Source organism: Pseudomonas sp. FH1, assembly GCF_000510895.2.
In the GTDB taxonomy this organism is placed as follows: domain Bacteria; phylum Pseudomonadota; class Gammaproteobacteria; order Pseudomonadales; family Pseudomonadaceae; genus Aquipseudomonas; species Aquipseudomonas azotoformans_A.
Window position 1 is genome coordinate 1 of the sequence record NZ_AOHM01000064.1, and the last position, 57671, is coordinate 57671.

52 protein-coding genes and 1 tRNA gene are annotated in these 57671 nt (G+C 60.3%); 26 read left to right on the forward strand and 27 right to left on the reverse strand.

The window, feature by feature from the left end:
* Positions 1-57: 57 nt before the first annotated feature.
* From H096_RS20370 to ppsA, 8 genes are all read right to left on the reverse strand, one after another.
* Positions 58-1038 carry an OmpA family protein gene (locus H096_RS20370; RefSeq protein ID WP_033901205.1) on the reverse strand — a complete coding sequence of 327 codons (981 nt, stop codon included), beginning with the start codon at positions 1036-1038 and terminating at the stop codon, positions 58-60.
* A 107-nt stretch (positions 1039-1145) separates the two neighbouring features.
* Positions 1146-1736 (reverse strand): RNA polymerase sigma factor SigX, encoded by a 591-nt coding sequence (gene sigX / locus H096_RS20375; protein ID WP_010208495.1) that lies wholly within the window; start codon positions 1734-1736, stop codon positions 1146-1148.
* Between the two features lie 87 nt (positions 1737-1823).
* A complete protein-coding gene (locus H096_RS20380; RefSeq protein ID WP_003175519.1) occupies positions 1824-2648 on the reverse strand; it encodes a mechanosensitive ion channel domain-containing protein in 825 nt (274 codons plus the stop codon).
* Positions 2649-2650: 2 nt separating this feature from the next.
* Entirely contained in the window at positions 2651-2896 is a 246-nt protein-coding gene (locus tag H096_RS20385) for a hypothetical protein (protein ID WP_005790375.1), read from the reverse strand.
* Positions 2897-2982: 86 nt separating this feature from the next.
* Positions 2983-3978: a zinc transporter ZntB gene (locus tag H096_RS20390; protein WP_033901206.1), complete on the reverse strand. Its 996-nt coding sequence runs from the start codon at positions 3976-3978 to the stop codon at positions 2983-2985.
* A 13-nt stretch (positions 3979-3991) separates the two neighbouring features.
* Positions 3992-4483 (reverse strand): ribonuclease E activity regulator RraA, encoded by a 492-nt coding sequence (gene rraA / locus H096_RS20395; protein WP_028617513.1) that lies wholly within the window; start codon positions 4481-4483, stop codon positions 3992-3994.
* Between the two features lie 188 nt (positions 4484-4671).
* A complete protein-coding gene (locus H096_RS20400) occupies positions 4672-5661 on the reverse strand; it encodes an alpha/beta fold hydrolase (RefSeq protein ID WP_033901207.1) in 990 nt (329 codons plus the stop codon).
* 106 nt (positions 5662-5767) lie between these two features.
* On the reverse strand, positions 5768-8143 hold the full coding sequence (gene ppsA / locus H096_RS20405; RefSeq protein ID WP_028617515.1) for a phosphoenolpyruvate synthase: 2376 nt from the start codon (positions 8141-8143) through the stop codon (positions 5768-5770).
* A gap of 178 nt (positions 8144-8321) precedes the next feature.
* Between ppsA and H096_RS20410 the strand changes: the two genes are divergently transcribed.
* Complete coding sequence (locus H096_RS20410) at positions 8322-9140, forward strand: pyruvate, water dikinase regulatory protein (protein ID WP_003193298.1); 819 nt, start codon at positions 8322-8324, stop codon at positions 9138-9140.
* Between the two features lie 76 nt (positions 9141-9216).
* Here H096_RS20410 and H096_RS20415 read toward each other — a convergent pair whose 3' ends face one another.
* Complete coding sequence (locus tag H096_RS20415) at positions 9217-10641, reverse strand: PLP-dependent aminotransferase family protein (RefSeq protein WP_033901208.1); 1425 nt, start codon at positions 10639-10641, stop codon at positions 9217-9219.
* Positions 10642-10801: 160 nt separating this feature from the next.
* Here H096_RS20415 and H096_RS20420 point away from each other — a divergent pair, with 160 nt between their 5' ends.
* Genes H096_RS20420 through H096_RS20440 form a run of 5 tightly spaced genes read left to right on the forward strand, consistent with a single transcriptional unit; the run spans position 10802 to position 16290 of the window.
* Positions 10802-11695 (forward strand): EamA family transporter, encoded by an 894-nt coding sequence (locus tag H096_RS20420; protein WP_162240124.1) that lies wholly within the window; start codon positions 10802-10804, stop codon positions 11693-11695.
* A gap of 41 nt (positions 11696-11736) precedes the next feature.
* Positions 11737-13599, forward strand: coding sequence for a molybdopterin-synthase adenylyltransferase MoeB (moeB, locus tag H096_RS20425; protein ID WP_033901210.1), 1863 nt, complete (start codon positions 11737-11739; stop codon positions 13597-13599).
* A 15-nt stretch (positions 13600-13614) separates the two neighbouring features.
* Entirely contained in the window at positions 13615-14529 is a 915-nt protein-coding gene (locus H096_RS20430) for a cysteine synthase family protein (protein WP_025999978.1), read from the forward strand.
* A gap of 37 nt (positions 14530-14566) precedes the next feature.
* Complete coding sequence (locus tag H096_RS20435; RefSeq protein WP_033901211.1) at positions 14567-15559, forward strand: serine O-acetyltransferase; 993 nt, start codon at positions 14567-14569, stop codon at positions 15557-15559.
* A 2-nt stretch (positions 15560-15561) separates the two neighbouring features.
* The gene (locus H096_RS20440; RefSeq protein ID WP_033901212.1) at positions 15562-16290 is read left to right on the forward strand and encodes an alanyl-tRNA editing protein; all 729 of its coding nucleotides are present in this window, start codon (positions 15562-15564) and stop codon (positions 16288-16290) included.
* Between the two features lie 47 nt (positions 16291-16337).
* Here H096_RS20440 and prpD read toward each other — a convergent pair whose 3' ends face one another.
* The 6 genes from prpD to H096_RS20470 all read right to left on the reverse strand — a co-directional run bounded on the left by prpD (position 16338) and on the right by H096_RS20470 (position 24661).
* The gene (gene prpD / locus H096_RS20445; protein ID WP_033901213.1) at positions 16338-17822 is read right to left on the reverse strand and encodes a 2-methylcitrate dehydratase; all 1485 of its coding nucleotides are present in this window, start codon (positions 17820-17822) and stop codon (positions 16338-16340) included.
* Between the two features lie 75 nt (positions 17823-17897).
* Positions 17898-19088, reverse strand: a complete 1191-nt coding sequence (gene prpF, locus H096_RS20450; protein ID WP_033901214.1) for a 2-methylaconitate cis-trans isomerase PrpF — start codon at positions 19086-19088, stop codon at positions 17898-17900.
* A gap of 9 nt (positions 19089-19097) precedes the next feature.
* Positions 19098-21692: a Fe/S-dependent 2-methylisocitrate dehydratase AcnD gene (acnD, locus tag H096_RS20455; RefSeq protein ID WP_033901215.1), complete on the reverse strand. Its 2595-nt coding sequence runs from the start codon at positions 21690-21692 to the stop codon at positions 19098-19100.
* A gap of 197 nt (positions 21693-21889) precedes the next feature.
* Entirely contained in the window at positions 21890-23017 is a 1128-nt protein-coding gene (prpC, locus tag H096_RS20460) for a 2-methylcitrate synthase (RefSeq protein WP_033901216.1), read from the reverse strand.
* A gap of 40 nt (positions 23018-23057) precedes the next feature.
* Entirely contained in the window at positions 23058-23951 is an 894-nt protein-coding gene (prpB, locus tag H096_RS20465; protein ID WP_016979248.1) for a methylisocitrate lyase, read from the reverse strand.
* Positions 23951-24661, reverse strand: coding sequence for a GntR family transcriptional regulator (locus H096_RS20470; RefSeq protein WP_033901217.1), 711 nt, complete (start codon positions 24659-24661; stop codon positions 23951-23953). The genes prpB and H096_RS20470 overlap by 1 nt, the downstream gene beginning before the upstream one ends.
* 272 nt (positions 24662-24933) lie before the next feature.
* Between H096_RS20470 and H096_RS20475 the strand changes: the two genes are divergently transcribed.
* From H096_RS20475 to pabB, 4 genes are all read left to right on the forward strand, one after another.
* On the forward strand, positions 24934-25470 hold the full coding sequence (locus H096_RS20475; protein WP_033901218.1) for an ATP-dependent zinc protease: 537 nt from the start codon (positions 24934-24936) through the stop codon (positions 25468-25470).
* 5 nt (positions 25471-25475) lie between these two features.
* Positions 25476-27011 (forward strand): inactive transglutaminase family protein, encoded by a 1536-nt coding sequence (locus H096_RS20480; protein ID WP_033901219.1) that lies wholly within the window; start codon positions 25476-25478, stop codon positions 27009-27011.
* On the forward strand, positions 27011-27997 hold the full coding sequence (locus H096_RS20485; RefSeq protein ID WP_033901220.1) for an alpha-L-glutamate ligase-like protein: 987 nt from the start codon (positions 27011-27013) through the stop codon (positions 27995-27997). The genes H096_RS20480 and H096_RS20485 overlap by 1 nt, the downstream gene beginning before the upstream one ends.
* 178 nt (positions 27998-28175) lie before the next feature.
* The gene (gene pabB / locus H096_RS20490; RefSeq protein ID WP_033901221.1) at positions 28176-29519 is read left to right on the forward strand and encodes an aminodeoxychorismate synthase component I; all 1344 of its coding nucleotides are present in this window, start codon (positions 28176-28178) and stop codon (positions 29517-29519) included.
* A gap of 62 nt (positions 29520-29581) precedes the next feature.
* On the opposite strand, the gene thrH is transcribed toward pabB, so the two are convergent.
* A complete protein-coding gene (thrH, locus tag H096_RS20495; protein ID WP_016979242.1) occupies positions 29582-30199 on the reverse strand; it encodes a bifunctional phosphoserine phosphatase/homoserine phosphotransferase ThrH in 618 nt (205 codons plus the stop codon).
* Positions 30200-30352: 153 nt separating this feature from the next.
* Here thrH and H096_RS20500 point away from each other — a divergent pair, with 153 nt between their 5' ends.
* From H096_RS20500 to H096_RS20510, 3 genes are all read left to right on the forward strand, one after another.
* Positions 30353-31087 (forward strand): phosphoadenylyl-sulfate reductase, encoded by a 735-nt coding sequence (locus H096_RS20500; RefSeq protein ID WP_003214958.1) that lies wholly within the window; start codon positions 30353-30355, stop codon positions 31085-31087.
* Between the two features lie 344 nt (positions 31088-31431).
* Positions 31432-32958, forward strand: coding sequence for an NCS1 family nucleobase:cation symporter-1 (locus H096_RS20505; protein ID WP_033901308.1), 1527 nt, complete (start codon positions 31432-31434; stop codon positions 32956-32958).
* Positions 32959-32971: 13 nt separating this feature from the next.
* Positions 32972-33688, forward strand: coding sequence for an aspartate/glutamate racemase family protein (locus tag H096_RS20510; RefSeq protein ID WP_033901222.1), 717 nt, complete (start codon positions 32972-32974; stop codon positions 33686-33688).
* Here the strand turns inward: H096_RS20510 and H096_RS20515 are convergent.
* Positions 33669-34598 carry a LysR family transcriptional regulator gene (locus H096_RS20515; protein WP_033901223.1) on the reverse strand — a complete coding sequence of 310 codons (930 nt, stop codon included), beginning with the start codon at positions 34596-34598 and terminating at the stop codon, positions 33669-33671. The two genes, H096_RS20510 and H096_RS20515, sit on opposite strands and share 20 nt — an antisense overlap.
* 126 nt (positions 34599-34724) lie before the next feature.
* Between H096_RS20515 and H096_RS20520 the strand changes: the two genes are divergently transcribed.
* Entirely contained in the window at positions 34725-35471 is a 747-nt protein-coding gene (locus H096_RS20520) for a 3-oxoacyl-ACP reductase family protein (protein ID WP_033901224.1), read from the forward strand.
* A gap of 89 nt (positions 35472-35560) precedes the next feature.
* Here the strand turns inward: H096_RS20520 and H096_RS20525 are convergent, their stop codons facing one another.
* Positions 35561-36247, reverse strand: coding sequence for an HAD-IA family hydrolase (locus tag H096_RS20525; RefSeq protein ID WP_016979237.1), 687 nt, complete (start codon positions 36245-36247; stop codon positions 35561-35563).
* 154 nt (positions 36248-36401) lie between these two features.
* Here H096_RS20525 and H096_RS20530 point away from each other — a divergent pair, with 154 nt between their 5' ends.
* The 4 genes from H096_RS20530 (at position 36402) to H096_RS20545 (ending at position 41560) form a co-directional block, all read left to right on the forward strand.
* Complete coding sequence (locus H096_RS20530) at positions 36402-36929, forward strand: sigma-70 family RNA polymerase sigma factor (protein WP_033901225.1); 528 nt, start codon at positions 36402-36404, stop codon at positions 36927-36929.
* Positions 36922-37863: a FecR domain-containing protein gene (locus tag H096_RS20535; protein WP_033901226.1), complete on the forward strand. Its 942-nt coding sequence runs from the start codon at positions 36922-36924 to the stop codon at positions 37861-37863. Before H096_RS20530 ends, H096_RS20535 begins: the two co-directional genes overlap by 8 nt.
* A gap of 94 nt (positions 37864-37957) precedes the next feature.
* Positions 37958-40696 carry a TonB-dependent receptor gene (locus H096_RS20540; RefSeq protein WP_033901227.1) on the forward strand — a complete coding sequence of 913 codons (2739 nt, stop codon included), beginning with the start codon at positions 37958-37960 and terminating at the stop codon, positions 40694-40696.
* A gap of 69 nt (positions 40697-40765) precedes the next feature.
* A complete protein-coding gene (locus H096_RS20545) occupies positions 40766-41560 on the forward strand; it encodes an energy transducer TonB (protein WP_051422121.1) in 795 nt (264 codons plus the stop codon).
* Between the two features lie 134 nt (positions 41561-41694).
* On the opposite strand, the gene H096_RS20550 is transcribed toward H096_RS20545, so the two are convergent.
* Positions 41695-42543 carry an oxidoreductase gene (locus tag H096_RS20550; protein ID WP_033901228.1) on the reverse strand — a complete coding sequence of 283 codons (849 nt, stop codon included), beginning with the start codon at positions 42541-42543 and terminating at the stop codon, positions 41695-41697.
* 184 nt (positions 42544-42727) lie between these two features.
* Between H096_RS20550 and H096_RS20555 the strand changes: the two genes are divergently transcribed.
* Positions 42728-43306, forward strand: a complete 579-nt coding sequence (locus H096_RS20555; protein ID WP_033901229.1) for a DUF4337 domain-containing protein — start codon at positions 42728-42730, stop codon at positions 43304-43306.
* A gap of 63 nt (positions 43307-43369) precedes the next feature.
* Here H096_RS20555 and H096_RS20560 read toward each other — a convergent pair whose 3' ends face one another.
* The gene (locus H096_RS20560) at positions 43370-43738 is read right to left on the reverse strand and encodes a hypothetical protein (protein WP_033901230.1); all 369 of its coding nucleotides are present in this window, start codon (positions 43736-43738) and stop codon (positions 43370-43372) included.
* A 149-nt stretch (positions 43739-43887) separates the two neighbouring features.
* Here H096_RS20560 and H096_RS20565 point away from each other — a divergent pair, with 149 nt between their 5' ends.
* From H096_RS20565 to H096_RS20575, 3 genes are all read left to right on the forward strand, one after another.
* Entirely contained in the window at positions 43888-44547 is a 660-nt protein-coding gene (locus H096_RS20565; protein ID WP_033901231.1) for a M24 family metallopeptidase, read from the forward strand.
* Between the two features lie 9 nt (positions 44548-44556).
* Positions 44557-44910: a gamma-glutamylcyclotransferase family protein gene (locus H096_RS20570; protein ID WP_033901232.1), complete on the forward strand. Its 354-nt coding sequence runs from the start codon at positions 44557-44559 to the stop codon at positions 44908-44910.
* 263 nt (positions 44911-45173) lie between these two features.
* Entirely contained in the window at positions 45174-45443 is a 270-nt protein-coding gene (locus H096_RS20575; RefSeq protein ID WP_033901233.1) for a hypothetical protein, read from the forward strand.
* A gap of 85 nt (positions 45444-45528) precedes the next feature.
* On the opposite strand, the gene H096_RS20580 is transcribed toward H096_RS20575, so the two are convergent.
* A tRNA-Ser gene (locus H096_RS20580) sits at positions 45529-45618 on the reverse strand.
* 336 nt (positions 45619-45954) lie between these two features.
* Here H096_RS20580 and H096_RS20585 point away from each other — a divergent pair.
* From H096_RS20585 to H096_RS20595, 3 genes are all read left to right on the forward strand, one after another.
* Positions 45955-46647, forward strand: a complete 693-nt coding sequence (locus H096_RS20585; protein WP_015885385.1) for a crotonase/enoyl-CoA hydratase family protein — start codon at positions 45955-45957, stop codon at positions 46645-46647.
* Positions 46648-46859: 212 nt separating this feature from the next.
* Entirely contained in the window at positions 46860-47606 is a 747-nt protein-coding gene (locus tag H096_RS20590; RefSeq protein WP_033901234.1) for a 1-acylglycerol-3-phosphate O-acyltransferase, read from the forward strand.
* A 42-nt stretch (positions 47607-47648) separates the two neighbouring features.
* A complete protein-coding gene (locus tag H096_RS20595; protein WP_016979227.1) occupies positions 47649-48620 on the forward strand; it encodes a CorA family divalent cation transporter in 972 nt (323 codons plus the stop codon).
* Here H096_RS20595 and H096_RS20600 read toward each other — a convergent pair.
* The 3 genes from H096_RS20600 to H096_RS20610 form a co-directional block, all read right to left on the reverse strand.
* Entirely contained in the window at positions 48617-49342 is a 726-nt protein-coding gene (locus H096_RS20600; protein ID WP_033901235.1) for an amidotransferase, read from the reverse strand. The two genes, H096_RS20595 and H096_RS20600, sit on opposite strands and share 4 nt — an antisense overlap.
* An 83-nt stretch (positions 49343-49425) precedes the next feature.
* Complete coding sequence (locus tag H096_RS20605) at positions 49426-51573, reverse strand: 3-hydroxyacyl-CoA dehydrogenase NAD-binding domain-containing protein (protein ID WP_033901236.1); 2148 nt, start codon at positions 51571-51573, stop codon at positions 49426-49428.
* A gap of 16 nt (positions 51574-51589) precedes the next feature.
* Entirely contained in the window at positions 51590-52795 is a 1206-nt protein-coding gene (locus tag H096_RS20610; protein WP_033901237.1) for an acetyl-CoA C-acetyltransferase, read from the reverse strand.
* Between the two features lie 647 nt (positions 52796-53442).
* Here H096_RS20610 and H096_RS20615 point away from each other — a divergent pair.
* On the forward strand, positions 53443-54249 hold the full coding sequence (locus H096_RS20615) for a cytochrome c (RefSeq protein ID WP_033901310.1): 807 nt from the start codon (positions 53443-53445) through the stop codon (positions 54247-54249).
* A gap of 44 nt (positions 54250-54293) precedes the next feature.
* On the opposite strand, the gene H096_RS20620 is transcribed toward H096_RS20615, so the two are convergent.
* The 3 genes from H096_RS20620 to H096_RS20630 are packed head-to-tail and all read right to left on the reverse strand — an operon-like array spanning position 54294 to position 57458.
* Positions 54294-55097, reverse strand: a complete 804-nt coding sequence (locus H096_RS20620) for a transglutaminase family protein (RefSeq protein ID WP_033901238.1) — start codon at positions 55095-55097, stop codon at positions 54294-54296.
* Positions 55094-56044: an alpha-E domain-containing protein gene (locus H096_RS20625; protein WP_033901239.1), complete on the reverse strand. Its 951-nt coding sequence runs from the start codon at positions 56042-56044 to the stop codon at positions 55094-55096. The genes H096_RS20620 and H096_RS20625 overlap by 4 nt, the downstream gene beginning before the upstream one ends.
* 4 nt (positions 56045-56048) lie before the next feature.
* A complete protein-coding gene (locus H096_RS20630) occupies positions 56049-57458 on the reverse strand; it encodes a circularly permuted type 2 ATP-grasp protein (RefSeq protein WP_033901240.1) in 1410 nt (469 codons plus the stop codon).
* Positions 57459-57671: the final 213 nt, after the last annotated feature.

The following is a 57671-nucleotide window of genomic DNA, read 5'->3' on the forward strand; positions in this document are numbered from 1 at the left end:
GGGCGTTTTGAGACTGAAACAGGTGTAAACCTATTTCAGGACTAGACAACTCAGTAATTACTGAGCTTGAGCTTCAACCGACGCTTCTACGCGACGGTTAACAGCACGACCAGCTTCAGTTGCGTTGTCAGCAACTGGGCGGGATTCGCCGTAACCTACTGCGGTGATACGGCTAGGAGCAACGCCGTCTTTAACCAGGACTTGCTTAACAGCGTCAGCACGACGCTGGGACAGCTTCTGGTTGTAAGCGTCTGGACCTACGGAGTCAGTGTGACCAGCAACTTCTACAATGGTAGCTGGGTACTGAGCCATGAAGTCGGCCAGGTTTTTCACGTCGCCGTAGCTGTTAGGCTTAACAACCGACTTGTCGAAGTCGAACTTAACGTCCAGCTCAACACGTACAACCTGAGCAACTGGAGCTTCTGGCTCTGGAGTTGGCTCTGGAGCTGGTGCTGGGGTAGGAGCTGGAGCAGCTGCGCCAGCGTTACCGCCGAAGTTCACGCCCAGGCCGACCAGTGCGGAGTAGTCCCACTTGCCGTTGTCCAGACCGTAGTCAGCTTCAACACCGGCACGAGCGTACAGGTTGTTGGTGAAGTAGTACTTCACGCCAGTACCAACGGTAGCGAAGGTAGTCTGGTCGCGACCGCTGTGGCCGTCAGCTTGAACGTTGGTACGGCTCTGGTGGCCGAAACCGCCTTCTACGTATGGACGCAGGCTGTCTACGCCAGCTTGACCGAAGTGATACTGGGCAACCAGGCTGCCGGTATCGCCTTTGATCTTCTGGTTACCAGTACCGTCGTTCGAACGGGTGTGGTTGGTTTTGTCGTAGGACAGGTTCAAGGACAGGTCGTCGGTCAGGAAGTAACCGATGCGAGCGCCAGGATTGAAGCCGTCTTCGATGTGCTTGACGCTATCGTTGTACTGCTTCTTGTAGAACAGCTCGCCTTCAACTGCGCCTTGGCCTTGTGCCAGAACGCCGAAAGAAGTAGCGGCAATAAGAGAACCAATGGCCAAGCCCAAGGTGTTTTTCAGTTTCATCCGTTAAATCCCCATCTGGTGATTGTAAAGCAGTCCCACAAACCGGGGGACAACTCGGCGACAAGTCTAACAGAACTTGCCTACACGTAAGAGATATTTGCCACGCACTAAGTTTCAGTCTCGCCCGCAAATTTCTCACGTAATTTATCAAGAGCACGTTTGTAACGCATTTTTGTAGCACTCAAACCCATGTGCATGATGTCAGCGATTTCCTGAAATTCCAGCTCTGCGACAAATCGTAGCACCAGAATTTCCCGGTCAATCGGGTTCACATACACCAACCAGCGATCAAGTCCGCCCTTCTCCTCGGGTGCCGGCGCCTTCTCTTCAGACGCCTCCTCGAGGGGGTCCAGACTCAACGCGTCCATCAAGCGACGCTTTCGCCGTTCCTTACGATACTGCGTGATGCACTCGTTGTACGTGATGCTGTATAGCCATGTCTTGAACTTCGATTTGCCCTCGAAGTTCTTCAGGCCGTACAGCACCTTGAGCATCACTTCCTGACAGACATCATCCGCATCTCTATCGTTCCCTAAATACCTTGAACAAACGTTGAACAGAGTGCGTTGATATCTGCGCATCAATTCTTCATACGCGCGAGTTACGTGAAACAGCTCCGTGTGCGAGCGCGCGACCAACTCCTCATCAGAGAGCTCACGGGGGTCATAGCGCGTGGACAGCGTTTGGGCTTTATTCAAAACAAGTCGTGCCGACAGTCAGGTCAATGTCCGCTACAGCCCGGTCAGCCGGGTTTGCGGCGGCGTACATTAGCAGGGTTTGCCGGATTAGCGGCTACTGACCTGCTGCTCAAGAAGAATCCGATTGGACAACGACACCAGGTCGCCGTCATCGGTCAGCACCGTCGTCTTGACTGTGCCGATCTCCTCGATTTGCCCTTCGACCTCGCCCACACGCACCTGTTGCCCAACCTGATACAACTCACGCACATAGATTCCCGCAAGAATCTGACCGGCAATTTCCCGGCTTCCCAAGCCCATGGCCAGCGCAACGGCCAGACCAACGGTAATCAAAACGATCACAATCACATGGTTGAGCAGGTCAGTCTTGACCTCCAACTGGCTGATCGCGACCGAAATACTGATGATAATGACCAAGCCCTGGGCGATCCGCCCCAGGCCCGCCGCATAGTCAAGCCCCACGCCTTCGGCGGCGCCGCGCACCAGCCCATTGGCCAGTTGCGCCAGCAAAACGCCTACCAGCAGCACCAGCGCGCCGCCGAAAACCTTCGGCAAATACAGCGCCAGCATGTCGAGCGTAGCTGAAACTCGCTCAAGTCCAAGGGATTGAGCCGCAGAAACCAGAAAAATCAGCAAAACGAACCAATAGACGATCTTGCCGATCAAGGTGGAGATCGGCACTTGCAGCCCGGCGCGACCCAGCAGCTTGGTCAGGCCAGTGCCGGCCATCAGACGATCGAGGCCCAGTTTTGCGAGCAATTTGGACAGCAGGGTATCGAGCAGCTTGGCCACGACAAAGCCCAGCAGTACCAGTACCAAGGCACCAAACAGGTTGGGAATGAAATTCGCCACCTTGGTCCACAATGCGGTCATCGCGGTGACCAGGCTCTGGGTCCAGAGATCAAGTTCCATATTCAATCAGCCTTATCAGCAGTGCGAGCAAGAGGTTTACGACGGGAAACCGGCGATACGTGGGCCGAACCGTTGTTCAGGGCCATCATCAACGCCGGCAGCCAGCGGCCGAGCAGACCGAACAGGTCACCCGCACCCACCTGGCGGTTGGCAGTTTTCAACACGCGGCCCAGGCAGGCATCGTCGTCGCGGTTGGACGGCGAAGCATTGAGCATGTCACGCAAAGACTGTTCGAACGGATCGTGCATAAAGACCTCTCGCAAGTGATTTAAAAGACGAGGGTAAAATTCCTGGGGTCACATAGGACCCTTCCTACGTTCAGGTCATATTCAGCTCAAACCCAGCGCAATCGTCGAAAAAGCCACCATTGTCCAAGCGCCACCGAGACCATCAACAGGCATGCCACCATGAATCCATAGGGGCTGGCGGAGAACGGAATACCGCCCACATTGATGCCCAGCAGACCGGTGAGAAAACTCATCGGCAGGAAGATCCCGGTGATGATCCCGAAGCGGTACATGGTGCGGTTCATGCGCACGCTCAAACGCCGGTCTTCGGCCTCCAGCACAAGCCCCACGCGCTCCCGAGTCAATTCGAGTTCTTCCAGGTAGCGGGTCAGGCTGTTGTTCAATTCGTTCCAGTAGTCGGCATCGTCATCACAGAACCACGGCAATTTGATCCGCGTGAGCTGGGCAAAAATATCCCGTTGCGGAGCGAGGAATCGCTTCAGCCCGGCCGCTCGTCGGCGGATCTGCAAAATGCTGCCGTGTTCCGGGGTATACCGTTCGTCGGTATCGAGTTTTTCTTCCTCGGCATCAACGATTTCAGACAGGTCGGAGACCAGATCCTGCACCTTATTGGTCAGGTACTGCGCCATATAAAGGATGAGTTCCGACGCGGTTTTCGGCCCTTTGCCGTCCGCCAACTGCACCAACAGCTCGTCAGTGGCGCGCAAGGGGCGCAGGCGCAGGGAAATCACACGGCTGGCAGCCGCAAAGATGCGCACCGAGACCATGTCTTCCGGCTCCGCACCGGGGTTTAGGTTGACCCCGCGCAGGAACAGCAGCAATTCCGAGTCCGGCAGCGGCAACAGGCGCGGACGGGTGTTTTCTTCCAACAACAGGTCACAGGCAAACTCGCTCAAGCCGCTGGATTTGCGCAGCCAGGTCTGGGTTTGCGGGTGGCTGCGATCCCAATGCAGCCACAGGCTCTCCTGGGGCTGCAGTTGCAAGTCGTCGAGTTCAGTCCGGGCAATCGAACGCGCACCGCCTTTACCGTCCAGCACCAGGGCATGCACCAGGCCCCATTGCGCGTTTTCTTCCTCGAACATCCTTACTCCTGTCTTATTCGGGCATTTTCAGCGGGCTGGGGGAAACGATCACGCCATTGTTATCGGCGTAGATGTATTCACCCGGACGAAAGGTCACACCCGCGAAAGTAACGACCACGTTCAGGTCGCCAATACCGCGCTTGTCAGTCTTCATCGGATGGCTGGCCAAGGCCTGTACACCCAGATCGGTCTGGGCAATGACGTCGACATCACGGATGCAACCGTAGATCACCAGCCCTTCCCAGCCGTTTTTTGCCGCTTTCTCGGCGATCATGTCGCCCAGCAGCGCGCGACGCAGGGAACCGCCACCGTCGACCACCAGCACCTTGCCGGCGCCCGGCTGATCGGCTTGTTCCTTGACCAGGGAGTTATCTTCGAAGCATTTGACGGTGACGATCTCGCCGCCGAAGGAATCCCGGCCGCCGAAGTTGCTGAACATCGGTTCGAGCACCTGCACCAGGTCCGGGTAGGCGTCGCACAGATCGGGGGTCACGTAATGGTTCATTGAAAAATTCCTTTCCGTCAAAGAGGTGTCTTTCGAAAGAAGCGCCAGCCAGGGCAGGTGCGAAACATCCCATCCGTCTCGCCGCAACGCAATAGCCACTGCGCGACTGAATATGACCAGAAGCGTTTAACGCGTCATATCTTAGCCGCAACCACACATGAGCGAAACGCCCTTGGCAGAGCGTTGCCTCAAACCGTGGCCAACACCTCGGCCTGCGCGCCTGGCAAGGGTGTGAGCGGATCTTTCAGCCACTGCACCACCAACGGCCACACTTCGGCCTGGGCGGCTTTGCTCACCAGCATCTCCACATGCCCGAAATCCCCGGTAAAGCCTTGCTGACGGCCCAGGCACAGGTACTGACGGTGCTCCGAGCCGATTTGCTCGAACAGCTTGCGGCAGGCCCAGTCGGGGTCTTGATGATCCCCGGCCGCACTGACGGCCAACAGCGGCACATCGACTTCAGCCAGGCCTTTCCACCAATCGTTCTTGCCCTCGCCGAAGCGGCCAAACAGGCCATTCCAGCGCATGGCTTCGATCATCACGCCCGCCGGTTCGTCCTCGGGGCCACGCTTCAGGCGCGAGCCGGACACTTCGCCAAAACGCTTCAACAGCAGGCGCCCGGTCCATTCCACGGGTGGCAGTTTCAACGGCCAGTGGGTGCGACTGACCTGGCAGCCAAACAGCGCCACCGACGCCACGGCCGGCGCACCCAGGTGCTGCCCACCCAGGGCCGCCGCCAAGCTGGTGCCGCCCAGGGAATGGCCGATCCAATGCGGAATCTGCCCGCTTTGCTCACGCACGAACGCGCCGATGGCCGGCAAATCATAACGCGCATAGTCCGCGACGCGGTTGCGGGCGTAGTCATGATTGCGCTTGGACAGGCCATGGCCGCGCATTTCCGGGATCCAGACATCAAACCCCTCTCGCGCCAGATAAGCACCCAACCCGATGCCTTTTGGCGAATACCAGAAGCGTCGGTTGGAAAAACTGCCATGCAACAAAATAACCGGGATGCCCCGGTTTTCCGGGACATCGGCCAGGCCCAAACGGGTAACCGCCAGCTCGACAGTGCCGTCGGGGCTGTTACCGGGTTTTAGGCGATACACGTCTTCACTCAGGTCGCCACGACGTTCAGCGCTGATCAGGGCGACGGGAAACAGGTTGCTGCTGCTTTGCATAATGCTCTTGCACAAAAAAGGGCGGCGTCCGCGAGGATTCCCGCCCTGTACAGATAAGAATGCCGGTCACCCACCACGGGTGACCGGCACTTTTGACGTGACGATCTTAGGCGGACGCTTGGCCTTCCGCCAGGAAGAACCAGGTTTCCAGCACGGAATCGGGGTTCAGCGAGACGCTTTCGATGCCCTGTTCCATCAGCCACTTGGCAAGATCTGGGTGGTCGGAAGGGCCTTGGCCGCAGATACCGATGTACTTGCCGGCCTTGTTACAGGCCTGGATGGCGTTGGCCAGCAGCTTCTTGACCGCAGGATTCCGCTCGTCGAACAAGTGCGCGATGATCCCGGAGTCACGGTCCAGGCCCAGGGTCAGCTGGGTCAGGTCGTTGGAGCCGATGGAGAAACCGTCGAAGAACTCCAGGAATTCTTCGGCCAGGATGGCGTTGGACGGCAGTTCGCACATCATGATCACGCGCAGGCCGTTTTCACCACGGGACAGGCCGTTCTCAGCCAGCAAGTCCACCACCTGGCTCGCTTCGCCCAGGGTGCGCACGAACGGCACCATGATCTCGACGTTGGTCAGGCCCATCTCGTTGCGCACGCGCTTGAGGGCGCGGCATTCGAGCTCGAAGCAGTCACGGAACGCTTCGCTGATGTAGCGCGAGGCGCCACGGAAGCCCAGCATCGGGTTTTCTTCTTCCGGCTCGTAGAGCTTGCCGCCGATCAGGTTGGCGTATTCGTTGGACTTGAAGTCCGACAGGCGCACGATGACCTTTTTCGGGTAGAACGCCGCCGCCAGGGTACTGATGCCTTCCACCAGCTTCTCGACGTAGAAGCCCACCGGGTCGTTGTAGCCGGCGATGCGCTTGTCGACGCTTTCCTTGATGTCCAGCGGCAGGCCGTCGTAGTTCAACAGGGCCTTGGGGTGCACGCCGATCATGCGGTTGATGATGAACTCCAGGCGGGCCAGGCCCACACCGGCGTTCGGCAATTGCGCGAAGTCAAAAGCGCGGTCCGGGTTACCGACGTTCATCATGATCTTGAACGGCAGGTCTGGCATGGCGTCGATGGAGTTCTGCTTGATATCGAAGCCCAGCTCGCCTTCAAAGATGAAACCGGTGTCGCCTTCGGCGCAGGAAACAGTCACGCCTTGGCCGTCTTTCAACAGCTGGGTCGCGTTGCCGCAGCCCACGACCGCAGGAATCCCCAGTTCACGGGCGATGATCGCCGCGTGGCAGGTACGCCCGCCACGGTTGGTGACGATGGCGCTGGCGCGCTTCATTACCGGTTCCCAGTCCGGGTCGGTCATGTCGGAGACCAGTACATCGCCTGGCTGGACTTTGTCCATCTCGGACACGTCCTTGATGATCCGCACCTTGCCGGCGCCGATGCGCTGACCGATGGCACGGCCTTCCACCAGCACGGTGCCGGTCTCTTTGAGCAGGTAGCGCTCCATGACATTGGCCGACGTGCGGCTTTTCACGGTTTCCGGACGGGCCTGCACGATGTAGAGCTTGCCGTCGTCACCGTCCTTGGCCCACTCGATGTCCATCGGGCACTTGTAGTGCTTTTCGATGATCATCGCTTGCTTGGCCAGTTCGCTGACTTCAGCGTCGGTCAGGCAGAAACGCGCGCGTTCGGCCTTGTCGACTTCAACGGTTTTCACCGAGCGACCGGCCTTGGCCTCGTCGCCATAGATCATTTTGATAGCCTTGCTGCCCAGGTTGCGGCGCAGAATGGCCGGGCGGCCGGCTTCAAGAGTGTGCTTGTGTACGTAGAATTCGTCAGGGTTGACCGCGCCTTGTACGACGGTTTCGCCCAGGCCGTAGGCGCCGGTGATAAACACCACGTCACGGAAGCCCGATTCGGTATCGAGGGTGAACATCACGCCGGCGGTGCCGGTTTCCGAACGCACCATGCGCTGCACACCGGCAGACAGGGCCACCAGCTTGTGGTCGAAACCTTGGTGCACGCGGTAGGAAATGGCGCGGTCGTTGAACAGCGAGGCGAACACTTCCTTGGCCGCGCGGATCACGTTTTCCACGCCGCGGATGTTCAGGAAGGTTTCTTGCTGGCCGGCGAAAGAGGCGTCCGGCAAGTCTTCGGCGGTGGCTGAAGAGCGCACGGCAACGGCGACGTCCGGGTTACCGGCCGACAGCGCGGCAAAGGCGGTGCGGATTTCTTCGTTGAGCTTCTCGGGGAACTCGGCTTCCATGATCCATTGGCGGATCTGGGCACCGGTCTTGGCCAGGGCATTGACGTCGTCGACGTCCAGGGCGTCCAGCGCGGCGTGGATCTGAGCGTTGAGGCCGCTCAGTTCGAGGAAATCGCGGTAAGCCTGGGCCGTGGTGGCGAAACCACCGGGCACCGAGACACCAGCGCCTGCAAGATTACTGATCATCTCGCCGAGGGATGCGTTCTTGCCCCCCACGTGCTCTACATCATGGACGCCGAGCTTATCGAGGGAAACTACGTACTCTACCAAGGTGATCTCTCCACTAACTGTGTTGGAAAAGCTCAGGACGCCGGCTGCTCAGTAGGAGCAATCGCCAGCGCTTGTGGCCTGGACCTGGAAAATAAGTGAGAATGCGGCCCACTGCGGGACGGCAAAATCGCGCCTATCATATCCAAGATTCGCCATCAGCTTAAGGCCCAGGGCTCAAATGAAACGATCTGCTTTCTTTATCTCCGACGGCACCGGCATCACAGCCGAAACATTGGGTCAAAGCCTGCTCGCGCAGTTCGAAAACATTACCTTTGCCAAATTCACGCGGCCGTACATCGACAGCGTGGATAAAGCGCGGGCCATGGTACAACAAATCAATCTGGCGGCCGAAAAAGACGGTTTTCGTCCGATCATTTTCGACACCATCGTCAATCAAGACATTCGTGAGATTCTCGCAACGTCGAATGGTTTCATGATCGACATTTTCTCGACGTTCCTGGCGCCGCTGGAACAAGAGCTGAGTGAACATTCGTCGTACTCGGTAGGAAAGTCCCATTCCATTGGGCACAACTCCAACTATATGGAGCGTATCGAGGCGGTGAACTTCGCCCTCGACAACGATGACGGCGCCCGCACCCACTACTACGACAAGGCCGACCTGATCCTGGTGGGCGTATCCCGCTGCGGCAAAACGCCCACCTGTCTGTACATGGCCATGCAATTCGGCATCCGCGCGGCCAACTACCCGCTGACCGAGGACGACATGGAGCACCTGACGCTGCCAGCCGCGCTGCGCGCGCATTCGCACAAGCTGTTCGGGCTGACCATCGATCCGGATCGGCTGACGGCGATCCGCAATGAACGCAAGCCCAACAGCCGGTATTCCAGCTATGCACAGTGTGAATTCGAGGTCCGTGAAGTAGAAAATCTGTTCCGTCGCGAGAATATTGCGCACATCAATTCCACGCATTTTTCGGTGGAAGAGATTTCGGCGAAGATTCTGGTGGAGAAAGGCGTGGAGCGGCGCTTCAAGTAATATTTTCTGCCTGGCACTTTTGTGGTGAGCGAGCTTGCCTCGCGCGGGCAAGCCCGCTCACCACAAAGATCAAGGCCTACAGCTGGAAGCGCCCTCCACCCTGCCCCAGCGCCGTCGCCAGCGCATCAAACCCCGCCCGCAACAACTGATCATCCCCCGACGTATTGCAGATGCTCGCCCGAATAAACTGTGGCACCGCCGTTTGCCCAACGGCGAATGCCTCGGCGGTGGCGATCAGGTAATTATTCTGCTTGAGCTCCGCCTCGATTTCCGACGCCCGCCACGGCTCCGGCACTTCGATCCAGAAATGCGGGCTATTGAGATGGGTGCGATATTCCAGACCGGCCAGCAGGTCGCGGACCAAGGCCTTACGCCGGCTGATCTCGTTGATCTGTTGGCGCAACAGGTACTCCGCCGTGCCGTTTTCGATCCACTGGGTAGCAAGCTCCAAGGTGACGGGCGTAGCCATCCAGCAAGTCGAACGCAGCGCCGCCGAAATACGGCTGACCAACGCCGGTGGCGCGTGCACATAGCCCACACGCAGCCCGGCCGACACCGCTTTGCTCAGGCTACTGATCAAAATCGTACGTTCAGGGGCGAAATGGCTGAGGGGCGGCGGCCGGTCTTCGACCAGTACACCGTGGGCTTCGTCCTCAAGAATCAGCAGGTTGTGCTCACGACACACTTTGACCAAGGCCTCGCGGCGCGCCACTGATAGCACCGCCGTGGTCGGATTCTGGATGGTCGGCGTGCAGTACAACGCTGAAACCCGGTGATTTCGACAGACTTCGTCCAGCGCGCTCGGCAGCACACCTTCTTCGTCCATCTCCAGGCCGATCAGCCGGATACCCAGCATCCGCGCAGCGGTAATCAGGCCCGGATACGTCAGTTGCTCGGTGACCACCGTATCGCCGGCCCGTAACAGCGCCATCATCGAACACAGCAAGCCGTGCTGGCCGCCATTGACGCAGATGACCTGTTCTGGGATCGGGTGAAAATCACGCTGCACCAGCCATTGCGCGCCCGCTTCACGGTAACGCGGCAGGCCGGCGTCCGGGGTGTAGGCGCTGATGTCCTGGAGGAATTTGGCGTTGGTCGACAGGGTCTGGAAGCTCTGGGCCAGGAACACGGTTTCCTGACCGGGGATGTGCATATTGCGGCTCATGTCGAAGTACTGGCGCGGTTCTTCGCTGAAGTTGCGAAAACCTTCATCGCGCTGGCGCTCCATCCCACGCTTGCGCACGAAAGTACCGTCACCAACCCGCGCCACCACCAACCCCAGGCGTTCCAGCTCACCGTAGGCCCGGCTGATGGTGCCGATCGTCACACCCAGGTTGTCGGAAAGCACCCGATGGGGCGGCAGTTTTCGTCCTGGTTCAATCAAGCCTTCAAGGATGCCCCGTTCCATGACATCGGACAGGCGCTTGTACTTCACGCCCTGACCGTTGGACAACCCCTCACGCATAATTGACACCATGTCAATATTTGTTTTGACAGCCATCTTTCGCCCTAATAGTGTGCTTTTACGGGTTCAATCGCCGAATTTTACAACTCATTACAAGCTCAATATAGAGTTCAATTCCGGCTCAGGGAAGCAATAAACGATGCCAATGTCCGCCGTTCTCGAAAACACCGCCAAGACCAAAACCCAAAAACAGTGGTTGGCCGGGCTGATCACCAGCGTGATGTTCCTGATCGTGTGCCTGAGTTGGGGCACCACGTGGCTGGGGATCAAGATTGCCGTGGAGAGCGTGCCGCCACTGACGTCCGCGGGCCTGCGTTTCCTGATCGCCTTCCCGCTGTTCCTGTGTTTTGCCATGGTGCGCCGCGAGCCGATCCTGTTTCCCCGTGAGAGCCGCTGGTTCTTCGTGTTCGTGACCCTGTCCTACTTCAGCGTGCCCTACTACCTGCTCAACTACGGCGAGATGCATGTCTCGTCCGGCCTGACCGCATTGCTGTTCAGCTGCATGCCGGTGTTCATCCTGATTTTCTCCGCGCTGTTCCTGCGTGAGCGCATCTACTTTTCCCAGGTGGTTGGCATCGGCATCGGTTTCGGCAGCCTCTACATGATCATCAAGAGCCAGGGCCTGCACCTGGACCACGCTGAGTTCTTCGGCGTGCTGGCGATCCTCACCGCCGCGGTCATGCATGCCTTGTGCTATGTCATCACCAAGCAGAAAGGCAGCGCCATCAGCGTGATCACCTACAACACACTGCCCATCGGGATTGCCGGGCTGATGTTGTTCGTCGCCGGGCTGTGGTTTGAAACGCCGACTTTCGAGGCCATCACCCTGCGCTCCTGGGGCGCGCTGTTCTACCTGGGCCTGGTGGCTTCGGTGGGCGGATTCATCGTGTACTTCATGCTGCTCAAGCGCTTGAGCCCGATCATCCTGTCGTTCGTGTTCATCATCTTCCCGGTGTTCGCGGTGATCATCGGCGCCTGGTACGAAGGCGTGTCGATTTCCCGCGACCTGATGCTGTACTCGGCCATCCTGCTGGCCGGCTTTGCGATCACCAAACTGCCCGTTGAAAAACTCCTGGCCAAGAAAAATTGACCCTTGCCCTGCCCCATCAACTTCAGCCACGCGAGAGAAACATGGACGTCCTCCGCCCCAAGGCCCTGGAACAGATCTACGCCCACGCCAGCCGCAGCTACCCAGAGGAATGTTGTGGTTTTGTCTTCGCCGACGGCAGCGTGTACCTGGGCAGCAATATCCAGAATGAACTGCACCACAAGAACCCCGAGATGTACCCGCGCAGCGCGGCCAACGGCTACACGTTCTCGGTGCCCGACACCCTGCTGCTGAACAAGGCGTTTCGCAGCGACAACCCGGTGGTGGTGATCTACCACTCTCACCCCGACGTGGGTGCCTATTTCAGCGATGAAGACCAGGACAAGGCGCTGTTCATGGGCGAGCCGATCTACCCCGTCAGCTACCTGGTGGTCGACGTTCGCCAGGGCCAGGCCCTGGGCTCCAAGCTGTTTGCCTGGGATGGCAAGCATTTCGCCCTTCAACCCTTCAACGACCTGCACACGGAGTTGTCCATGAACGCTGTCTCTTTCCCCGACATTCTGGTTCGCGTGGCCAAGCTGCCGGAATCGACCCTCGAGGGCACCGGATCGACATTGCGCGAAGTCATTGAAAACCTCTGCAGCAGCCACCCACAGTTGCGTCCGCATCTGTTTCACGAGAAGAACAACCAGCTCAAGGAACACTTCCTGTTTACCGCCGAGGAAGAGCTGGTTGGCGCGGATGACCCACTGCCCGAGAAAGCCAGAATCGAGGTGCTGCTGGCCACGTCCGGTGGCATGGACGTCGACGCGCTGAGCAACGAAGAAGTACAACGCTACGTGCGCCACATCACCCTGCCGGGCGTAGGTCGCGAAGGTCAGTTGAACCTCAAGAAAGCCAAGGTGCTGATCATCGGCACGGGTGGCCTGGGCTCGCCGATCAGCCTGTATCTGGCGGCTGCCGGGGTCGGCACCCTGGGGCTGGTGGACTTCGATGTGGTCGAAAGCAGCAACCTGCAACGCCAGATCGTCCACGGCAACAGTACGTTGGGCATGCCCAAAGTCGAATCTGCCAAGCAGCGCCTGCAAGACCTCAACCTCCATATCCAGATCAACGCCTACGACACAGCGCTGAACGCCGACAACGCCCTGGAACTGGTGGGCGCCTACGACCTGGTGATCGACGGCACCGACAATTTCGACACCCGCTACCTGGTCAACGATGCTTGCGTGCAACTGGGCAAGCCGTTGGTGTACGGCGCGATCTACCGCTTCGACGGGCAGATCAGCGTGCTCAACTACAAAGGCGGGCCGTGCTACCGCTGCCTGTTCCCCAGCGCGCCGCCCGCAGAACTGGCGCCCAATTGCAGCGCCGGTGGCGTGATCGGCGTGCTGCCCGGTGTGGTCGGGATGATCCAGGCCACCGAGGCGATCAAACTATTGATCGGCATTGGTGAACCGTTATCCGGCCGTCTGATGCGCTTCGACGCGTTGGCGATGAAGTTCAGCGAAATCCGCTTCAAGCGCCGCGCCGACTGCCCGTGCTGCTCCGAAGCGCGGCACAGTGAAACCCTGGCCCCCGCAGTTTGCGCGGATGCCGTGCCCAGCCAGCCCTCGCTGGCCGAAGAGCGCTACATCAAGCCGCAAGTACTCAAGCAAGTACTCGAACACCCCAGCAGCGCAGACGTGTTGCTGGATGTGCGCGACGCCAGCGAACTGGAAGTGTGCAAATTGCCGGGCGTGGTGCATATTCCCCTGGCTGAACTGGACGGCCACCTCGACCGTCTCAGCCGGGACAACACCCACTACCTGATCTGCTACGCCGGCACCCGCGCGGAGCAAGCCGCCAGTACCTTGCTGGCCGCCGGTTTCGCCAACACCAAAGTCCTGCAGGGTGGCATGAAGCATTGGGTTCGCGACGTCGAACCCGACATGCCGTTGTATTGAGCGGGGGGCTGAATGATGTTGCATAACTCCATCCTCGACGTGATCGGCCAAACGCCGATCGTGCGCCTGGCGCAGTTTTCCGAAGACCTCGGTATCGAGGTCTACGCCAAGCTCGAATCCCTCAACCCCGGCGGCAGCCACAAGGCGCGTATCGCCCTGGGCATGATCCTCGACGCCGAGCGCCGGGGCGTGCTGATCCGTGATTCCGGACAAACCATCATCGAACCCAGCGGCGGCAACACCGGCATCGGCCTGGTGATGGCCGGCAATGTGCTGGGCTACAAAGTGGTGCTGGTGATCCCCGACAACTACAGCCCCGAAAAACAGAAGCTGCTGCGTTTATATGGGGCCAAGGTGGTGCTGTCGGACAGCCGCCTGGGCAACAATTCCCACGGCGAAAAGTGCATGGAACTGCAGTTGGAAAACCCCAGCTACGTGATGCTCAACCAGCAGCGCAACGGCGCCAACCCGCAGACTCATCGCGACACCACCGCACCAGAAATCCTGCGAGCCTTCGGTGAGCTGCGCGCCGACTACTTTGTCAGCGGCATCGGCACCGGAGGGCATATCACCGGCATCGGTGAAACTCTCAAAGCCGCTTGGCCGCAGCTGCGCGTCATGGGCGTGGAACCGGAAGAATGCGACCTGCTGAAAAACCAGCACGCACCGCATCACATCCAGGGCCTGTCGATCGGCCTGATCCCGAGCATTCTCAACCTGGACGTGATCGACGGCATGCTCAAGGTCTCGCGCCAGGACTGCATCGACATGATGAAACGCATCATGCGCACCGACGCTATCAGCCTGGGCCTGTCGTCCGCCGCCAACATGGTGGCCATCGCCAAGCTCGCCCCCGAACTACCGCCCGAAACGGTGGTGCTGACCATGGTCTACGACAATGCCGACAGCTACCTGCCCAGTTTCGAATAAACGGGTTTCCAGCCAACCAGAATACGGGGGTGCCTCCATGGGCGGTTTTATCGACATGCAACAGTTGCACGATGAGTTGCTCACCCACCTCATCAAGACCCTCACGCCCGCCCAGCTGAAACAGCTGGAACCGCACCTGGCCACGCTGATCCAGAATGCGGCGCAGGCGGTGGCCGAGGACCTGATCGCCTACGCTTACCGTGATCCGGCCTCACGTGGGCGCGGCGAGTTGATCCTGGAATCCTACGCTTCGTTCAAGGCGGTGCTGTATTACCGCCTGGCACACCTGGTATGGCATTTCCCGGACCAGACCAACGGCGTGTTCTCGCGCATTGCCCTCAAGCTGAGCAACCAGGGCAAGGTGCTTTCCGGTGCAGAGATTCACCCCGCCGCACGCATCGGCCGACGCTTCGTGCTGGACCACGGCTACGGCACGGTGATCGGCGAAACCTGCGAAATCGGCAACGACTGCTACATCCTCTGCGGCGTGACCTTGGGCGCCCGTGGCATCGCCAACAACCCCGATGGCAAGCGCCATCCACGCCTGGGCAATAACGTCGAGGTCGGGTCCGGGGCCCGCGTGCTGGGCTATGTGCTGATTGGCGATAACGTGTTTATCAGCCCGTCCTGCGTCATCACCCAGGACGTTCCCGCCGGCACCAAGGTCAAGGTGGTGAACCAGATCCAGCTGCAAAAAAACGATGAATCGGACCACAGCAACTACCTCGGCGCCTTTGCCCTGGATGAGCGATTGCACGTGGTGGGCGAGATCAACGCCAGCCATAAAGTGACCGTGCTGGACGCCGATTTCCATCCCTTGCCAGGGCTGATGCTGGAGCCCACGGTCAAGGAGCGCCACCACCTGCAATTTCGCTTGCATCGCGTCGAGTCGGGCAGCCATTTGCCACGCTTGCCGCTTAACCTGAAAGTCTGCGGCCCGGAATTTGAAATCACCCTGCTCTCGCCCCCTGGTTTGAGTGCAATGGTGCGTTCCCTGCTGCAAGCCAGCCCACTGATCGTCGGAGGTTGAACATGTCCGTGCACACCATGGAAACCCTGGCGCTGTTCGACAGCGCGCCCTACCAGAACGCCTTCAGCGCCCGGGTGATTGCCGTCAGCGAACACGGCATCGCCCTGGAGCACACCTTGTTCTACCCCACGGGCGGCGGACAGCCCGGCGACACGGGGCACCTCACACTCGCGGACGGTACGCGGGTCGACGTGACCGGCACGGTGCGCGACCCGGTGCTGCGCTCGATCATCTGGCATCAGGTGGAACACTGCCCCGCGCAGCTGACGGCTGGGGTACAGGTGGATGCAGGCCTCGACTGGGAGCGGCGCTACCAGCACATGAAAATGCACACCTGCCTGCACCTGCTGTGTTCGATCATCGATGCGCCGGTCACCGGATGCAGCATCAGTGCGGACAAGGGCCGGCTGGATTTCGACCTGCCCGAAATGACCCTCGACAAAGACAGCATCACCCGCGACCTCAATGCGCTGATCAAACAGGCTCACCCGGTGAAAACCCTGTCGATGCCGGCTACGGAGTATGCAACGTTGCTGCAGATCACCCGCACACAGGCCGTGGCGCCACCCGTGATTCAAGGCTCGGTCAGGGTGATTGAAATCGCTGGCATTGATATCCAGCCGTGTGGGGGCACCCATGTGATCAACACCGAAGAAATCGGCCGGGTGTTTTGCGAGAAGATCGAGAAGAAGAGCAAACATAACCGCAGGGTGATCCTGCGATTCGAGTGAAGGCGATCCAATGTGGGAGCTGGCTCCCACATTGACCGCGTCGTCTGCTAGATCACGAACAGGTCCACAAACCGGTTGACCGGTGTGGCTTCAAGCCGTGCCTGATCCTTGCACAGCGCAAAAATCTCGGCACTGCGCTGTCCGGTAAACCGTGTGGCCAGGTTGGCCTTGAACTTGTCTTCCAGCAACGGAATGCCCTCCACACGGCGCCGGCGATGGCCAATCGGGTACTCCACCGCCACCTGCTCGGTGCTGCTGCCATCCTTGAAGAACACCTGCACCGCATTGGCGATGGAGCGTTTGTCGGCCTCCAGGTATTCGCGGCTGTAGCGTGGGTCTTCGACGATGACCATTTTGTCGCGCAACTGATCGATGATCGGGTGGGCGGCGTGGAATTCATCTTCGTACTGCTCGGCCACCAGATTGCCGAATGCCAACGGCACGGCGGTCATGTATTGCAGGCAATGGTCGCGATCGGCAGCGTTGGCCAATTGGCCGACTTTGGAAATGATGCGGATCGCGGATTCATGGGTAGTGATTACGATGCGCTCGATTTCCTGCAGGCGATCTTTCACCCAGGGGTGCAAGGTCACCGCTGCTTCACAGGCCGTTTGCGCATGGAACTCGGCCGGGAAGCTGATCTTGAACAGCACGTTTTCCATCACATAGGTGCCGTAGGGCTGGGACAGGCTGAACGCGCGCTTGTCCTCCGGCTTGAGCGCCAGGTCCTTGTTGGTGTGGCTGAACAGCACATCGTAGAAACCCCACTGCGGCGCACTCAAGACACCCGGAATGCCCATCTCGCCACGCAAGGCGATGTCCGCCAGGCGCACGCCCCGACTCGATGCATCCCCCGCCGCCCAGGATTTGCGCGAACCGGCATTCGGTGCATGCCGGTAAGTGCGCAACGCCTGCCCATCGACAAACGCATGGGACAGCGCCGCCAGCAACTGCTCACGGTTGGCACCCATTAGCTTGGCGGTGACCGCCGTGGAGGCGACTTTGACCAGCAGCACATGGTCGAGCCCTACCCGATTGAAGGAGTTTTCCAGGGCAATCACGCCCTGGATTTCGTGGGCCATGATCATCGCTTCCAACACCGCGCGCACGGTCAACGGCGCATCGCCATTGGCCACGCGTTTCTGCGACAGGTGATCGGCCACGGCGAGGATGCCGCCGAGATTGTCCGAAGGGTGGCCCCATTCGGCGGCGAGCCAGGTGTCGTTGTAGTCCAGCCAACGCACGATGCAACCGATGTCCCACGCGGCCTTGACCGGATCCAAACGAAACGACGTGCCCGGCACCCGCGCGCCAAACGGCACCACCGTGCCCTCGACAATCGGCCCCAGGTGCTTGGTGCACTCGGGAAAGCGCAGGGCCAGTAGGCCACAGCCCAAGGTGTCCATCAGGCAGTTGCGGGCGGTGTCCAACGCATCCCGGGAGTCGATCCGGTAGTTGAGGACATAATCAGCAATGTCCTGCAGGACCTGATCGTAGTCCGGGCGGTTGTTCTGGTCGACGTTGGCGCTCATGGCAGTACTCCAAAAAGGGGTTGGGGTCAGTCCTCGGGCTCACGGTTGTCGGGGGCAGATCTTGACTGTCTGCCTTTAAAAGGAATCACCTGGCACGCGCACGAAACCCTCCATCAGCACCCGTGCACTGCGGCTCATGATGGCTTTTTTCACCACCCATTCGCCGTCGACCTGGCTGGCTTCAGCGCCGACGCGCAAGGTGCCGGACGGATGACCGAACCGCACCGCATTGCGCTCCACGCCACCCGCCGCCAGGTTGACCAAGGTCCCGGAAATCGCCGCCGCCGTGCCAATCGCCACCGCGGCGGTGCCCATCATCGCGTGGTGCAACTTGCCCATGGACAGTGCGCGCACCAGCAGGTCCACATCACCGGCCTTGATCGCCTTGCCACTCGACGCCACGTAGTCCAAAGGCTTGGCCACAAACGCCACCTTCGGCGTGTGCTGGCGCTGGGCGGCTTCGTCCAGGTGCTTGATCAGGCCCATGCGCAACGCGCCATAGGCCCGTACGGTTTCAAACATGGCCAGGGCTTTCGGATCGCTGTTGATCGCGCCTTGCAGCTCGGTGCCGGTGTAGCCGAGGTCTTCGGCGTTGATGAAGATCGTCGGGATGCCGGCGTTGATCAGTGTGGCCTTGAAGGTGCCGACGCCGGGCACTTCCAGGTCGTCGACCAGATTGCCGGTGGGGAACATCGATCCACCGCCGCCCTCTTCTTCCGCCGCCGGGTCCATGAACTCCAACTGCACTTCGGCGGCCGGGAAGGTCACGCCGTCCAGTTCAAAATCACCGGTTTCCTGCACCGCACCGTCGGTGATGGGCACGTGGGCGATGATGGTCTTGCCGATATTGGCCTGCCACACGCGCACCACGGCCACGCCGTTGTGCGGGACGCGGGCCGGGTCGATCAGGCCGGCGCTGATGGCAAAGGAACCGACCGCCGCCGACAGGTTGCCGCAGTTGCCACTCCAATCCACGAACGGCTTGTCGATGGAAACCTGGCCAAACAGGTAGTCCACGTCATGCTCGGCGCGGGTACTTTTGGCCAGGATCACCGTCTTGCTCGTGCTGGAGGTGGCGCCACCCATGCCATCGATTTGTTTGTCGTAGGGATCGGGACTGCCGATCACCCGCAACAGCAAGGCATCGCGTGCGGCGCCCGGCACCTGCGCCGACTGGGGCAGGTCCTTGAGGCTGAAAAACACGCCTTTGCTGGTGCCGCCACGCATGTAGGTGGCGGGGATCTTGATTTGCGCTACGTGTGCCATGGTGCCCCCTCAGGCCGTCGCCGCCGATTCCAGGAAGTCCTGAGCAAAACGTTGCAACACGCCGCCCGCCTCGTAGATCGACACTTCTTCGGCGGTGTCCAGGCGGCAGGTCACCGGCACTTCGACACGTTCGCCATTCTTGCGGTTGATCACCAGCGTCAACTGCGCACGCGGAGTGCGTGCGCCGACCACGTCATAGGTTTCGCTGCCATCGATCTTCAGGGTGTTGCGGTCGGTGCCCGGCAGGAACTCCAGCGGCAACACGCCCATGCCCACCAGGTTGGTGCGGTGGATGCGCTCAAAACCTTCAGCGGCAATCGCTTCAACACCGGCCAGGCGCACGCCCTTGGCCGCCCAGTCGCGGGACGAGCCCTGGCCGTAGTCGGCACCGGCAATAATGATCAGCGGCTGCTTGCGCTCCATGTAGGTCTCGATGGCTTCCCACATCCGCGTGACCTGGCCTTCCGGCTCGATCCGCGCCAGGGAACCTTGCTTGACCTTGCCGTTTTCAATCACCATTTCGTTGAACAGTTTCGGGTTGGCAAAGGTCGCGCGCTGCGCCGTCAAGTGGTCGCCACGGTGAGTCGCGTAGGAGTTGAAGTCCACCTCCGGCAGACCCATTTTCGCCAGGTATTCGCCAGCGGCGCTGTCGAGCATGATCGCGTTGGACGGTGACAGATGGTCGGTGGTGATGTTGTCCGGCAGCACCGCCAGCGGGCGCATGCCCTTGAGCGGCCGCGCCCCGGCCAGCGCCCCTTCCCAGTACGGCGGACGGCGGATATAGGTGCTTTGGGGGCGCCAGTCATACAGCGGTGCGACTTTCGGGCCGGTGTCTTCGTGGATGGCGAACATCGGGATATACACCGCGCGGAACTGCTCCGGCTTGACCGAGGCCTTGACCACCGCGTCGATCTCTTCGTCGCTCGGCCAGATGTCCTGCAGGCGGATTTCCTTGCCGTTGGCGTCGAGGCCGAGCACGTCTTTTTCGATGTCGAAACGGATGGTGCCGGCAATCGCGTAGGCCACTACCAGCGGCGGCGACGCCAGAAACGCTTGCTTGGCGTACGGGTGGATACGCCCGTCGAAGTTGCGGTTGCCCGACAGCACGGCGGTGGCGTACAGGTCGCGGTCGATGATTTCCTGCTGGATCACCGGGTCGAGCGCCCCGGACATGCCGTTGCAAGTGGTGCAGGCAAATGCCACCACGCCAAAGCCGAGTTTTTCCAACTCATGGCCCAGGCCCGCTTCCTCCAGGTACATGGCCACGGTTTTCGAGCCGGGCGCCAGGGAGGATTTGACCCAAGGTTTACGCGTCAGCCCCAGTTGGTTGGCATTGCGTGCGAGCAGGCCTGCGGCAATCACGTTGCGTGGGTTACTGGTGTTGGTGCAACTGGTGATGGCCGCGATGATCACCGCGCCGTCGGGCATTTGCCCCGGCACTTCGTCCCACTGGCCGGAGATGCCCTTGGACGCCAGGTCGCTGGTGGCAACGCGGGCATGCGGGTTGCTCGGCCCGGCCATGTTGCGCACGACGCTGGACAGGTCGAAGGTGAGGCCGCGCTCGTATCGCGCGCCTTTGAGGTCATCTGCCCACAGGCCGGTGTGGCGGGCATATTGCTCCACCAGGGTGACTTGTTCGTCTTCACGGCCGGTGAGTTTCAGGTAAGCGATAGTTTGCTGGTCGATATAGAACATCGCCGCCGTAGCGCCGTATTCCGGGGCCATGTTGGAGATGGTTGCACGGTCGCCGAGGGTCAGTGCCGAAGCGCCTTCGCCGAAGAACTCCAGCCAGGCGCCGACCACTTTCTGTTTACGCAGGAACTCAGTCAGCGCCAGCACCATGTCGGTGGCAGTAATACCTGGCAGCAGCTTGCCGGTGAGTTCCACGCCGACGCTTTCCGGCAGGCGCATCCAGGAGGCGCGGCCGAGCATTACGCTCTCGGCTTCCAGGCCGCCGACGCCAATGGCGATCACGCCCAGGGCGTCCACGTGCGGGGTGTGACTGTCAGTACCAACGCAGGTGTCCGGGAACGCCACGCCGTCGCGCACCTGGATCACCGGGGACATTTTCTCCAGGTTGATCTGGTGCATGATGCCGTTGCCCGGCGGGATCACGTCAACGTTCTTGAAAGCCTTTTTGGTCCACTCGATAAAGTGGAAACGGTCTTCATTGCGACGGTCTTCGATGGCACGGTTTTTCTCGAACGCGTCCGGGTCGAAACCACCGGCTTCGACGGCCAGGGAGTGATCGACGATCAGTTGGGTCGGCACCACCGGGTTCACCTGGGCCGGGTCGCCGCCTTGCTGGGCGATGGCATCACGCAGGCCGGCGAGGTCGACCAGCGCGGTCTGGCCGAGAATGTCATGGCACACCACACGCGCCGGGAACCACGGGAAATCGAGGTCGCTCTTGCGTTCGATCAGTTGGCTCAGGGACGCGTTGAGGGTGGCCGGGTCGCAGCGACGCACCAGGTTTTCCGCGAGCACGCGGGAGGTGTAAGGCAAGGTGGCGTAGGCGCCGGGGGTGATTGCTTCAACTGCCGCGCGGGCGTCGAAGTAATCCAGGCGGCTGCCGGGGAGCGGTTTGCGAAATTCAGTGTTCATCGTCAGGACTCGGTCACGGTGGTTGCAAAAGGAGCCCACGGATCCTGGGAGAGAATGCGATCAAAAGGTGGGAGCGGGCTTGCTCGCGAAGGCGGTTTAACCGTCGTCAGGTGTGTTGAATGACACACCGCTTTCGCGAGCAAGCCCGCTCCCACATTTCTGATCCGGTTTCACCCCGGGATCAGCGGTTTCTCCATTCAGCGACGTTCGATTGGCACGAACTTGCGCTGTTCTACGCCGGTGTATTCGGCGCTTGGACGGATGATGCGGTTGTTGGCGCGCTGCTCAAATACATGCGCGGCCCAGCCAGTCAGGCGCGAGCACACGAAGATCGGCGTGAACAGCTTGGTCGGGATGCCCATGAAGTGGTACGCCGAGGCATGGTAGAAGTCGGCGTTGGGGAACAGTTTCTTCTGCTCCCACATGGTCTTGTCGATGGCTTCGGAGACCGGGAACAGCACCGTGTCGCCTACTTCATCAGCGAGTTTTTTCGACCAGCCCTTGATCACTTCATTACGCGGGTCGCTGTCTTTGTAGATCGCGTGGCCGAAGCCCATGATCTTGTCTTTGCGCGCCAGCATGCCGAGGGTACCTTCGACCGCTTCTTCAGCGGACGAGAAGCGCTCGATCATCTCCATAGCTGCTTCGTTGGCACCGCCATGCAACGGGCCGCGCAAGGAGCCGATGGCGGCGGTGACGCAGGAATACAGGTCGGACAGGGTCGAAGCACACACCCGCGCCGTGAAGGTCGAGGCGTTGAATTCGTGTTCCGCGTAGAGGATCAACGAAACGTTCATGACCTTGACGTGCAACTCGCTCGGCTTCTTGCCATGCAGCAAATGCAGGAAGTGGCCACCGATGGAAGGCTCGTCGGTCACGCAATCGATGCGCTTGCCGTCGTGGCTGAAGCGATACCAGTAGCACATGATCGCCGGGAAGGCGGCCAGCAGGCGGTCGGTGACGTCGCGTTGCACGCTGAAGTCTTGCTCGGGCTCGATATTGCCCAGGAACGAGCAACCAGTGCGCATCACGTCCATCGGGTGGGCGTCGGCGGGGATGCGTTCCAGCACTTCTTTCAGCGCTTGCGGCAGGTCGCGCAGCTTGCTCAGCTTGGCGCTGTAGGCAGCCAGTTCGGTCTTGGTCGGCAATTCGCCGTACAGCAGCAGGTAGGCGACTTCTTCAAACTGCGCATCGGCGGCCAGTTCGCGCACGTCATAGCCGCGATAGGTCAGGCCGGCGCCTGCTTGGCCCACGGTGGACAATGCGGTCTGCCCGGCCACCTGGCCACGCAGGCCGGCACCACTCAGTACTTTTGCTTCAGCCATGTCGGTTCTCCAATCTTGAATTTATTAGGGAGGCTGTTCTTTACTTCTTGGCTGCGAACAGCGCGTCGAGCTTCTGCTCGAAGGTGTGGTAGTCGATGCGATCGTAGAGCTCCATGCGGGTTTGCATGGTGTCGATCACGTTCTGTTGGGTGCCGTCGCGACGGATCGCGGTGTAGACGTTTTCGGCGGCCTTGTTCATGGCGCGGAAGGCCGAGAGCGGGTACAGCACGATGGAAACATCGGCCGATTTCAATTGTTCGGTGGTGTACAGCGGCGTGGCGCCGAACTCGGTGATGTTGGCCAGGATCGGGGCCTTCACACGGGAGGCGAACAGCTTGTACATCTCAAGTTCGGTGATGGCTTCCGGGAACACCATGTCGGCGCCGGCTTCGATGCAGGCGGCGGCACGTTCCAGGGCGGACTCCAGACCTTCCACCGCCAGGGCATCAGTGCGCGCCATGATCACGAAGCTGTCATCGGTGCGCGCATCCACGGCGGCCTTGATGCGGTCGACCATTTCCTGCTGGGACACGATTTCCTTGTTCGGACGGTGACCGCAGCGCTTGGCGCCGACCTGGTCTTCGATATGGATCGCCGCCGCGCCGAACTTGATCATCGACTTGACCGTGCGCGCCACGTTGAACGCCGAGGAGCCGAAACCGGTGTCCACATCCACCAGCAGCGGCAGGTCGCAGACATCAGTGATGCGGCGCACGTCAGTCAGCACGTCATCCAGTCCAGTAATCCCCAGGTCCGGCACGCCGAGGGAACCGGCAGCCACACCGCCGCCAGACAGGTAGATCGCCTTGAAACCGGCGCGCTTGGCCAGCAACGCGTGGTTGGCATTGATCGCACCGACCACCTGCAAAGGCTGCTCGCTGGCGACCGCGTCACGGAAACGCTGGCCGGGAGTCGTCTTATTATTGGAACTCATCATTCACCTCGTGATTGGGCAGCGCCGTCGGGGAAGTGACGGGCAATGTTGCGTTTGGATGCGCCGATATGCCGGCGCATCAACAGTTCGGCCAGTTCACCGTCGCGATCGGCAATCGCGTCAAGGATGCGGTGGTGCTCGGCAAAGGCCTGGCGTGGACGATTGGGGGTGGCGGAGAACTGGATGCGGTACATGCGCACCAACTGGTACAGCTCGCCGCAGAGCATTTGGGTCAGGGTGCGGTTGCCGGCGCCTTGAATGATCCGGTAATGAAAATCGAAGTCGCCCTCCTGCTGGTAATAACCCAGGCCGGCCTGGAAGGCTTCGTCGCGTTCATGGGTGTGCAACACCTGGCGCAGCTCTTCGATTTCCGCGTCGGTCATGCGCTCGGCGGCCAGGCGACAGGCCATGCCTTCGAGGGACTCACGGATTTCATAGAGCTCGATCAGCTCGGCATGGCTCAACGAAACCACGCGCGCGCCGACATGCGGCACGCGCACCAGCAGGCGCTGGCCTTCCAGGCGGTGGATCGCCTCGCGCAGCGGGCCACGGCTGATGCCATAGGTGCGCGCCAGTTCCGGCTCGGAGATCTTGCTGCCGGGGGCGATCTCGCCCTTGACGATGGCGGCCTGGATACGCCGGAAGACGTTCTCGGACATGGTCTGGGAATCGTCTTGCGCCACCACTGGGGATTCCAGCTGATCCAGCATATTGTCGACACCTTTAAAAGCAATGCCGCAAAAACTAGCCAATCAGCCCTGGATAGTCAAAGAATAAATACACATTGTCGACAATCGTCTAATAACCGCTGCTGCACCCTTGCAGGGCATGGCCGCCTGCCAGCGCTGGCGCCAAAAAAGCATCATGTTAGAATGCCCGGCACTTTTGCCTGACATCGCGAGATGAAACGGCGCACGAGGGAGCTTGCGCAGTAATGCCAGTCGCCTTGAATTGAACATCGCACTGCACCGCCTCGGGATTTATGAGACTCAAGCCCTTCCTTCTATTGATTTTCCTGTTATCCGCACCGGGCCTTGGCGTCGCCGCCGAGAAGACCGTGTACGGCCTCAACGAATACGCCCAATTGGCCGGGATCGACCTGGAAGTCGCCGCCAAACTGGACACCGGTGCCAAGACCGCCTCCCTCAGTGCCCGTGATATCAAGCGCTTCAAGCGCAACGGCGAATCCTGGGTGCGCTTCTACCTGGCCATCGACACCGCCCATTCCCATCCCATCGAACGCCCCCTGGCCCGCGTCAGCAAGATCAAGCGCCGCGCCGGTGACTACGACCCCGATGAGGACAAGAACTACACCGCCCGTCCGGTGATTGCCCTGGATATCTGCATGGGCACCGCTTTACGCAGCATCGAAGTGAACTTGACTGACCGTAGCGCATTCCAATACCCGCTGCTGATCGGCTCCGAAGCGCTTAAACGCTTTGATGCGCTGGTCGACCCCAGTCTTAAATACGCAGCAGGCAAACCCGCCTGCGCCGCCGACGCTCATACCGCCGAGTAAACCGAATGCGCTCTCTGACCCTGCACCTGAAAATCCTGATCGCCATCCTGGTGGTGCTGGGTATTTCGGTCACCGCCTACCAGATCTTCGTGCTGGGGATCCCCGTCACCGAGGACGCCACCGACGACTTGTGGAACATCGACGCCAAGGTCGAGTTCGTCGCCAACCCGAAAGACCCGGTGAAGATCCAGATGTTCGTGCCGCCCTTGAGCCGCGACTTCGTCAGCCTTAACGAGAGCTTTATTTCTAACAACTACGGCGTGAGCGTCAACCGCACCGATGGCAACCGCAAGGTGACCTGGTCGGCACGCCGCGCCAAAGGCAACCAGACCCTGTATTACCGCCTGGTCCTCACCAAGCGTTACAGCGGTGAAAAGGTCAAGGTCAAGGGCCCGACCTTCCGCGACAGCATTGCCGTGGAAGGCCCGGAGAAAATCGCCGCCGAAGCGCTGTTAGCGCCGATCCGCCAGCACTCGGCCGACGTCGAGACCTTTATCAGCGAAGCCATCAAGCGCACCAACAACCTCAATGACGACAATGTGAAGCTGCTGCTGGCGGGTGATCCGTCCACGCCGCACAAGGCCAAGATCGTCGAATTGCTGCTGTCCATCGCCCATGTGCCGGTGGAGAAGGTCCACACCATCCGCCTGGTGGCCGACCAGCCGCAAACCCCGGAACTGTGGCTGCGCAGTTTCAACGGCAATGATTGGTTGTACTTCAACCCTGAAACCGGCGAACAAGGTTTGCCCACCGACCGCCTGCTGTGGTGGACCGGTGATGAAAACCTGATCACCGTCGATGGCGGCAAGAAGGCCATGGTGACCTTCAGCCTGAACAACAGCGAAATGAACGCGATTCGCCTGGCCAAGCTGACGGACGAGAACACCGACGCCAACTTCCTCGAATACTCGCTGTACGGCCTGCCGCTGCAAACCCAGCAGACCTTCATGATCATGGTGATGATCCCGATTGGCGTGCTGGTGATTCTGATCCTGCGCAACCTGATCGGCCTGCAGACCCTGGGCACGTTCACGCCGGTGCTGATCGCCCTGGCGTTCCGCGAGACGCAACTGGGCTTCGGGATTGTGCTGTTCACGATTATCACGGCGCTGGGGCTGTCCCTCAGGTCGTACCTGGAACACTTGAAATTGCAGATGCTGCCGAGGCTGTCGGTGGTGCTCACCTTCGTGGTAGTGCTGATCGCGGCCATCAGCCTGTTCAGCCATAAGCTGGGGCTGGAGCGTGGGTTGTCGGTGGCGCTGTTCCCGATGGTGATCTTGACCATGACCATCGAACGCCTGTCGATCACTTGGGAAGAGCGCGGCGCCAACCATGCGCTGAAAGTGGCGATTGGTACGCTGTTCGCCGCATCGCTTGCGCACATCATCATGAGCGTGCCGGAGCTGATCTACTTCGTGTTCACCTTCCCGGCGATCCTGCTGATCCTGGTGGGCTTCATGCTGGCCATGGGTCGTTATCGCGGCTACCGCCTGACCGAGCTGGTGCGTTTCAAGGCTTTCCTCAAGAAGGCTGACCAGTAATGTTCGGCTTCTGGAAGACCTGGAAAGCCCTGGAAGCGCGGGGGATCATGGGCATCAACCGGCGTAATGCCGACTACGTGCTCAAGTACAACAAGCGCAGCCTGTACCCGATCGTGGATGACAAGATCATCACCAAAGAGCGCGCCCTGGCCGCCGGTATTCATGTGCCGGAGATGTACGGGGTGATTTCCACCGAGAAGGAAATCGACAAGCTCGACGACATCATCGGCGGGCGCAGCGACTTCGTGATCAAACCGGCCCAGGGCGCCGGCGGCGACGGCATCCTGGTGGTGGCGGACCGCTTTGAAGGGCGCTATCGCACGGTGTCCGGCAAGATCATTAGCCATGAAGAGATCGAGCATCAGATTTCCAGCATCCTCACCGGCCTGTATTCCCTGGGCGGCCACCGCGACCGTGCGTTGATCGAATACCGCGTAGTGCCTGACCAGATCTTCAAGAGCATCAGCTATGAAGGCGTGCCGGACATTCGCATCATCGTGTTGATGGGCTATCCGGTCATGGCCATGCTGCGCCTACCAACGCGCCAGTCGGGCGGCAAGGCCAACCTGCACCAGGGCGCCATCGGCGTGGGCGTGGACCTGGCGACCGGCCTGACCCTGCGTGGCACCTGGCTGAACAACATCATCACCAAACACCCCGATACCACCAACGCGGTGGACGGCGTGCAACTGCCCAACTGGGACGGTTTCATGAAGCTCGCGGCGGGCTGCTACGAGCTGTGCGGGCTGGGTTACATCGGCGTGGACATGGTGCTGGACCAAGAGAAAGGCCCGCTGATTCTTGAGTTGAATGCGCGGCCAGGGCTGAATATCCAGATTGCCAACGACTGCGGCCTGACCCTGCGAACGCATGCGGTGGAAGCACGGCTGGAAGCACTGAAAGCCGCTGGCGTGACGGAAACGCCGGAGGAGCGGGTGAAGTTTGTGCAGGAAATGTTTGGGCATATTCCGCCGGTTGAGGGCTAAACACTGTCCCCTGTGGGAGCGGGCTTGCTCGCGAATGCGGTGGATCAGTAATGAATGTATCAACTGACAGCCCGCATTCGCGAGCAAGCCCGCTCCCACATTTGAACCGCGCTCTAGGACCAAATTCTTCGGGGGGCTACAATCCCCCACCCCCACGCCAACGGCTGACCCACCTCGCATGTCGACCTGTTCCGTACACCCGTTGCCCTATCGGGCCAACCCCGCTGCGTATTTTGCGGCGATCCGCCATGCGCCTGGCGCGGTGCTGCTGGACAGCGGACGACCGGCAGCCGAGCGCGGGCGTTATGACCTGTTAAGCGCCTGGCCACAAGCGACATTGACGGTATCGCCCGACGAAAGCGGTGTTGATTTCCTGCAACGCTTGCGGGCAAATCTTACGCAGTTGGGCAAGGCGGATCTGCCTGCTGGCTATAAGCTGCCGTTTGCGGGTGGACTGATTGGTTACCTGAGCTATGACTTTGGTCGCCATCTTGAACACATGCCGCACCTTGCCGCAGACGATTTGCACCTGCCAGACGCGCGGTTCGGGTTGTATGCCTGGGCATTGATCAGTGACCACCAGGCGCAGACCAGCCAACTGGTGTTTCATCCGGCCCTGGCCGAGAGCGAACGGCAGCGCTTGATCACTCTGTTCGGCCAGCCGGTCGCCCACCACGCGGCGACCTTCAAGCTTGACGGCCCCATGGCTGCGGACCTCACCACCGAGGCCTATCGCCAGGCCATCGTGCGCATCCAGGACTACATCCAGGCCGGCGACTGCTACCAGGTCAACTTTGCCCAGCGCTTCCGCGCGTCGTGTGCGGGCGATCCCTGGGTTGCCTACTGCGCCCTGCGCGAAGCCTGCCCGACGCCATTCTCCGGGTTCCAGAGCCTGCCGGACGACGGCGCGGTGCTGAGCCTGTCGCCCGAGCGCTTCGTGCATATCAGCGAGCGCCGCGTCGAAACCCGGCCGATCAAAGGCACCCGCCCCCGCGGCCTGACACCCGAAGAAGACGCCGCCAACGCCGCCGAACTGCTGGCCAGTCCCAAGGACCGCGCCGAGAACCTGATGATCGTCGACCTGCTGCGCAACGACCTTGGCCGCACTTGCCGCACCGGCTCGGTGAGCGTGCCGGAGCTGTTCAGCCTGGAAAGCTACCCCAACGTGCACCACCTGGTGAGCAGCGTCATCGGCGAACTGGCCGATGGCAAAGACGCCCTCGACCTGATCGCCGGCAGCTTCCCAGGTGGTTCCATCACTGGCGCACCGAAGATCCGCGCGATGCAGATCATCGACGAACTGGAGCCGACGCGACGCGGGTTGTACTGCGGGTCGCTGGTGTATTTGGACGTGCGGGGCGAGATGGACAGCTCCATCGCCATTCGCAGTTTGCTGGTCAAGGATGGGCAGGTGTGCTGCTGGGGCGGCGGCGGAATTGTGGCGGATTCGCAGTGGGAGGCGGAGTATCAGGAGTCGCTGACCAAGGTGCGGGTGTTGTTGGAGACACTCGAAGGACTGTAATTGAGAGATCTACTGTGGCGAGCGGGCTCGCCACAGAAGGCATGGCCCCACACCAGTGTAATTTAGAGGCTCAACGCCCGATTCGACGCCTTGATGAACTCTTTCTTCAAGTCCTCAAAGGTATGCACCGCCGGGAACTGCGGGAACTCGCGGATCACGTTCTCCGGCGCATGGAACAGAATCCCACGGTCGGCTTCACCCAACATGGTGGTGTCGTTGTAGGAATCGCCGGCGGCGATCACCCGGTAGTAAAGGGTCTTGAAGGCCAATACCGACTGGCGCTTCGGGTCTTTCTGGCGCAGTTGGTAACTGACCACGCGATCGGTTTCGTCGGTGATCAGGCGGTGGCACAGCAAGGTCGGGAAACCCAGTTGGCGCATCAGCGGCTGGGAGAATTCATAGAAGGTGTCGGACAGGATCACCACCTGGAAGCGCTCGCGCAGCCAGTTGACGAACTCGATGGCGCCGTCCAGCGGCTTGAGGGTCGCGATGACTGCCTGGATGTCGGCGAGCTTGAGCCCGTGTTCGTCGAGGATGCGCAGGCGCTGCTTCATCAGCACGTCGTAGTCGGGAATGTCCCGGGTGGTGGCCCGCAGGGATTCAATACCGGTTTTTTCGGCGAAGGCGATCCAGATTTCCGGAACCAGCACCCCTTCCAGGTCGAGACAGGCAATTTCCACAAGACACTCCCATTGTTGATGTTGTCGGTTGAGCGAGCAAAAGGACTGCCGAACTCTAGCGATTCAAGCTCGCCGCCGCAACGCAGAGCGGATTTTGATACCATCGCTCCCCTATAGAGCGCTCAGCGCCACTGACCTGTAGGAACCGTCCTGATGAACCAAGCCTTCGACGTCGCTGAACTCGCCGCGACTTACGCCAACAAATCTGCCCAGGACATTCTCAAGCTGGCGTTCAGCCAGTTCGGTGATGACCTGTGGATTTCCTTCAGCGGCGCCGAGGACGTGGTGCTGGTGGACATGGCCTGGAAGCTGAACAAGAACGTCAAGGTGTTCAGCCTCGACACCGGCCGTCTGCACCCGGAGACCTACCGGTTCATCGAGCAGGTGCGCGAGTTCTACAAAATTGACATCGAGCTGATCTCGCCAGACCAGAGCAAGCTGGAACCCTTCGTCAAAGAAAAAGGCCTGTTCAGCTTCTATAAAGACGGCCATGGCGAATGCTGTGGTGTACGCAAGATCGAACCGCTTCGCCGCAAGCTCTCCGGCGTCAGCGCCTGGGCCACCGGCCAGCGCCGCGACCAGAGCCCCGGCACCCGAAGCCAGGTGGCGGCGCTGGAAATCGACACTGCCTTCTCCACCCCGGAACGCACCCTGTACAAGTTCAACCCGCTGGCGCAGATGACCAGTGAGGAAGTCTGGGGTTACATCCGCATGCTGGAGTTGCCGTACAACAGCCTGCATGAGCGCGGCTTTATCAGCATCGGCTGCGAGCCCTGCACCCGCCCCGTGCTGCCGAACCAGCACGAACGCGAAGGCCGTTGGTGGTGGGAAGAAGCCACACAGAAGGAATGTGGGCTGCACGCGGGGAATATCATCAGCAAGGCGTGACCCTCGACCTGTACACAAGAATGTCACCATTAGTGCCATTCTTGTGTGCACTTATAAAATTCCGCACCGAAAAGTTACATTCTTCCCCGCCTCACTCCCCTCGCTGTTTTGCACACTCTTCACCCAACAAAATAAATAGCTGTTCAAACGGTCAATTTATATCGCTTTGAATTCAGCCAGTTATTTCTTACACCTATAAAAACGAAATTACCTACAGCTTTCATAGATCAAAAACTGGCACGCAAGTGGCTTAAGGTGAAATGCGCTTTGTATACAATAAATACAAAACCTACATACACTTTGCCATCTGCGGCTTGGCTGCCGATGCGCTGGAGCCTGCCGGAATGCGTACAAGCCTCTCGAATAACATCGCACTGGATCTGCCCTCCTCCCTGAAGCCCGAAGCCATCGAGCCCGGTCCGCTGGTGCTCAGCCCACGGCTGCACAACAAGGACCTGGCACCCACCAAGGTCGAAGGCCGTCGCTGGGGGCGCTACAGCATCTTTGCGCTGTGGACCAATGACGTGCACAACATCGCCAACTACTCCTTCGCCATTGGCTTGTATGCCTTGGGCCTGGGCGGCTGGCAGATTCTGCTGTCCTTAGGGATTGGCGCGGCGCTGGTGTACTTCTTCATGAACCTGTCGGGCTACATGGGCCAGAAGACCGGTGTGCCTTTCCCGGTGATCAGCCGTATCAGCTTCGGCATTCATGGCGCGCAGATTCCGGCGCTGATCCGAGCGGTGATTGCGATTGCCTGGTTCGGTATCCAGACCTACCTGGCCTCGGTAGTTTTCCGCGTGCTTTTGACGGCCATTCATCCGGGTTTTGCCGACTACGACCACAACTCGATTCTCGGCCTGTCGTCCCTCGGTTGGGCCTGTTTCGTGGCGATCTGGCTAGTGCAATTGGTGATCCTGGCCTACGGCATGGAGATGGTGCGCCGCTACGAAGGCTTCGCCGGGCCGGTGATTCTGCTGACGGTGGCGTCGTTGGCCGGTTGGATGTATTTCCAGACCGGCGGCAACATCGCCTGGTCGATCCGCGAACCGCTCAGCGGTGGCGAGATGTGGCGCAATATCTTTGCCGGTGGCGCGCTGTGGCTGGCGATCTATGGCACGCTGATCCTTAACTTCTGCGACTTCGCCCGCTCTTCGCCGTGCCGCAAGACCATCCAGGTCGGCAACTTCTGGGGCTTGCCGGTGAATATCCTGGTGTTTGCCGTGATCACCGTGCTGCTGTGCGGGGGGCAATTCCAGCTCAATGGCCGGGTGATCGAAAGCCCCACTGAAATCATCGCGGCTATCCCGAATACCTTCTTCTTGGTACTGGGTTGCCTGGCGTTCCTGATCGTCACCGTGGCCGTGAACATCATGGCCAACTTCGTCGCACCGGCCTTTGTGCTGAGCAACCTGGCGCCCAAGTACCTTAACTTCCGCCGTGCTGGTTTGATCAGCGCCACCGTGGCGGTGCTGATCCTGCCGTGGAACCTCTACAACAGCCCGTTGGTGATCGTGTATTTCCTTTCCGGCCTGGGCGCCCTGCTGGGGCCGTTGTATGGCGTGATCATGGTCGATTATTGGCTGATCCGTAAAAGCCGGGTGGACGTGTTGCAGCTGTATAGCGAAGACCCGAATGGCGTTTATTACTACAGCCGTGGGGTCAATTTACGCGCAGTGGCGGCGTTTATTCCCGCAGCGGTGATTGCCATTCTCTTGGCGCTGCTGCCCGGTTTCGCCAGCGTGTCACCGTTTTCCTGGATGTTTGGCGCCGGTATTGCAGGGGTGCTGTACCTGCTGATCGCCAAGCGCCAGCCGTTCTACGCCGATGTCAGCGGCGAAAGCATTGCAGTCGATAACGTCAGTCATTAATCAAGGACTTTCCATGCGTATCCTCGTGGTCAACGTCAACACTACCGAATCCATCACTGAAACCATCGCCCAGCAGGCACGCGCCGTGGCTGCGCCCGGCACTGAGATTGTCGGGCTCACGCCCTACTTCGGCGCGGAGTCGGTGGAGGGAAATTTCGAAAGCTACTTGGCGGCCATCGCAGTGATGGACCGGGTGATGGCCTACGACCAGCCGTTCGACGCGGTGATCCAGGCCGGCTACGGCGAGCATGGCCGTGAAGGCTTGCAGGAATTGCTCAACGTACCGGTGGTGGATATCACCGAAGCCGCCGCCAGCACCGCAATGTTCCTGGGCCACGCTTACTCGGTGGTGACCACCCTGGACCGCACCGTGCCGTTGATCGAAGACCGCCTGAAACTGGCCGGCCTGTACCAGCGTTGCGCCTCGGTACGGGCCAGTGGCATGGCGGTGCTGGCGTTGGAAGAAAATCCGTTGGCGGCCATGGAAGCCATCGTGCGCCAGGCCGAACTGGCCATCAGCGAAGACAAGGCCGAGGTAATCTGCCTGGGCTGTGGTGGCATGGCCGGGCTGGATGAGCAGATACGTCAGCGCACCGGTGTGCCGGTGGTGGACGGTGTGACCGCCGCCGTGACCATCGCCGAATCGCTGGTGCGGTTGGGGTTGTCGACGTCGAAGATCAGGACCTATGCGACGCCGAGGCCGAAAAAAGTCATCGGTTGGCCGCGCTGAAACGCTGGTTCAACTGCTGCTCGGCAAACTGCTCGATGATGAACTCCACAAACGCGCGGGTCTTGCCGGGCAACAGTTTGTGCTCGGCGTAGTAAATGGAGATGTTGCCGTCGTCGACGTACCAGTCGGGCAGCACCCGCACCACCGCGCCACTGTCCAGGAACGGCACGGCCATGGGCATGCTTACCAACGCGATGCCCAGGCCCTGGGCGCTGGCGCAGCAAGCGGCTTCGGAGTCGCTCATGGTCATGCCTGGCTTGAGCACCAGCGGGCGGTGTTCACGCTCGGTGCTGGTCAATTGCCAGGAGCGGACGCGGCCGGTTTGCGGTGAGCGGATAAGGATGCCCGTGCAGCGCGCCAGGTCCTCCGGGGTTAATACCGCTGCACGTTGTGCCAAGTAATCCGGCGAAGCCACCAGTACCCGATGCGCCGGTGCGAGCTTGCGCGCCACGACCCCTTGGGGCAGCTCAAAACCACCGCCGATGGCGGCATCGAAACCTTGGCCGATCAGGTCCACCTGGCGGTTATCGAAATGCCAATCCGGGCTGATGTCAGGAAAGCGCTGCATGAACGCCCCCAGCAGCGGCACCACATAGCGATTACCAAACACAGTGCCCATGCTGACCTTCAGCGTTCCTACCGGCCGCCCTTCGGCGCTGGCCAGGTTGGCCACCGCATTCTGGATGGTGGTGAGACTGCCGCTGACCTCTTCCAGAAACAGTTTCCCGGCTTCAGTCAGGGTGAGACGCCGAGTGCTACGCTGGAACAACCTGACCCCCAGGCGCGCCTCCAGCTTGGCGACACTTTTGCCGACGGCTGCCGGGGTCAGGCTCAGGTGCCGCGCAGCCTCCGCAAAGCTGCCACCTTCGGCGCTGCGTACAAAGCATTCGATACTGCCAAAGCTTTCCATATCGACCCACTCTAAACTTTTGGTTTACACAGACTATAGCAATCACGGTCTACCGGGAGGGGCTGGCGAGGTCGATACTCGGTTCCAACAACAAGGCATCCCGCCTTGAACAGCTAGGAGATCGACATGACCACACAGAACCTCAGCGGCAAAGTCGCCTTGATTCAAGGCGGTTCTCGCGGCATCGGCGCCGCCATTGTCAAGCGCCTCGCGGCGCAGGGCGCAGCGGTTGCCTTCACCTATGTCAGCTCGGCCGCCAAGGCTGAAGAATTGCAGAACAGCGTGATCAGCGAAGGCGGCAAAGCCCTGGCGATCCACGCAGACAGCGCCGATGCCGGTGCGATCCGCAACGCGGTCAACGCCACGGTCGAAGCCTTTGGCCGCCTGGACATCCTGGTGAACAACGCCGGGGTGCTGGCCATCGCGCCGCTGGAAGACTTCAAGCTGGAAGATTTTGACCAGACCCTGGCGATCAACGTACGCAGCGTGTTTATCGCCACCCAGGAAGCGGCCAAGCATATGGGTGAAGGGGGTCGGGTGATCAACATCGGCAGCACCAATGCCGAGCGCATGCCGTTTGGCGGTGGTGGCCCGTATGCCATGAGCAAGGCGGCGCTGGTGGGGCTGACCAAGGGCCTGGCGCGGGACCTGGGGCCTCGAGGTATTACGATCAACAACGTGCAGCCTGGGCCGGTGGATACCGACATGAACCCGGCGAACAGCGATTTCGCCGAGAGTTTGATTGGCTTGATGGCGGTGGGTCGGTATGGGCATGTCGAGGAAATTGCCAGCTTTGTGGCTTACCTCGCAGGGCCGGAAGCGGGCTACATCACCGGTGCAAGCTTGACCATTGATGGTGGCTTCAGCGCATAACGAATGTGGGAGCTGACTTGCCTGCGATAGCGATCTTGAGATCACCATCGCAGGCAAGCCAGCTCCCACATTTTTTTGACCGCGTTTGTTCAGCGCAGGGGCGGCAGGCCATAGGCTGCCAGATCGAAGTCCGCGAGCTTGCGGATGATCTGGTCAGCATGGTGGTACTTGCTGTCGGCCATGGCTTCGTCCGGCACGGCGATGGCGGTCATGTGTGCAGCCTTGGCCGCGGTGACGCCAAACGGTGAGTCTTCGAACACCAGGCAATCCTCGGGCGCAACGCCCAGGCGGCGGGCGGCGGTGAGGAAGATGTCCGGCGCGGGTTTGGCGGCGCCGACTTCCGGGTCGTCAGCGGTGACGATGGTGTCGAACAGGCCAAACCATTCGCGGTGCAAGGTGGTCTTGTGACCAAACGAATTGCGCGACGAACTGGTGCCCACGGCAATCGGGATATTGTGCGCCTTCAAGTGCCGCACCAAGGCTTCAGCGCCGGGCATGCCCAGGGCCTTTGGGAAGCGCTCGCTCATCAGCGGCTCACGGATTGTCAGGAATTCGGCGGGCGTGATCGGCAGGTCCAACGCCTTCACCACGTAGTCAGCCAGATCCTGGGCACCGCGCCCGATGATGTGCTGCTTGATACTCCAATCGTAGGTGCGGCCATAGCGTTCGGCGATGATCTGCGTGACTTCGGTGTAGATACCTTCAGTGTCCAGCAACAACCCGTCCATATCGAAAATCACAGCCTTGATCGGGACAGCAGTACGTGGTGCATTCATCACAACATATCCTTGGGGGGAAGGACTAAAAGGATTCAGCACAATAGCGGTCCACCTTGCCTGCAAGCAACCGTCGCGACTCGCTATTGATAATTACTCTCAATTAAATTAACGTCGCGGCGCTCCAGGCTCTGATCTCTTTTCGAGTTTCGCTGTGACCGACAACGCCGCCAGGCTGCAACTCTACCTCGACCATCGCCCCGCCCTGATCAACTACGCCAAGGTTGTGGTGGGCGACCACGCACGCGCCGAAGACGTGGTGCAAGATGCATTCCTGCGCTTTTGCGGCAGCACGGATGACCCGGTCGAACAGCCGCTGGCCTACCTCTACCGGGTCGTGCGCAACCTGGCGCTGGACGCCGTACGCCGCCAGGCCACCGAGAAGCGCCAGCAGAAAACCCCTGCACAATGGATGCGTCCTGGCCAGGAGTTGTCGCCGGAACAACGGGTGGTGCACAGTGACGATGCCAGCCGTATCGCCGCGACCCTGGCCAGCCTGCCGGAACAAATGCGCATCGCCGTAGAGATGCATCGCCTCGGCGGGTTCACGTTGCAGCAAACCGCCGATCATCTCAATATTTCGCTTTCCACCGCCCATCGCCTGGTCAAGGACGCCATCGTTCACCTGGCTTCGAGCGTCGCCATCCAGGGCGCGCACAGTAAGGAACGCCCCTATGCATGATGCCCACCCGCCCAGGAATGTCTCGGCACGCAGCCTCGAAGACGCCGGCCAGTGGTTGCTGGACCTGCAAGCCCACCCCGAACGTTTCGAGGAATTCGACCGTTGGCTGCACAGTGACGAGGCGCATTTCGAGGCCTGGGCCCAGGTCAATCGCGCCATGGATGCGCTCGATCAGCAGGCGCCCACCACCCATGAACACTGGCCGCGCCCAACGCGCGCTCGCCTGCCGTGGTTGGCCGTTGCGTGTATCAGCGTATTGGCGGTCGGCGCGGCGCTGGTCTTCAACCCCGCTTGGCGCGCGGACTACAGCACCGCCACCGCCGAAACCCGAGAGGTCGTCCTGAGCGACGGCAGCCGCCTGACGCTGGCACCGCAAAGCTCGGTGAACGTGACCGTTGACGGTGCGCAGCGCCAGGTCACGTTGATTCAAGGAGAGGTGTTTTTTGATGTCGTCCATGACGCGCAAAAACCCTTCGAGGTGCGCAGCGACGATGACGTGGTGCGCGTATTGGGCACCGCTTTCGACGTAGCCCGCAGCCACAACGGCCTGGCCGTGGAAGTGCGCGACGGCAGCGTGGGCGTGAACAAGCAGTATCGACTCAGCGCCGGACAACGGCTGTGGATCGACCGACAACAAGGCACGGCAACGCAGTCGTCGGTGGCGCCCACAGAAGTGGCGGGCTGGATCAATGGCACGCAATTCTTCGAGAACGTCAGCGTCGCCCAAGTCGTCGAGCAACTGGAGCGCTACCAGCGGGGCTGGATTGTGATCAACGACCCGGCCCTGGCCAGCAAGCGCGTCACCGGCCTCTACGACCTACGCGATACCCGGCGTGCGCTACAGGCGTTGGTCGCGCCGATTGGCGGCGAGGTTCGCGAGTACTCGCCGCTGCTCATGGTCATCAGCCACAAAAAATCGAATGTAGAAAAATAAATACATTGCCCTGAAAAAAACCGCGCAGGTGTTCGTCTTTGTAGCTCCCAGTATTGCGAATGAATCGTAATACCAAACACGAAGGCGACGAAACATGGGTCACCGATCACCTGCACCGTTGGCACTGGCCATCCTCTGTGCTGCTATCCACAGCACGATTTTCCAGCCGTCCCAGGCATTGGCCGCAGAGGCTACCGGCACGCCGAGTGATCAGGCGACACGGTTCTTCGACATTCCTGCCCAACCGCTCACCACCGCATTGAGCGCCTTCGCTCGACAGGCCAACCTGCAACTGGGCCTGGAAGCCGGGCTGGTGGATGGTATGCAAGCCCCGGCCTTGCGCGGCAACTTCACACAAGAGCAAGCCCTGCAACGCTTACTCGGCAACGCACCGGTAAACTGGAAAATCGACGGCCAACGCAGCCTCATTCTCAGCCGTCGTGATGCCGCCAACGCAGGCGTCAATGACTTTGACGATGCGGAACTGCTTGGCCCCGTGACGATCAAGGGCGGCGAGACCAGCCGCCTGACCGGTGCTGCCGCGCAGGTCTACACCAAAGCCGGTTCCAGCGTGTTTATCTCCGGCGAGACCATCAACCGCTTCCGTGGCTCCTCCCCCGCCGACATCCTCAAGGGCGTGCCCGGCGTACAGACCGGCGATGCGCGCAATGGCGGCGCGTTGGACGTGAACATCCGCGGTATCCAAGGCCAGAGCCGGGTGCCGGTGACCATCGACGGCAGCCAACAAGCCATCGATGCCTACCGTGGCTACAGCGGCATGCAACAGCGCAGTTATATCGACCCTGACCTGATCAGTGAAATCAGCGTAGACAAGGGCCCCAGCCTTGGCGCCGACGCGGCGGGCGCCATTGGCGGCATGGTCAAAATGAAAACCCTGCAACCCAAGGACATCCTCAAGGACGGCGAAACCTACGGCGTGCGCCTTAAGGGTGACCTGTCGAGCAACAGCGTAAATGCGCCCGGCACCTACAAGGCCACGCCGCACCATGGCAGCAACGGCCTGGACGGTTCCCCGGCCCACTCCGGCAGCGTGGCATTCGCCAGCAGCAGCGAGACGGTGGATTTCGTCGCGGCCTATTCCCAGCGCCAGAGCGGCAACTACTACGCCGGTAAAAAGGGCTTCAAGAAGTATCAGGTGTTTCAGCAGGTGCGCAAGTACGACCCCAAGACCCGGAAGTACATCTACGTCACCCAGGAGGCCAACAGCGCGGCCAAGTTCTTCAAGCCTGACAGCGAAGTCTTCAACACCTCGACCGACACCGAGTCGGTGCTGCTCAAAGCCATTATCAAACCAGCGACGGACCAGAAACTGGAGCTGACCTACCGCTACACCGATGGTCATTACGGCGAAGTGATGCCGTCGCAGGTCATCCGCAATACCAGCGGCAGCGTGCCGCAATGGGACCCGGGCAGCATGCGCATCAACGCCTACACCGCGCGTTACACCTACAAGCCCGAAGACAATCCGTTGGTGGATTTGAGCGCCAACGTCTGGGCCACCAAAGCCCAGAGCGAAGCCTTCAATGGCCTGGTCACGGTGACGCCGCTCTACGGCCATGAAGACGATGCCGACCCGCTCGGCGATACCTACAAGGACGCCCTGCGCAACCGCACCAAGGACAAGCGCTGGGGCGTGGACCTGAGCAACACCTCGCGTTTCGACACCCGTGCAGGCAAGTTCGCCTGGACCTACGGCGGTTCCTACCAGACCGAAGACCTGGGCCCCGATGACAACTCGCCGGTGCTGCTGTCGGACCTGCAAAAGAACCGCTTCATCCGCAGCGGCGAACGTGAAGAAAGCAGCCTGGTGACGTCGCTTGAATGGTCACCGATCAAGCGACTGACCTTGACCGCAGGCGGTCGTTACAGCGAGTTCAGCAGCAAGGACCACAACCGCAAGGCCAGCCCGGCCACGTTCGGCCCGGACCGCAAACCGACCAGCTACACCTTCGCGCCGCCCATTGAACGGCAGGACCAGGCGTTCGCACCGTCCTTCGGCGCAAAGCTGAACCTGACCGACAACAGCTTCGTCTACCTCAACTACAACGAAGGCGTGCGCATGCCGAGCCTGTTCGAGTCGACCCTGGGCCTGTTCACGGCCGCCGTGCCGACCGATGGCATCAAGCCCGAGCGCAGCAAGAATTGGGAATTCGGCGCCAGTACGTTGCAAAACAGCGTACTGATTGACGGCGATACCGCCGCGGCCAAACTCGCATACTTCAACAACGAGATCGAAAACTACATCACCCGAGACTACACCGACATCTTTGCCGGCAACCTGCAGAACGTCGACAGTTTCACGGTCAAGGGCATCGAGTTGCAAACCAGCTACGACATGGGCCGGGTGTTCACTGACATCTCAGCCACCTACTACCTGAATGCCAAGACCTGCGCGCCGGACATCGCGAAGAAACTACGCGAAGAAGACAACCCCTCCACCCCCAATTGCGTGGACGGCGGCTTCCCCGGTTCCTATACCAACACCCAGAACCCGCCCAAGTATTCAGTGAACACCACGTTGGGCAGCCGCTGGTTCGACAACCGCCTCGTCCTCGGCGGACGCATGGTCTACAACAGCGCGCCCACCGCCAAACTGGACAAGTCCTGGAACAACGGCATCACCACGAACCAGATGTACTACCGCAAGTCAGCGATCTACGGCCTGTTCGCCAGTTTCGAAATCGTCAAAGGCACCCAGCTGGATTTCTCGGTACAGAACCTCACCAACGTCTATTACCTGGACCCGCTGGCCCAAAGCTTCATGCCCGCGCCGGGGCGAACGTTGCGTACGGGGCTGACCGTCAAGTTCTGACCGTTGTATTGAATTGCGGGATGCCCTTGTTCGGCATCCCGTTTTACGTTGATCCCTATTGATGCCCCCATGATTGCCAAGACTGCTCCCGACTACCTCAACCCGCCACGCAAAGCCTTGTGGAGCGTTGCCATGCTGATCACCCTGAGCGTCTACGCCGTCCTTATCGCCTGGTGGTTGCATACGCCCAGCGTAACGGTGGCCGAAGCCGCTCCAGCGGCGATGATGATCGAATTGGCGGCCGCCCCAGTCGCCCAGGCGGTGGAAGAAGACCTGCAAGTGGCACCGGACAAAGTTGTACAGAAACAGCTGAATACGCCGTCGGAAAAACCGCCAAGGGAAGTACCCAGGAAGGTGGTGGCGGCAACCCGGCCGAGTGTCGCAAAAACCGCAACATCGCCGCTCAAGGACACCGCCCAGGGCACCTATTCGTCCGCGCCGGAACACGCCGCCGAGTTCGAGACGGCACCGAAAAAGCAGGATGAACAACCGGCACCCTCAGCTACCACGGCACCGCCCAAGCTGGATACACACCCGGCCGACACCACCGCCGCAAATCGATCCTCACGAGGCTCCGCCGACCCCGCACAAAAGGTGCAATGGGAAGCCGAGCTGCTGGCCCACCTGGAACGCTACAAACGCTACCCGCAAAACGCCCGCGATCGAGGCGACCGGGGCGTGGCGTATCTGCGCTTTGAAATCGACAGCAACGGCAAGGTACTCAGCGCCAGCATCGTACGCTCCGCCGGTTTTACCGAGCTGGACACCGCAACGCTGGACATGATCGACCGCGCCTCCCCGGTGCCACGCCCGCCGGAGGGCAGCAAGACGCGGTTTACCGTGCCGGTGGTGTTTGCGAAGTGAGGGCTTCATAACACGCAACCGTCTGCTAGGTGGCGCGAAGCCTATCCGCGCCTGGCACGAACACCTGAACCTGACACAGGAAGAAGTTGCCAGGGCGTTTGGCATCAACGCCAGTCAATTGGAGCTATAGAGCGCTACTCTGGAAAATCCGCCCCTTCAGTCACTGAAGCCCACGCATTAAAGTCCTTGCTCAAGGCTTCCACCTTGGTCCGCGCATTGGCCAGCGCTGCCTTGCCCAGCAGCAAACGCAGTGGCGGTTGGTCGGCCTCCACGGCATTGACGATGGCAATCGCCGCACGCATCGGGTCACCCGCTTGTTTGCCGTCGATGCTGCGCAACAACGCCGTGCGCGCGCCAGCGGTGGCGTGGTAATCAGCAATCGCGTGAGGCGCTTCGTTGGCGGAACGCCCAGCCCAGTCGGTGCGGAAACCGCTCGGTTCCACCAACAGCACCTTGATGCCCAGCGGCGCGACCTCCTGGGACAACGACTCGGAAATCGCCTCCACCGCAAACTTGCTGGCGTTGTAGAAGCTCAGTGTCGGGTAGGCCATGATCCCGCCCACAGACGACACATTCACCACGGTACCGGAACGCCGCGCACGCATGCCCGGCAACGCGGCGCGGGTGACATCGCTGAGGCCCCAGACGTTGATCTCGAACATGCGGCGCACTTCGTCCAACTCGCTCTCTTCGAACGAACCGAAGTAACCGATGCCAGCATTGTTGACCAGCACATCGATATGCCCGAAGTGATCTTCGGCGGCTTTCACCGCCTCACGGACCTGGGCCGGGTCGGTCACGTCCAACGCCAGCACCAGGGCGTGGTCGGCGTAGTCGGCAACGATGTCCTGCACCTGTTGCGGGTCGCGGGCGGTGACGACGGTCGGGTAGCCGAGGCTGAGGGTGTGCAACGCCAGGTAGCGACCGAAACCGGTGGAGCAGCCGGTGATAAACCAGACAGGTTTTGCATTGGATGAAGTCATGAAAGCCAATCCTCTGAATGAACGAACCACCCCAGTATCAGCGCCGCCTCATTCTCCCAGTAGAGGCCGAATCTGCATGCCCCTTCGAGCCAAACTTCACAATGCCCGCAAGCGTTACGTACAGGCTTGAGACAGCTTCACTGGTGAAGAATCAGATTCCCTCATTCCCTTCACAGACGCCCCCATGTCCGAAGCCTTCGAAGTCCCCAGCCCCCACGAAAAACACCTCGAACATACCACCGAACACGCCCACGGCCGTGGCGACAATTTCGCCAGCCGCATCGCAGTGATGACCGCCCTCATGGCCACCCTCGGCGCCATGCTCAGCTACCAGGCCGGCTCCACCGAAAGCGAAGCGGCGATGGACAAGAACAACGCCGCCATCTTCAAGACCGAAGCCGCCAACCAGTGGAATTACTACCAGGCCAAATCCAGCCGGCAAAACCTCGCCGAACTGGCCACCCACATTCCCGGTGTGGACGCGGTGCATTACAAGGAAGAAATCGAGCGCTACAAGAGCCAGAAGGAGGACGTGCGCAAACAGGCCGAGAAGCTTGAAGCCACGTCAAAGCAATGGGATGAAAAATCAGAGCAGGCGCTGCACCAGCATCATCGCTGGGCCCAGGCGATGACCGCGATCCAGATCGCGATTTCGTTGGCGGCGATTACCTTGCTGACTCGGCGGGAGTGGTTGAAGCGGATGTCGTACACCGCAGGCGGCGCAGCAGTAATACTGGGGAGCCTTGCCTGGCTGCATATCTGACACCGTACCTGTGGCGAGGGAGCTTGCTCCCTCGCCACAGTCTATGCACTTCGCAACATCGAATCAGGCTCGATTCGCCGCACGGCTATGGTGGAAGTACAGATACGCCAGCCCAATAGGCGCAATGAAAACCGCCATGGTCCAGCAGATCGCCATGGTGAACACCTTGACGGTCAGCATCAGAATGGCATTCACAAAGAACACGTTGTTGCCAAAAATGTAATCCATGATGCTTTCGTAAACGAAGCGCGCGTAGGGATAAAGCAGGCTGTTGACCACGCAATAGAACAGCGCGCCCAGTGTGAACACACCGGTTTTCGAATGGGTCAGCGCGGTATAGATCAGCACGGGAAAAATCAGCCCGAAGAGGAAGTTGCGGATGTAGTACTGGGCAGAAAGCCCGCCGAATGTCTTGCGAAGTACCGGGTGCATTTAGATCCCTCTGAATGGCTGTATTGGAAAGGCGGCGACCTTAACAAAGCTTGGAAAGCTTCTCCAGCGTTTCCATAAGCCCTTTGCCATTACACCGCTGTATAGTAAAAGGAATAGCGATAAACTTACTTCAAGCCGAGGAAAAGCCGGTGTCCGCACAACCCAAAGAAGCCGTGGGCGCCGCCTACAGCATCGACTCCATGCGCTACGCCCAGGCCATGACCTGGCAAGCCATCGAACAACTCGCCCAACGTATCCGCCCCGGCATGCGCGAATCCGAAGCCCGCGACCTGGGCAAGCAAGTCCTCGCCGATCTCGACATGCAGCGCATCTGGCACCCACTGCTGGTGCGCTTTGGCGCCAACACCCTCAAGACCTTCAAACAACGCTCCGACGGCGACCCGGTGCTGGGCGACAACGACATCTTCTTCATCGACATGGGCGCCGTCTGGCAAGGCCACGAAGGCGATGCCGGCGCCACCTTCGCCATCGGCAACGACCCAGACATGCTCGCCTGCGCCAGCGCCGCCAAAGCGCTGTTCGACCGCGTACAAGCCCGCTGGAAAAACGACCAAGTCGTGGGCCTGGAGCTTTACCGCTACGCCGAAGCGCAAGCCCAGGCCATGGGCTGGCACCTCAACCTCGACATCAAGGGCCACCGCGTCAGCGACTTCCCCCACGCCATCCACCGCGGCGGCGACCTGGGGGATTTCGAGCACTACCCGAATGCCGGACTGTGGATCCTCGAAATTCAGATCGCCCATCCGAGCAAACCCTACGGCGCTTTCTACGAAGACCTCCTCGCTTAAGGAACTGCAATGAACCGCTCCACCGAACACCCCGTGCTGTTGTTTTCCTACGGCACGCTGCAAGACAAATCCGTACAACTGGCCAACTTCAGCCGCGAGCTGACCGGCCAGCAGGATGCAATGCTGGGTTACTCGCAGAGCTGGGTAGAGATCACTGACCCGGACGTGCTGGCGAGCAGTGGTAAGACGCATCATCCGATTGTGGCGCCGAGTACGCAGGCAGACGCCAGGGTTGAGGGGATGGTGTTTCAGATTACCGAGCAGGAACTGGCGGCGGCGGATGCGTATGAGGTGGCGGATTACAAGCGGGTGGAGGTGGGGTTGGCTTCGGGGTTGAGGGCTTGGGTGTATGTGCGGGCTTGAGGCACGGAATGGTAGCCCTTACCAGAATGTGCGACAGAGCGTCGCCTGATTTGGGCAACGCCCTACAGGCTACCCAGAAACGAGGGGCTGCCGTTTCAAAATGCCCACTCCTATAGTCGTCCAATCGCTCGGAAGAACGACCGGGTTTGGCGACTCGATGACAAGACGGAACGTAAACGACCTTATTTCAGGCGACCACTGCTCTTGCAGTGATCCATGAAAAGGCTTCGTTGTCTTTTACCTTTGTCTCAGTGGAGTCACTCATGAACCAATACATGGCCCTCACAAGCAACGACAGCGCGACACCTGCTCTTTTTGTCGACACAACCGTCCCGCTGGAAATCCTCCTTGACGCAGCGACCTATCGACTTCGTGCCGTGACGCAGGTGCTTGAGAACCTTGCACTACGTGGTGAGATAAGCAGTGATGCGGTTGTACTCAGCGACTTTGCCTTGCTGTGCTCAATCCCGTTGCGCGATGGGTGCGATTTGCTGGATGTCATAGGGCGGCGCATGGATATGCCAAGCGCGTGATTCGATAAAGGTGAGATTTTCGAACCCCAGAAACTACAAAACCCCTGGTTTCTCTCGAAACCAGGGGTTTTGTTTACATCGAATTTGGCGGTGAAGGAGAGATTCGAACTCTCGATACAATTTCTTGTATACACACTTTCCAGGCGTGCTCCTTAAGCCACTCGGACACTTCACCGTATCTCGTCAAACCAGTTCAGTCTGTCGAGGCGCGCTAATGTAGTCGAAAGCCTTTCTGATGGCAAAGGTTTTTTTCAGAATTTTCATGCGGTTAGCCGGTTATGCCGATCCGCGCCCGGCAAGGGGCGGTGATTGTGCCATTCTCAGGCATCGGCGGGATGGGTCTGGGGCGGCGATTGCGCCCTGCCCCAGGCTTTCCCAACGCCTGTCTGCGGGAAAAGTCTGACTGGACAGTCAGTCACGGCGCTTTACCGGGGCGGGCGTGGTGGGTAACGTCTGCGCATGCACTGCTATTAACAAGCCTTCTATAACAAATCCTACAAGGAACCGCGTCATGAGTGAGTTGATTGCCTACCACCTCGAAGACGGTATCGCGACCCTGACCTTGAGCAACGGCAAGGTGAATGCCATTTCTCCGGCGGTGGTCAGTGCCTTTAATGAAGCGTTGGATCAGGCCGAGAAGGACCGGGCGGTGGTGGTGATCACCGGCACGCCGGGGATTTTGTCGGGGGGTTATGATTTGAAGGTGATGACCGCCGGCCCTAAAGAGGCGATCGGCTTGGTGACGTCCGGTTCGACCTTGGCGCGTCGTCTGTTGTCGCACCCGTTCCCGGTGATTGTGGCGTGCCCTGGGCATGCGGTGGCCAAGGGTGCGTTCCTGCTGTTGTCGGCGGATTATCGGATTGGTGTGGAAGGCCCATTCAGCATTGGCCTGAACGAGGTGGCGATTGGTATGACCATGCACCACGCTGGGATCGAGCTGGCGCGGGATCGTCTGCGTAAGTCGGCGTTCCATCGTTCGGTGATCAATGCCGAGATGTTTGACCCGCAAGGCGCATTGCAAGCCGGCTTCCTCGACAAGGTGGTAGCGCCGGAGGAATTGCATGCGGCGGCGCTGGAGGCGGCGCGTCAGTTGAAGAAGCTGAACATGAATGCCCATAAGCACACCAAGTTGAAGGTGCGTAAAGAGCTGCTGGAAGCCCTGGACGATGCAATCATCCAGGACCAGGGACATATCCTGAGCTAAGCCCTACGCCTGATACACCAGAGCCCGACCTTGAGTCGGGCTTTTTCTTACAAATAAATCCGAATACTCGTTAGCCGCTCTAGCCTGCCCGTGCCGGTAGATATCGAAACATGCGCTTAAACATCGGCTATCTCCTACCTCTACAGGGGTAATTGCCGAATACAGTGCACATCCGTACACTGCGCCACCTTTTGTCCGGATAGGCCGTGTCGATGCTTTTTTTGCTGCGTATGTTGTTGATGGGCCTGCACTTTATGCTCGCCGGTGTGCTGGGCGTGCTGGTCGGTCTGTGTCGGCCGTTCAATCCGGACAACAGTCGCCTGTGTGCTCGCCTTTACGCGCTCCCAGCCATGTGGATTCTGCGGCTGAACGTGAAGGCGGATGTGGACTCGCTGCGCAACAAGCCTGGCACCTGCGTGATCATCGCCAACCACCAGTCCAACTATGACCTGTTTGTGTTCGGCAACGTGGTGCCCTACCGCACGGTGTGCATCGCCAAGAAAAGCCTGAAATGGGTGCCGCTGTTCGGCCAGTTGTTCTGGCTGGCGGGCAACGTGCTGATCGACCGAGGCAATGCGCACAAGGCACGCCGCGCGATGCTCACCACGACTCACACGTTGCAGCATGAAGACACGTCGATCTGGGTGTTCCCGGAAGGCACGCGCAATCTGGGCAAGGGTTTGCTGCCGTTCAAGAAAGGCGCGTTCCATATGGCGATTGCGGCCGGTGTACCGATTGTGCAGGTGTGTGTCAGCAATTACGTCACTCGCATGCAGCTCAATCGCTGGAACAGCGGGGATGTGCTCATACGGTCGTTGCCGCCGATTCCTACCACTGGGATGACTGCGGATGACATCCCGGCATTGATGCAGGCGTGTCATGCGCAGATGGGAGCCTGCATTGCCGAGATGGACCGCGAGTTGCAAAGTCGCGCAACAATAGAACTCCCTTCCAGCTAAGCTGCCCAACACCTGTCCTCCCAATAAGAAGCGATCAGCACCATGGGTAGAGTTGTTGCGGCCGCCGTTTATAGCGCCGGTAAAAAAGTCACGGATATCACCCTCGATGAAGGCGCGGCCTGGGCCGCCAAACCCGACCACTTTGTGTGGATCGGCCTGGAAGAGCCCGACGCCCAGGAACTGGCCAACTTGCAACGCCAGTTCAACCTGCATGAATTGGCCATCGAAGACGCCCTGGAAAAACACAGCCGCCCCAAGCTGGAAACCTTCGGCGATGCGCTGTTTATCGTCACCTACTCACCGGTGCGCGAGAACGGCAAGCTGGAGTTTATCGAGACGCATATCTTCGCCGGCAATGGCTACATCATCACTGCACGCAACGGTCACTCAGCGTCCTACGGCTTTGTGCGCCAGCGCTGTGAGGCGCGGCCACTGTTGCTGGAGCATGGGGAAGATTTCGTACTCTATGCGCTGCTGGATTTCGTCACCGAGAACTACCAGCCGGTGAGCGAAGCGATCCATGCCGAGATCGATGAGCTGGAGCGTAATGTGCTGTGCAGTTCGTTGAGCGAGCGGGATATCCAGAAGATTCACGGCCTGCGTCGCGACGTATTACGGCTCAAGCGTTACGTGGCGCCGATGGTGGAGATCAGCCAGGAGCTGCAGAAGCTCAGCTTTCCGTTTATCGACAAGAACATGCGCCCGTATTTCCGTGATGTGCAGATCCACGTGACGCGGCAGATGGAAGACCTGACCACCCTGCGCGATATCGCCAGCCAGACCATCGAAATCGGTGTGCTGCTGGAGGCGTCGCGCCAGAGCGTGGTGCAGCGCAAGTTCGCCGCATGGGCGGCGATCCTCGCGTTCCCCACCGCAGTGGCGGGGATTTACGGGATGAACTTCCAGAACATGCCCGAGCTGCAATGGCACTACGGCTATTTTGCGGTGCTCGGGTTTATCGCGGTGGGTTGCACCAGCCTGTGGGCCAGCTTCAAGCGTTCGGGCTGGCTTTAAACCTGGGCCTCGGGCTTGTGCGCGACGAAACGCATCATCCATTCCGCCACGGTGGCGCCGTGGTGGTCGCGCTCAAGGCTGGCCACGCCGTTTGTGTAGACCTTTTCGCCCAACGTCGTCTGAAGAATTTCCAGCAACTCGCGGGAATAGTCGTGGATAAATTCCGGGTGGCCCTGGAAGCACAGGACTTGGTCGCCGATGTGGTAAGCGGCGAACGGGCAAAAGGCGCTGGAGGCGATGACCGTGGCATTGTCCGGCAGCGTGGTCACCTGGTCCTGGTGGCTGATCAGTAGCGTCAGTTCTTCCACTTCCGGGCTCATCCACGGCGTCTTGGCATCGAGCTTGTAGTCGTGGATGCCCATGCCCCACCCCTGGCCGGCGCGTTCGGTCTTGCCGCCGAGCAACAGCGCCAGCAGTTGGTGACCGAAGCAGATGCCAAGCAGCTTGTCGCCGCGCTCGTAACGTTCGAGCAGGTAGGTCTTGAGGGTCTGGATCCACGGGTCGGTGCCAAAGGAGTCGGCCTTGCTGCCGGTCACCAGGTAGGCATCGAATACTTCATCGTCCGGCGGGTATTCGCCGTTCACCACGTTGTACACGACAAACTCGGCGGGAATGGGCTGCTTGGCGAACAGGCGCTTGAACATCTGCCCGTACCCTTGGTATTGATCGATCAAGCCTGGACGCAGGATATCGGTTTCCAGGATACAGACGCGTAGCGACATAAAAAATACCTGACACGGTGATGGGAATATTGCACACCCCAGAGCCTGCCTTGAAATACCCCTTCAAGGCAAGCCCCCTTTAATCACCTGAATGTGTCACCTTGCGCCGCTTTTTCGAGCAGTAACGCCGGTGGCGTGAAGCGTTCGCCATATTGCTCGGCCAAGTAGCGAGCGCGGGCAATGAAGTCGTTCAGCCCATATTGGTTGATGAACTGCAACGCGCCGCCGCTCCAGGCCGCAAAACCAATGCCGAAGATCGACCCCACGTTCGCGTCCGCCGTGGACATCAACACGCCCTCCTCCACACAACGCACGGTCTCGATGGCCTGGATAAACAGCAGGCGGTCGCGCACATCTTGGGGAGAGATACGTTGGTCGGGCCGTTCAAAGCGGCTTTTCAGCTCTGGCCACAGGTATTTCTGCCCGCCATTGGGATATTCATAGAAACCGCCTCCCGCCGCCTTGCCCACGCGTTTGTATTCGTTGACCAACAGATCGATGACCGCCGTCGCCGGATGTGTCGGCACAGCCTTGCCTTCCGCCTGCAGATCCTTGGCCGTCTGCTGCCTGATATGGCTCATCAGGCTGAGGGACACTTCATCCGACACCGCCAGCGGCCCCACCGGCATGCCGGCTTTGCGCGCTTCGGTCTCGATCATCGGCGCGGCCACGCCCTCCCCCAGCATGGCGATGCCTTCGTTGGTAAAGGTGCCAAACACTCGCGAAGTGAAGAAGCCACGGCTGTCGTTGACCACAATCGGGGTTTTCTTGATTTGCAGAACGAAATCGAAACCTCGGGCCAGGGTTTCGTCGCTGGTGTGGGAACCCTTGATGATTTCCACCAGGGGCATCTTGTCCACCGGGCTGAAGAAGTGCAGGCCGATGAACTTGGCTTGATCCGGCACCGCCGTGGCCAGGCCGCTGATGGGCAAGGTGGAAGTGTTGGAGGCAATCACAGCGTCGGCGCCGACCACGTTTTGCGCGGCGGCGGAGACGTTGGCCTTGAGCGCGCGGTCTTCGAACACCGCTTCGATGATCAGGTCGCAACCGGCCAGGTCATCATCGCTGGCCGTAGGAAGAATTCGCGCCAAGGTGGTTTCCCGCTGTTCGGCGGTCAATTGCCCACGGCTGACTTTCTTGTCCAGCAACGCCGCCGAATGCGCCTTGCCCTTCTCGGCGGCCGCCAGGTTGATGTCTTTGAGCACCACTTCAATTCCCGCGCTGGCGCTGACGTAAGCGATGCCTGCGCCCATCATGCCTGCACCGAGCACGCCGACCTTGCGCGTGACATAGGGTGCGAAACCTTGCGGCCGCGAACGGCCTGCATTGATCTCATTGAGCTGGAACCAGAAGGTACCGATCATGTTCTTCGCCACCTGCCCCGTCACCAGCTCGGTGAAGTAGCGAGTTTCGATCAGGTGCGCGGTGTCAAAATCCACTTGGGCGCCTTCGACGGCGGCGCAGAGGATTTTCTCCGGCGCGGGGAAACAGCCCTGGGTCTTACTGCGCAAAATCGACGGTGCAATCGCCAACATCTGCGCAACTTTTGGACTCGACGGTGTACCGCCGGGGATCTGGTAGCCCTTGTTATCCCACGGTTGCTTGGCGTCCGGATTGGCCAGGATCCAGGCGCGGGACTTGACGAGCAGCTCATCGCGATCCGCCGCCAGCTCATTCACCAGCCCGGCTTGCAACGCCTGTTGCGGCCGTACTTTCTTGCCTTCCAGCAGATACGGCAAAGCCTTTTCCAGCCCGAGCATGCGCACCATACGCACCACCCCGCCACCGCCCGGCAGCAGGCCCAAGGTGACTTCCGGCAGGCCCAGCTGCACCGATTTCTCGTCCAGCGCCACGCGATAATGGCATGCCAGACAAATCTCCCAGCCGCCCCCCAGCGCCGCACCATTGATCGCGGCGACCACGGGTTTGCCGAGGGTTTCCAGGCGACGCAGTTGCGCTTTCAGCACCAGCACGCCGTCATAGAAATCCTTGGCGTGGGCCTTGTCGACCTGGATCAATTCATTGAGGTCGCCGCCGGCAAAAAATGTCTTCTTGGCCGAGGTGATCACCACGCCCGCAAGGTCATCCTTTTCCGCTTCCAGACGCTGCACCGTGGCCGCCATGGCCTCGCGGTACGCGCCGTTCATGGTGTTGGCGCTCTGGCCGGGCATGTCGAGGGTCAGCACCACGATGCCGTCCTGGCCTTTTTCGTAACGAATGGCTTGGGTCATGACTGATTCCTTGGGCTCAGAGGCGTTCGATAATGGTGGCGATGCCCATGCCACCGCCGACACACAGGGTGGCCAGGCCGTAGCGCTGCTGGCGCACTTCCAGTTCGTCGAGCAAGGTGCCGAGGATGGCGCAACCGGTGGCGCCCAGCGGATGGCCCATGGCGATGGAGCCGCCATTCACGTTGACTCGCGCCGCGTCGATGCCCATGTCCTTGATGAACTTGAGCACCACGGAGGCGAAGGCTTCGTTGACTTCGAACAGGTCGATGTCTTCAACGCGCAACCCGGCCTTGGCCAGGGCCTTGCGCGTCGCGGGCGCGGGGCCGGTGAGCATGATGGTCGGGTCAGTACTGGTGACCGCCGTGGCGACGATACGCGCACGGGGTTGCAGGCCCAGCTCGCGGCCCTTGGCCTCAGAGCCGATCAACATCAACGCGGCACCATCGACGATGCCGGAGCTGTTGCCCGGTGTGTGCACATGGTGAATGCGCTCCACATGGCTGTAGACCCGCAGCGCGGTGGCGTCGAAGCCCATCTGCCCCATCATTTCGAAGCTGGGCTTGAGCTTGCCCAAGCCTTCCAGGGTCGAGTCGCCACGGATGAACTCGTCATGGTCCAGCAGCACAATGCCGTTCTGGTCCTGCACCGCGATCAGCGATTTATTGAAGGACCCGTCCGCCCGCGCCCTCGCCGCTTTCTGTTGGGAATGTAGGGCGAAAGTGTCGACGTCTTCACGGGTGAACCCTTCCAGGGTGGCAATCAGGTCCGCGCCGATACCCTGTGGGGTGAAGTGGCTGTGCATATTGGTCTGCGGATCGAGTACCCAGGCGCCACCGTCACTGCCCATGGGCACACGGGACATGGACTCAACGCCACCGACCACCACCAGGTCTTCGAAGCCGGAACGCACTTTCATCGCACCCAAATTGACGGCTTCCAGGCCCGACGCGCAGAAACGGTTGATCTGCACACCGGCGACGCTGATGTCCCAGTCCGCCACCAAAGCAGCGGTCTTGGCGATGTCGGCGCCCTGGTCGCCTATCGGGGTTACGCAGCCGAGCACGATGTCGTCTACGTGGTGGGTGTCGAGGTCGCTGCGCCGGGTCAGCGCCGTGAGCAGGCCGGCCACCAGGTTCACCGGCTTGACGCTGTGCAGGGCACCATCCGCCTTGCCTTTGCCACGGGGCGTGCGTATCGCATCAAAGATCAAAGCTTGGGTCATGACGTCCTCGAACCGCTGTGCATGTGTGCCTCTACCTTAGGCCCGATTGACACGGTTTCAATGACGGATGCGCTCATTGCTTTTGACCCCCTCGCTCGGACGAACGGTAGTCTCCTAAGCTAATAGCCGGGTTAATCGTTTTAGCTGTCTAGCCAAGGCATTGGCGCCAAGATGGCGATATGCCTCATGCCTTTTTAAGCTGAAATATTCATGAGCTGATATGAAATGAGTCTAAGCCACGAAGAACGAGGGCTCTAAGGTTGAATCAGTAGGAAGCCACTGCCGGGTTTTGCTGGAGCGGCTGTAAGAAAAGCGACACGTCATCTCGCCATACTGAAATAAAACCGGCACGCATTTGACGCTCAGGAATAACAACAAAAGGCAGTCAGCCATGTTCAAACATTCGAAAGTACGTCAGGCGGGACTCATTCTGTTCGCCACCACACTGATTCTGATCTTGCCCAACTTGACCAAGGTCATTGGGTGACCCCTCAACGCCCACATTCCGTGCCTTCACAGCACCGGGTTTGCAGCTTTTGGCAGCACCTGCCGGGACATTGCGCATAGCGGTCCTGCAGGGGCTGTCTTTTTGCGCGCCGATTTCCGGTATCGTGAGCGCCATCGCCACCTTACACCGGGCCTGCCTCTTGAAATCGATCTTCGCCCTCCTCGCCTTGCTGATCGCGCTTCCCGCTTCGGCAGCACAATTGACCATCGAACTCGACCATACTCACAAGACGTGGCAGACCGCTGATCTGCTCAAGCACCCGCAGGCGCAAACGGTGCAGATTGTCGATGACGTTTCCTACAAGCGCACCATGAGTTATCGCGCAGTGCCCTTGGCCGCGCTCCTACCGGGGCTGAAACCTGAAAGCCACTTACAGGCCGTTGCCCTGGATGGTTTCGCTGCCGAACTCACTGCTGCGCCGCTGCTGGAAACCCACGGATCACGCGCCTGGCTGGCGGTGGAAGATCCTGCCCAGCCATGGCCTGCGCTGGCGGAAGGCAAACCGAGTGCGGGGCCGTTCTACCTGGTGTGGACCGACCCGCAAGCCGGGCACATCAGCCCTGAGCAGTGGCCGTTCCAGATCTCCGGGATCAAACAGTTGAAGACGGTTGCAGAGCGCTTTCCCGCACTTTTGCCGGACCCAAAGCTGGCAGCCAATGACCCGATCAACCAAGGCTTTGTGCTGTTCCAGAAAAACTGCATGGCTTGCCATCGCCTCAATGGCGCCGGCGATGCGCAGGTGGGGCCGGATTTGAACATTCCGTATAACCCCACCGAGTATTTCGGTGGTGATTTCCTCAAGCGCTATATCCGTGACCCGCAAAGCTTGCGGCATTGGCCGCAGGCGAAGATGCCAGCGTTTGCTGCCAGTGTATTGCCGGACGGCGAGCTGGATTTGTTGGTGGGGTATTTGAAGCATATGGCGGGGCGTAAGCAGCAACCTTAAACATCGGGTGAGGAACCCTTGTGGCGAGCGGGCTCGCCACAAGGTCATTGCTGCTGGACGGAGATCACCGGCGTCGGCGCCACAAACACCTTGGCATGCATCTGCTCATGCCCACCGCCCCGCCGCATCCCACGCACCGGGCAGGCATCCAGGTAATCCAACCCCACTGCTAGCTTCAAATGCCGCTCCGGCCGCGCAAGCTGGTTGGTCACATCAAAGCTGTACCACGCGTCATCCAGCCAGGCTTCAGCCCAGGCGTGGCTGGCCAGGTGCGTGCTGTCCTCCGAGTACAAATACCCCGACACATACCGCGCTGGAATCCCCAGGCTGCGCGCGCATGCCAGGAACGCGTGGGTGTGGTCCTGGCACACGCCCGCACGGCCGGCGAAAGCCTGGGCGGCGCAGGTGTCGACTTCGGTGGCGCCGGGCGTGTAGACCATCGCCTGGTTGAGCGCGTGCATCAGGTCGATCAACGCGGTGCGGTCACGACGGTGATGGCATTGCTGGTCGGCAAAGCCGCGCAAGGCTTCGTCAGGTTCGGTCAGGCGGGTGCACCGCAGGAACGGGAACGCCGATTGGTGCTCATGTTCGGCCTCGCGCAACTCGTCGATGTCCACCTGGCCACGGGCGCCGATGATGATGGCGTCGTGGGGTTCATCCAGGGTCAGCACATGCAGGATGTTGCCGAACGGGTCCACTTGGGCGCGAACCGGACGCGGCAGGTCGAGTTGCCAACTGAGTACGTGCTGGCGTTCGCTGTCGTGGGGCGTCAGGCGCAGGTACTGGATGCTGGCACGGACCTGGTCTTCGTAGTGGTAGGTGGTTTCGTGGCTGATGGAGAGTCTCATGCCGCCTCCAGGTAGGAACTGTAGATGGCGTCGCCCAACTGGCGGACCAAGGGGATAAAGTCGGTCAGCCAGGCGTGCAGGCCTTCCTCGAGGATTTCATCGATGGCGGTGAAACGCAGGCGCGCGTCCATCTCGGCGGCCAGGCGCTGGGCCGGTCTACCGTTGAGGCCCGGCAGGCTGGCGAGGATCTGGTCGATCTCTTCGCTGCAGGCACGCAATGAGCGCGGCACATCGGCGCGCAACAGCAGCAACTCCGCCACTTGCCGCGCGCCGGGGGCATCGCGGTAAATCTCGGTGTAGGCCTCAAACGACGACAACGCACGCAACAAGGCGCTCCACTGATAGTAGGCGTGGGCGGTGCCATCGGTGACCGCTTCGGCGCGATCGCCGGCCATCTCATAGCGGGCGTCCAGCAAGCGCAGTGTGTTGTCGGCACGCTCGATAAAAGTGCCCAGGCGAATGAAGCGAAATGCATCGTTACGCATGATGGTGCCGTAGGTGGCGCCGCGAAACAGATGGGAACGCTCTTTGACCCACTCACAGAACCGGCTCATGCCATAACGGCTCAAGCCCTGCTGGGCAATGTCGCGAATATCCAGCCAGGTGGCGTTGATGTTTTCCCACATGTCGGCGGTAATTCGCCCACGCACCGCATGAGCGCTGGCCCGCGCAGCGCCGAGACAACTGTAGATGCTGGCCGGGTTGGCGGCATCCAGTGCAAAGAAGTGCAACAGACGTTCTGCGTGCAGTTCGCCGTGGCGTTCGAGGTAATCCTCCAGGGTGCCGGTGATCAACAGCGGCATGGCCAGTTCGTGCAGGCCATCGCCGCGCCCGTCCTGGGGCATCAGCGACAGCGAATAACTGACATCGAGCATGCGTGCGAGGTTTTCCGCACGTTCCAGGTAGCGCGACATCCAGTACAGATCTGAAGCAGTTCGACTCAACATGGCATCAGTCCTCCACCACCCAGGTGTCTTTGGTGCCGCCACCCTGGGACGAATTGACCACCAGCGAGCCCTCACGCAACGCCACGCGGGTCAAGCCGCCGGGGACCACACGGGTTTCCTTGCCGGATAACACGAACGGACGCAGATCGATATGACGCGGCGCAATGCCGTTTTCGACAAAGGTCGGGCAGGTGGATAAACACAGGGTCGGTTGGGCGATATAGGCGTGGGGCTTGGCCTTGATCCGGGCGCGGAAGGCTTCGATTTCCGCCGCAGTGGACGCTGGGCCCACCAGCATGCCGTAGCCGCCGGAGCCTTGGGTTTCCTTCACCACCAGGTCCGGCAGGTTGGCCAGCACGTGGGACAATTCGTCGGGCTTACGGCACTGGAAGGTAGGAACATTCTTCAGGATCGGCTCTTCGTCCAGGTAAAAACGGATCATCTCGGTGACGAAGGGGTACACCGACTTGTCATCCGCCACGCCGGTGCCGATGGCATTGGCCAATACCACATTGCCAGAGCGATAAGCCGCGAGCAGTCCCGGCACGCCGAGCATGGATTCGGGGTTGAAGGCCAACGGGTCGAGGAACGCGTCATCCAGACGACGGTAGATCACATCCACGGCCTTGGGCCCGTCAGTGGTGCGCATGAAGACGCGGTCATCACGCACGAACAGGTCGGCGCCCTCCACCAGTTCCACGCCCATTTCACGGGCCAGGAACGCATGCTCGAAGAACGCACTGTTGAAGCGACCTGGCGTCAATACAACCACGCTGGGGTTATCCAGGGGGCTGGAGCTTTTCAAGGTGTCGAGCAGCAAGTTGGGATAGTGATCGATAGGTGCGATTCGCTGGGCGGCGAACAGCTCGGGGAACAGGCGCATCATCATCTTGCGGTCTTCGAGCATGTAGCTGACGCCGCTCGGCGTACGCAGGTTGTCTTCCAGCACGTAGTACGTGCCGTCACCGTCGCGTACGAGGTCGACGCCGGAGAAGTGGGAATAGAGGTCGCGGTGCAGGTCCAGCCCCTGCATCGCCAACTGGTATTGCTCGTTGGCCAGCACCTGTTCAGCGGGGATGATTCCGGCCTTGATGATGCGTTGTTCGTGGTACAGGTCGGCGAGAAACATGTTCAGCGCCTTGACCCGCTGAATACAGCCGCGCTCGACAATCCGCCATTCGCTGGCAGGGATACTGCGCGGGATGGTATCGAAGGGAATCAACCGCTCCGTACCCTGCTCGTCCCCGTAAAGCGTGAAGGTGATCCCGGCACGGTGAAACAGCAAATCGGCTTCCCGCCGGCGCTGAGCCAGCAATTCAGCAGGGGTTTCGGCCAACCAACGGGCGAACTCGCGGTAATGAGGCCGGACCTGGCCTGCCCCATCGTACATTTCATCGTAATAAGTGCGGATCATGCCGAACTCCTTGTCACCCGGGCGCTAGAACCATCGCAAGGCCCGTGCCAGCGGCATAAACACTTAAAAATCAGTGAGTTGAATTAAAACCAGAATCCAGTCGCACCGTCCTGGTGCGCAGAATGCCCGGTGCATCGCCCGACGCTTCATCGCAATGCGGGCTTTGACTATCAACAGCATAGTCAGAGTTGATTTCACTGCCCGGCCAAGCCT

Excerpts from the sequence above, each read along its gene's own strand:
- H096_RS20370 (WP_033901205.1), bottom strand. The coding sequence starts at position 1,038 with ATGAAACTGAAAAACACCTTGGGCTTGGCCATTGGTTCTCTTATTGCC.
- H096_RS20380 (WP_003175519.1), bottom strand. The coding sequence starts at position 2,648 with ATGGAACTTGATCTCTGGACCCAGAGCCTGGTCACCGCGATGACCGCA.
- H096_RS20385 (WP_005790375.1), bottom strand. The coding sequence starts at position 2,896 with ATGCACGATCCGTTCGAACAGTCTTTGCGTGACATGCTCAATGCTTCG.
- H096_RS20390 (WP_033901206.1), bottom strand. The coding sequence starts at position 3,978 with ATGTTCGAGGAAGAAAACGCGCAATGGGGCCTGGTGCATGCCCTGGTG.
- rraA (WP_028617513.1), bottom strand. The coding sequence starts at position 4,483 with ATGAACCATTACGTGACCCCCGATCTGTGCGACGCCTACCCGGACCTG.
- H096_RS20400 (WP_033901207.1), bottom strand. The coding sequence starts at position 5,661 with ATGCAAAGCAGCAGCAACCTGTTTCCCGTCGCCCTGATCAGCGCTGAA.
- H096_RS20410 (WP_003193298.1), top strand. The coding sequence starts at position 8,322 with ATGAAACGATCTGCTTTCTTTATCTCCGACGGCACCGGCATCACAGCC.
- H096_RS20415 (WP_033901208.1), bottom strand. The coding sequence starts at position 10,641 with ATGGCTGTCAAAACAAATATTGACATGGTGTCAATTATGCGTGAGGGG.
- moeB (WP_033901210.1), top strand. The coding sequence starts at position 11,737 with ATGGACGTCCTCCGCCCCAAGGCCCTGGAACAGATCTACGCCCACGCC.
- H096_RS20430 (WP_025999978.1), top strand. The coding sequence starts at position 13,615 with ATGTTGCATAACTCCATCCTCGACGTGATCGGCCAAACGCCGATCGTG.
- H096_RS20435 (WP_033901211.1), top strand. The coding sequence starts at position 14,567 with ATGGGCGGTTTTATCGACATGCAACAGTTGCACGATGAGTTGCTCACC.
- H096_RS20440 (WP_033901212.1), top strand. The coding sequence starts at position 15,562 with ATGTCCGTGCACACCATGGAAACCCTGGCGCTGTTCGACAGCGCGCCC.
- prpD (WP_033901213.1), bottom strand. The coding sequence starts at position 17,822 with ATGAGCGCCAACGTCGACCAGAACAACCGCCCGGACTACGATCAGGTC.
- prpF (WP_033901214.1), bottom strand. The coding sequence starts at position 19,088 with ATGGCACACGTAGCGCAAATCAAGATCCCCGCCACCTACATGCGTGGC.
- acnD (WP_033901215.1), bottom strand. The coding sequence starts at position 21,692 with ATGAACACTGAATTTCGCAAACCGCTCCCCGGCAGCCGCCTGGATTAC.
- prpC (WP_033901216.1), bottom strand. The coding sequence starts at position 23,017 with ATGGCTGAAGCAAAAGTACTGAGTGGTGCCGGCCTGCGTGGCCAGGTG.
- prpB (WP_016979248.1), bottom strand. The coding sequence starts at position 23,951 with ATGAGTTCCAATAATAAGACGACTCCCGGCCAGCGTTTCCGTGACGCG.
- H096_RS20470 (WP_033901217.1), bottom strand. The coding sequence starts at position 24,661 with ATGCTGGATCAGCTGGAATCCCCAGTGGTGGCGCAAGACGATTCCCAG.
- H096_RS20475 (WP_033901218.1), top strand. The coding sequence starts at position 24,934 with ATGAGACTCAAGCCCTTCCTTCTATTGATTTTCCTGTTATCCGCACCG.
- H096_RS20480 (WP_033901219.1), top strand. The coding sequence starts at position 25,476 with ATGCGCTCTCTGACCCTGCACCTGAAAATCCTGATCGCCATCCTGGTG.
- H096_RS20485 (WP_033901220.1), top strand. The coding sequence starts at position 27,011 with ATGTTCGGCTTCTGGAAGACCTGGAAAGCCCTGGAAGCGCGGGGGATC.
- pabB (WP_033901221.1), top strand. The coding sequence starts at position 28,176 with ATGTCGACCTGTTCCGTACACCCGTTGCCCTATCGGGCCAACCCCGCT.
- H096_RS20500 (WP_003214958.1), top strand. The coding sequence starts at position 30,353 with ATGAACCAAGCCTTCGACGTCGCTGAACTCGCCGCGACTTACGCCAAC.
- H096_RS20505 (WP_033901308.1), top strand. The coding sequence starts at position 31,432 with ATGCGTACAAGCCTCTCGAATAACATCGCACTGGATCTGCCCTCCTCC.
- H096_RS20510 (WP_033901222.1), top strand. The coding sequence starts at position 32,972 with ATGCGTATCCTCGTGGTCAACGTCAACACTACCGAATCCATCACTGAA.
- H096_RS20515 (WP_033901223.1), bottom strand. The coding sequence starts at position 34,598 with ATGGAAAGCTTTGGCAGTATCGAATGCTTTGTACGCAGCGCCGAAGGT.
- H096_RS20520 (WP_033901224.1), top strand. The coding sequence starts at position 34,725 with ATGACCACACAGAACCTCAGCGGCAAAGTCGCCTTGATTCAAGGCGGT.
- H096_RS20525 (WP_016979237.1), bottom strand. The coding sequence starts at position 36,247 with ATGAATGCACCACGTACTGCTGTCCCGATCAAGGCTGTGATTTTCGAT.
- H096_RS20535 (WP_033901226.1), top strand. The coding sequence starts at position 36,922 with ATGCATGATGCCCACCCGCCCAGGAATGTCTCGGCACGCAGCCTCGAA.
- H096_RS20540 (WP_033901227.1), top strand. The coding sequence starts at position 37,958 with ATGGGTCACCGATCACCTGCACCGTTGGCACTGGCCATCCTCTGTGCT.
- H096_RS20545 (WP_051422121.1), top strand. The coding sequence starts at position 40,766 with ATGATTGCCAAGACTGCTCCCGACTACCTCAACCCGCCACGCAAAGCC.
- H096_RS20550 (WP_033901228.1), bottom strand. The coding sequence starts at position 42,543 with ATGACTTCATCCAATGCAAAACCTGTCTGGTTTATCACCGGCTGCTCC.
- H096_RS20555 (WP_033901229.1), top strand. The coding sequence starts at position 42,728 with ATGTCCGAAGCCTTCGAAGTCCCCAGCCCCCACGAAAAACACCTCGAA.
- H096_RS20560 (WP_033901230.1), bottom strand. The coding sequence starts at position 43,738 with ATGCACCCGGTACTTCGCAAGACATTCGGCGGGCTTTCTGCCCAGTAC.
- H096_RS20570 (WP_033901232.1), top strand. The coding sequence starts at position 44,557 with ATGAACCGCTCCACCGAACACCCCGTGCTGTTGTTTTCCTACGGCACG.
- H096_RS20575 (WP_033901233.1), top strand. The coding sequence starts at position 45,174 with ATGAACCAATACATGGCCCTCACAAGCAACGACAGCGCGACACCTGCT.
- H096_RS20585 (WP_015885385.1), top strand. The coding sequence starts at position 45,955 with ATGAGTGAGTTGATTGCCTACCACCTCGAAGACGGTATCGCGACCCTG.
- H096_RS20590 (WP_033901234.1), top strand. The coding sequence starts at position 46,860 with ATGCTTTTTTTGCTGCGTATGTTGTTGATGGGCCTGCACTTTATGCTC.
- H096_RS20595 (WP_016979227.1), top strand. The coding sequence starts at position 47,649 with ATGGGTAGAGTTGTTGCGGCCGCCGTTTATAGCGCCGGTAAAAAAGTC.
- H096_RS20600 (WP_033901235.1), bottom strand. The coding sequence starts at position 49,342 with ATGTCGCTACGCGTCTGTATCCTGGAAACCGATATCCTGCGTCCAGGC.
- H096_RS20605 (WP_033901236.1), bottom strand. The coding sequence starts at position 51,573 with ATGACCCAAGCCATTCGTTACGAAAAAGGCCAGGACGGCATCGTGGTG.
- H096_RS20610 (WP_033901237.1), bottom strand. The coding sequence starts at position 52,795 with ATGACCCAAGCTTTGATCTTTGATGCGATACGCACGCCCCGTGGCAAA.
- H096_RS20620 (WP_033901238.1), bottom strand. The coding sequence starts at position 55,097 with ATGAGACTCTCCATCAGCCACGAAACCACCTACCACTACGAAGACCAG.
- H096_RS20625 (WP_033901239.1), bottom strand. The coding sequence starts at position 56,044 with ATGTTGAGTCGAACTGCTTCAGATCTGTACTGGATGTCGCGCTACCTG.
- H096_RS20630 (WP_033901240.1), bottom strand. The coding sequence starts at position 57,458 with ATGATCCGCACTTATTACGATGAAATGTACGATGGGGCAGGCCAGGTC.